The following is a 51979-nucleotide window of genomic DNA, read 5'->3' on the forward strand; positions in this document are numbered from 1 at the left end:
CCTATGACATAATTATAGAACAAAATTAGCTCGAAGTGGCACATTTCATTACGTTTTGTGCCTTGAGCGAAGCGAAAGGAATGATTATAAAAATGAAAGAATTATTACAATTATAGTTATCCAATTCATTCCAAAGCTTTCATTTATTTTTGTAATTAAATTTGATAACCCCAATATTAAAGAAATGGATATAGTAAGACCAACTATATTTATTTTTGCTTTATCTTCAAGTTTATTTTTTATCTCAAATGTATCATTATAAAAATCCTTTAATTGATCAATGGACAATGCATTATATTCTTTCATGTATTCCAGATCTGTTTTCACGCTGCTGAGCAAGTTCAACTTGTTTTTTATTTTATTATTATCTTGTACATTGGCTACAAAAGGAAATATCTTTTGAAATATCTTTTTTACTAATTCAACCATTTATACACCTCTTGTTAACATATCAACAATATCTATATCTATCCTTTGATTAGCATTTTCTACTAACCATGCCCATTCGCCTGTAGGATTAATCTCGATAAAGTAATAATTCCCCTTACAATATACCAGGTCAATTGCGCCAAATGACAAATTAAACTTTTTTACAAGTTCTATTGACCTATTAATAATAGTTTTAGGCAAGTCATAAGGTATAAACTGTACATCGTCCTTGTGTTTTCTCCAGTCACCTTCAATACCTTCGTTATTTTTTACAATTTTAACGGCATGCACTTTTTCTCCGATAACAGTGACTCTTAAGTCTATTTTGGGATAGATATACTCTTGGAGTATTATCGGTGCTTCCATTAAATTAGACTCTCGGATCTCACTGCCTTTAACAATATTAGAAAATACAAATAACTCTGTCTCGTCCTTTCTAAATAATGCTGTATCCAAAGATTTAACGATATAATTAGATTCAGCTTTAATTGGAATTTTTGCTTCATTTGTTATAAATGTTTGTGGTATTTCAAAACCAATTTGGCTTGCATATTTTAATTGCAAAATTTTGTTTTCAGCTTTATATGTAGAAACAGGATTATTCATCCATAGAATATCTTCAAAATAAATTAAGTTCCTAATAAAAGAACTCCACTGGCTTCTATACAATTGTTCTGCTAAACTCAATGAGTGATTATAGCTGTCTCTCAAAAAAACAGGTGCTCTAAAATATATTGATTTTAGAAATGATTCTTTTACCTGGTACTCATTATTTCCTATGCATATATTCATAATACCTTTGCAAAGATCAATAAATATACAGTAATCCGAAAATCTATCTCTGTTAATTCGAAGATATTTTTGTCCTCTACGTTGAAGTTCATAACATATGTAATCTGATGTAAAATCAAATGAGTTAGAAACTATTAAATGCTCAACATCATTCACCTTTTTGATCTTCCCCCGTTTCTCTGTCCTCTTTTTTTGTCCTAGGTTTTATAAAATTCTTATCCAAAATAACTGGCAAGTTATTGGTTTTGGAAATCCAATAACCTTTTTTGTGATCATAATAACAACCATCCATATTAGGTACTTGTTTTGGTAGTGGATATTTATATGCTTTTTTAATTAATAAATGATATGACACTATATAACCCTTCTTTCATTTTAAAATTTACTCAATTTATAACTTTCTTCGCTAACACCGTAAAAAATGTTTTCGAAACAGCAATGATACCCTTCGTCAAAATTTTTATTATCCATATATAATTCTACATATCCTCACAAAATTCCTCCTTAATTCCAGCCTCCCTTAATGCTTTCCACGGTTTCGGGACTTCGTCTTAGTTTTTTAGTTCCCGAACAGTCCACTTTGTCCTTCGAAAGTCCCTCCCGTTTTCCTTCACAGAATCAAGATACTGCTTGGTAAAGGACATCTATCCAAATGCCTTTAAATGAGTCCCCTTATACCCAATTTGCTTCCCATTAAGCGTATAGTGAACCTTATATTTTGGATATTAGTCATATTGCTACTCCCTAAATAATAACGCTATTGTAGCACATATTAAAGAAGAACACAATTACATTCTAACAATTACTACTTCCATCTAACCTAATTCTTTTAACCCTTATTCCTTTTTACATATGCGTGCCTTTTTATGCCCAAATATCCTTCCCAACCGTTTCTCTCAAACCTTCTTATGGATTTCTCATATTGGTCTTCAAATTTATCTTTAGTTGGGTGCGTCAATTTGCTATTAATATTATTAAAAATATCTTCTGCTTCGTTTTTTGTAATCTCTCCAAAATATTATTGTGTGTTAGGGTAACGAACTCATCTAACCATTTAAATTCAGTGTAATTATCTGATATTATTATTGGAATTCTCAATGCATGGGCATATCCTGCACATTCACTTTCTCCTGGGACGATTACCTTTTTCTTATCTTCGATGATATCTCTTGCAAGTATGTTTATAGATATATCTTTCTTCCTATCTACTATCTTAAATATACTCCCGTCTTTATGAAGGGCTTCGTTAATCACACCATAATATCTTCCTGCATTTTTCTTTATTTCAATATCATATACAAATTGAGGAATGATGATTTCTTTAAATAAAAGTTCTAAAATGTCCAACCTGTTAACCATAGCTAAATTAATTAGAATATCAGCATCAGATATGGCTCCTGTATATCTCATGTTAATAGTCCTCTTCCAAGGGGTACTCATATCCGAATTGTTCAGGAGTAAGTCCGATAAATTCAAGGCTGGTTTTCATGTTCTTGTACGAGATATTCCCTCTTTCGTAGTTGGTTTTTACAAACTCGATATATTCTTTTGGTACATATGTTTCTTTTGATGGAGTTATCAAGTCTATACTGTAACCTTCCCGTCTGGTTAAAGATTGGAGCATCTCTGTTTTCTCTAGTGAACAGATATCTACAAGTTCCTCATATTTGTCAATAGAGCATAAATCAAGTTGGATAAGCCTTTTTAACATAGCCTTATAACTTACTTTAAAATAATTGTGCATTCTAATGATATGCCTTGGCAAGACATTACTTTTATCTACATTAACAATTTTATAAAATACTTCTTTCACATAGTCCTCAGGCATTAAAAATTCGGAAGCAAATACATCCGCTTTCGTATCTTCCGCTTTATGCTTTTCATCATCCAAAAGGATTTTTTCTTTTTTCAGGATGTCAGCATTATAAATAAGATGGTATAGTTCATGAGCACCAGTATAGCGTTCATGTCCCAAAGTAAAATTACTGTTTAAATAAACAATAAACTGCTCTTCAAAATAGGTACTAAATCCTGATAACTCGTCAGTATCCAATGGCTTTCTTATTAAAAATGCAGCCTCTGAAAGAATATCAAATATATCAGAAAGCCCTTTCCTCGCAAATTTCATTCTCACATCTTCTGCCAAATCTTTGATTTGCAGTCTGAAAGATTCTTCTGGGAGATTCAAATTATTCTTTCGCAATTTTAACACTCCTCCCACAGTGGCTTTCTCTTTTGTGGTTTAAACTCTCCATTATATATTTTCTTTTGGTAAATAAACATCTTTATCATATCCTGAAGTTTCTCCACTTCTTCAATCGTCTTTTCTGAAAAATTTTTCTTCCTGAATAGTGTAACTAAATCATCGTCTTCTTCATCTTCAAAAAGAATGTTTATATCTATATTTAAAACCTTACATAGAGCATTTAACTCTACGGCCGACACAATCCTGTTGCCGTTTTCTATTTTGCTCAATGTTTCCCTGCTCATGTTAATATCCTTTTCGGCAAGTCTTTCTACTACCTCAATCTGGCTTAATCCCCTTGCCTCTCTAGCAGCCTTTATTTTTAGTCCGATAGAAATCTCCTTTGACATATTTAATCCCTCCTTTTTGTAATATTATATTACATCAATATTAGTTTTGTGTCAATATTTTATGTGTTTATGTAATATTTTATTACTTATAAAGGATTTTCATGGAAAAAGTAAAATCCGAGATACCCAGATTCTAATAAAATAAGGCCTTGCAGGATAGACAACCCTATCCACAAAGCCTTATTTTTTAATCCTAATCACTTTGTTCCTTGATAAATTCAAAAATATCTGAGTTATCCATTTCTTTAAAAGCAATTGCTTTTATTATATTTAGTTAAAACTACCTGATTGCCCTTAATTTCGCCAATCAGAGTGGAATGTGAGTCGTTATAGTATATAAATAACAAAATCCTCTGCTCCTTTTTCTATGTTCATTGAATGCAACTGTTTTAAAATGTTTTCCTCATTTAATCCATACTTATCAATAAGTCCTAAATACGATAAAACAACCTTCCACTGGTCTAACTTATCTTTGAATCGTATGGCTTTTGCTGGGCTGGTAGACGGAATTACCCTTTTAAAATCCGTTGTGCAATAGAAATTAACTGGTCTTTTACCAATATCTTTTCCTTCCACCTATCGGGAATAGCATCATAGCCATAGTACACCCCAGCCATTCCTCCTGTAATTGCTGCTATAGTGTCCGCATCTCCTCCAAGGTTGGCTGCTTCACATACAGCATCCTCGAAGGAAGAAGTGTTAATAAAACACCATAATGCACATATCAAGGTATCAAACACATATCCCGTTGGCTTCAATTCATCTTTTGATAACTGGAATACCTGCTTATATTCTGGATACTTTTCAATATATTCCCTAATAGGTGGTATTTTAGCCTTATCATTTAGATACTGGTAAACTAACAGATTATAAAACTGGCAGGCATCTGTTGCTTTCTGGTCATAATGGGTAAGAACACTTTGAGAAGCAGTTATCCCCAGCATTTTTTCAACATCATTATAATATAACGCAACTGGCAAGCACCTCATAAGTGAACCGTTACCAGCACTCATACCACCTGTTGCCTGATGAGCATAGTAGGCAGTTTTCATCCAGTCATTGCTTCGTTTATACTCGCTAAGTGCAATTCGGATAATGTTGCCAATGTCTTTGGGTTTACTATCATACCATTCAATAAAGTGTTTTCCGATATCTTCAATAGGATTCTGCGGGTTGTCCAGGATGCCTTCTGCCACAGCAATAGTCATCATTGTATCATCCGTCACTTCTCCAGGTGCTAAATCCCAACAGCCTCCACCTATAATATCTTTTAGATATCCATATTTCCTTTCAATCTCATCCTTTGGCATGAATTCCAGCGTTCCGCCGAGAGCATCTCCGCAAGCAACACCAAAAAGCCCTCCGAGTATGCGTTCATATCTATCCATTTAACACACTTCCTAACACTTTACTTGTCCAATTTACAAATATTTTTGACTTTCAGCCATAATATAATTGTAACATCTTTAATCATTTATTTCACCTTTTTATACATGCATTTATTCTTTGCTCTCTGCCTCTTGAAGTTTCTCCCGCCTTAGGCTGTCTAAAGTTTTATCACAATCTAACTTCACTGCCCATTCGTATATACATATCGATGACCACCCCGTTACATCTTGGCCCCACTGATTGTAGGTAATCTTGTTGCCTTTATAATTAACAAATGTTTGGTCAATAACTTCAGCCAATGATGTTTCCTTATCATGATTTCTTATATACAACTTATCACCTTTTTTTAGCAAACCCCATTCAAACAATTTAGGTATTCTGGGAAGATTGGTCCTGCTAATTTCAGTAGAGTTTTTCCCCATTTCAACTTCTTTATTATCCTCAATATCTACATAGAAATCTTCTATGCTTGAAGGGGGAAGAATCCTATCAACCTGTAAAAACACCTGGTTGTTTATCTTTAACGGCATAATACTAAAGCAACTGATATCAACATTATTTGATATTAACCAAGCCACAGCAGATAATGTTTGAGTATCAAATGATGACGAAATTAATATTATTCTTTGCTTTTGATTAAAGGTTTTTAAAGAATTATTGCTTATTAGAAAGTCATTTATTATTCTTTTCCCTTTCTCAGCAGGTGTTAAATCGCCCAAATCAAATTCGTCTTTATGCTTTTCAATATATTTTGAGAATATTTTATTAACTAAAACATCTGGTGACTTTATTTTTGCATAACTTGCTGCGTACCTAATTGCCTGGAATTCAAATGCTTCTTTTCTGTTCTTTATATCATCAGCATCTCTTTTTATCTCTATAAGAACAATATTGCCATTTTCATCTATTGCAGTTAAATCACTTCGTCCTTTTTCTTTATTGTTAACTTGCTGTCCTACTATTAAAAGACTTTCTTCTTCACTGAATATAACCTCAATATTTTTCCTGAGAAACTCTTCTATATGCTCTTCCTTTAACTTCAAATCTTTAAAAGTAGAATTGCTAATCTCAATATCACTAGTATTAATTTTATTTTCTTCTATACTTATCGGGATTAACATCCTTTTTCACTCCTTACACAATACAGGCAGATAGTTCTTTGTAAACTTTCTATTAGTATAATAAATAAAAAATAATTCTAACATGGTACAAACTCAAACTACTCTACCCCAAGTGCCTTAAATACAGCATCCTCTGGACTCTGGTAGAATGAAATCTGAAACTTTGCAAACAATTCAGGCGGAACGGTTGGAATATCCACCGCAGATGCCATGGGAAGAAGCACCCTCTTGGCACCCGAATCAAAACATACCTGCAGCACATTTGCCAATTCCTCAACCTTAATAATTGTGCCGCCTATGCTGAGTGAACCCAGAACAACCAACTGGCTCTGTGGCGGCTTACCCAATGCCCCTGAACATAGGGCAACAAAGGCTGCCAATGCAAGTTCAGATGTCATGCCCACTCCATGTATATCCTGTACATGCATCAAATAATCCTTTGTGGTAACACTTATACTTCCACTTACATTTTTACTGTTTGCCCTGAAGTATCTGAAGGCTGTCTCGATACTTTCTTTTGCCTCTCTGTCAGAACCAAGGCCTGTCCTTTCAAATTTACCAGTACCTGATATAACCTGTGTTTCAATCTTATAAACCCCTATCATACCTGATTTCCCTCTGGCAACGGTATAAAGGTGCCCAGGTTTTCCCATACCTTCAGGTATTATTTTGCCACCGCCCTGTTCGGGAACCGAAACAAATTCCTCATTCATTGTTTCATTATCTATATATGAGAAGTGGACATCATAAAACTCCATACCGCCAATTTTTTTCAACTGCTCTTTAACACGCCTTCTTCCTACCAATGCATAACGCAGTATTTCTTCAATGTCGTCCCTTGTAAACTCACCGTTAGGATATATGAGTTTTACAAGCCCTGAAACTGTTTTTCTTACTGCAATAACATCTCTCTGATTTAAGTTGTTGCCCAGTTTAAAGAACTTATCCAATGCATCAGAGAATGACCTCTTCCTCATCTCTCTCATAAACTCTGATACGTAATCTGTAATAAAACCGTATTCATCTGTAAAGAATTCTGGACGCATTTTGGGTATCTCCCATCCAGGTATGTAATAATGCATCCTGTCAAAAAATGCAGTATCATTGGCCATTGCCTCAGGGAACGGTTCAAAGAGGTGGGATGTTTTTAGCAGTACATCTACACTTTGATTAATATTCCCCACAAATACCATTGAAGCAGAAGCATTCTTTTCTTCCTTCCCCCTGGCAAAGGAACCCGAAGCCATGTAATCCTTCATTATCTGAATTCCATCTTTATCTTTAAATGTAATGCCTGCTACCTCGTCAAAAGCCACACAATCCCAAAGTCCTACAAGGCCTATTTGTCTTGAAGCCATATTGTAGAATAGGTTTGCTACCGTCGTCTGCCCTCCCGATACCAAGATGCTGTTTGGAGAAATCTCCTTATAAACATGGGATTTGCCTGTGCCCCTGGGACCCAGTTCGCAGAGATTGTAATTGTTCTCCACCAGGGGTATCATTCTCGCCAGAAGATGCCACTTCACATTTTTTTCGAATCTTGTAGGTTCCATCCCTATGGACCTGAGCAGAATATCTATCCATTCATCTTTTGCAAAATACTTTCTTCCGTTGAAAATCTCCTCCATGTCCAGATTGGGCATCTGGATAGGAGTCAGGCTGCTGATGTTGAATGGGCTTACACCTTTAGCCTCTTCATCATAATAGTAGTCCATCTTTATGATGCACCATATGCCGCCACACAGGAGTTTTTCGTATTGTTTTACATATGTCGGGGATATGGCCACACCCTTTATGCCCAAATTTGAAAACTCGGCCTCGTATACGTCCTTCTTTTCATTGAGTTTTACACCGACCTTATCAATAACAGTATACTTTCCTATTTCCCTTATCTTAGATTTTACCTTCTCTGCTTCATCGGGACGCACATAATTTTCAGCCAGAATCCTTTTTACGGTTTCAACGCCTTCGGCTATACCTTCTTCATCATCTGTTGCACAATACATGCCCAAAAGGTATTCAAGGACATATACGGGTACATTTGCTCCTTCTTTTATCTTTTTTGTTAAGTCCTTTCTTACAACCCTACCAGCAAAATATTTATTTAGTTTTTTGCTTAATTCATCCATATACTCTCCTCACCTCAAAACCCAAAGTCATCATTGGATATGGCTATATCAATAATAAACGGTATCTTATCATATATCTTTTCTATCGTTTCCTCTTCATCTTCCATAATAAGATAATATTTCTTGGTTTTATCATACTTTCTGTTCTTTAATACAAACTTCTCCCTGAAACTTCTGTCCTCATAAATTTCAGACTTGCTATCGGCAATAATTATATTTTCATTGGATATGCGGTTGCCATCTTCATCTATAAAATACACTTTGAGCCTCAATGGTATACGCTTATCCTCTATCTTCTCGGTCTGGAAGAATTCCAAATACGATATAGTGTTGGTTATTTTCCTCGTAATGCTTGTGAGTTTTACATCAACTTTCTTCACTTCATTTTTACTGCTCTTGCTCCTGCCATTCTTAAATATGACTACAGGAATAATAATCTCGTGCAGGGATGTACCACCATGTACATAGTTGGCTCCAGCACCCTGCACTTTAAACCTGTTTACTCCTCTTGGAGTTATAAAGTTAAGGTTGGTATCGGGTCCAAGTAAGTACTCCATGCTAAAGGTTAAGGTTCCTTCCAGCTCCAAAGGCTTTGTACTCAATACAAACCGTCTATTTTCATAGGCATCTTCGATAGAACCTTTTGCCACCTTATCACTTTCTATAAGATCTCCACGTTTATATATAAATCCGTGGTCGGCTGTAATAATGATATTGGTTGCCGTAACATTATTTACAAGATTATTTATCAGCACCTTTAATTCTTCAAAGGCTTCTTCTACCGCATCAAAAACTTCCCTTTCGGTCTGAGCATGGTCACCTCTGGCATCGATGGTGTTGTGGTAAATATAGATTAAATCTTTTCCTCCGAAGGTTTTGCGGAAGTCATCCCGCTTCATCTCAATTACATCCTCATACTGTATTGCTATGGATTCTTGACTGTAATTATTTAGAATTTTGTTTCTGTTATCCGTTCCCTCTGAAGATATACCGTCCACATATACCTTATAATCCTCGTCTATTGTAATGGCCTTATGGGGTAAAAGGGCTGCCATGCCAATGTTAGTACTGGATGGTATACTGCCCTGCATGAATACAATATCACAAGACCCTTTCCTTTCTTTATTGAGCATATCGCAAAACTCCCTGGCAGCCTCATAACGGAGCGCATCTGAAATAACAACAAATACTCTTTCACCACGGCTTTCAAATGGTTTTATGTAGGTACTATAAAAATCTTTCTGCATAACCATGCCAGGAATTTTCCAGTTCCCATTTAAAGTTTCCATACTATCAGACCACTTGATGGAGAGTATGTTCAGGTATCCGTTGACATAGGTATTCTCAACCTTCTCCTTTAATTCCATCAACAGTTCCTTGTTTTGTATCCTATCGAAAGAAGCATAGAATTTTCTGTAGGCAGTATCCAGTCTATAATACTGCTCTGTATATTTTTTAATAAACTCTAAAGGGGTATACTGCCTTATGTCTTGACTTACATCTTTCCAGCAGTCAAATAACTCGATAGCCCAGTAAATACACTCATACTCAGATTTAAACAAATTGTACCAGTGCTTTGTCCTCCTGGCCTGAATAATATCTCTGTACCTTTCAAATTCTCCTATACTGATAAGCAGTTGCTCTTTAATTTTCTTTATGATTGCTTCGTCAAAGGCTCTGAAAGTATCACAGTTGATATAGTCCTCCATCTCCCAGTTATCAATATATTCACGTACTTTCAGTTTCTCTTCCATACTGTTTGCCAACCTGTCATAGAAAGCGGAGTAAAGAGAGTGGTTCATGAAGTTGCTCAAAAATACCACACAGTCAGCCTTTCTTGAAGAAACATATTTTCTCCATGTTTCAGGTATTTCACCATTAAGGGAATATGCAACATTTGTAACCAGCATGAATACGGCCAGTTTTTCGAGGGTAGGTTCCTTATCATTATATCCATAGTACTTATCAGCAAGTTTCCACAGTACGTCTAATCTTCCAAACTTTTCGATAGCCTCGATGTACTTGTTGTTTTTTAAATCTTCTTCCATCAAAAGTACTCTTAAACATTCATCAAAATCTGGATAAGGCAGTCTGCACAATGCCGACAGAACAGCCACATCCACTGTTTCCTCTGTATACCTTTCTATTTCATATCCTTTAAAAATCTTGTATCTGTCTTTGTTGTTAAAGAATTTTATATATTTTCTAAACACGATTTTTAAACTATCATCTGAAATATTCAAGTCTCTCATGATGACAGCAGCCTTGTCGGTAGAAAATTCCATACTATATTTTAATACATCCAATAAGTAGTTCTCTTTTGGGGACGGTTTCTCAAAGGGAGCATAGAGAAGGTAGTTGGAATTTGTATCCACCTTCTCTAATTGATACTTCACGTAGAAATAGTTGTTTTTACTTAATTTAATTATCTTTGCATTTTCAAGATTTAGTTCATCTATATCTTCCTTGAATTCCCCATCATCGTCATACCAGAAAACGATATGGCGTTTCTTGCCTTCGCTTAATTCCTTACTAAACGTATCTTCAAGAAGCGTTTTTATCTGAGCTAAATGCATAATATCACACTCTTTTCTCTATATTTTCGCCAGCAAGTCCGCCTTCAATGGCTTTCTGCCTTCTCCCTGAGGTATCTCAATCCCCTGGAATTTAGCATAGTTTACACTTACCCCGTCATCTAAGTCTATCTTTATTCTCTGGTTTGCAACATGGGCGATTACCTGGTCATATTGCAAGCACTCTTCCATTTGCTTGAGTATCTTCTCCTTTTTCTTTCGTGCATTAGCTTTTTCCTTCTGAGAGACATTGGAGTCAATGATAATATCCAGCCTCTTAATCTCTGCTTCATAGGATTTCTGCAGTTTATGCAGGTAGTCAGTCCTCACCCTGGCCACAGTAAACTCATCATATCGGTGCATGTAAATGAGTGCCTTAAAGCCATCCTGCTTACCAGAATCAAAGAGCCAGTAGATAGGCTTTTTCTGGTATACCTGCACATGGTCCTTGTAAAAATCCTTGAGGAAGTATCTTCTTATAGCCTGCCTTGCAGTCTCAGAGGGCTTTCTTCCTAGTGTATCGGCAATGTAGTCCAGGTTTTCTTCCAGAGTATCTTCACCAAATGTTACCTTGAGGAACTGCACAAACCTGCTTACAATATCATCCTCAAAGTATTCGTCATCGGTAATTGGCAGAATATTATCCATATCAGGTGCAAAGGCAGCATCGACCCACGTATCCTCGACTACTTTGCCTTCTTCATCTTTTACTATCTTTCTTACTTTCCACTGCCCGTCCTCACACTTCCACTTGTCTTTAAAATCGCCGCCAGCGTAAATAAGGCCTTCTGCATCAATAGAGTACCTTCCAAACATGCAGCCTACAGCATAGGATATGAAAGATTTGATGTCCCTTACTCTGTCGGCTTTTCTTATGGTTATATCTTTGTCCTCAACTTCTGGTGTAAGTTCATCCTGCAGGCCGTATATTTCGATGAATATACGGTTTAGTTCCTCTTCATTGGCTTTAAGTTGTTTGAACTGTTTTTCTGCAAAGGCTGACCAGTTGTTGAAGGCTTGTTCTATACTTGTGCTACTACCCTTATGTGTGAGCAGCGGGTGCTTTTCGAAATCCCAGGAAGTCTCGAAAGAGTCCCAGTCGGTTTTGGAAACATAAATATTTTCCTCAACAATGGTATCAATTTTTGACTTATAGATATTAGATATAGTTATCGGTAATTTTGCAACAGTACCCGGTGGATAGTTGAGCGTTGGATTTATAATCCAAAGTAGTTCACTTACAACTTTACTATTTAATAACCCTAAGAAATAATAAATATTATCATGAGGATATAATGCTAAACCTGCCATATTGGGTATAGAACCACATGGAGTATATCTGAAACTACTTTTTCCAGACGTTATTCTTGACCATGTTATATTCTCTTTAAAATAGTTAAGTTGCCCAGTTAAAGATGACTTAGCAAACTTTCTTAATTTCTCACCATTGTTCTTGAAAAACAAAACATCTTCATTATTTCCATACCAACGTCTATAAGCACCTCCTTTTGTATGATGCACCCACTTATTACCGCCAAAAATGTTAATCTCTAAACTGTTTATTTCATACCAATTTCTAATAAATGATTCATTATCTCCAGTTTTTAATCCTTCTTGTACATCAGCATATTCATAAAGTTTTTTATTATTAAAAGAATTGATTAAATTTTCACTTATCCAATAGGCAATTGGCATACTTGGGATTGCTTTAAAATTATCTGATACAGCAATAAAATACAATTTATTATTATCTTTTGCCGAAAGCATCACATTTTCTTTTTCCTGTGCATCTTTTATGTCAACGAGTCTTATATAAACTGATTTGTATCCTTTTGTATACCTATCTCTAAAAGTAAAAGCAGTCGACTGTACTACTTCACCACCAATTTCTTCAAAGGCCCTTGGACCAAGATGAAGCATGTTGATAATAGTTTTGGTTAAAATAATTTTTTCTCTTAACTTTTCAAAACTGGATAAAAACATCCATGAGTGCTGGTTAATCATTGCTAACATACCATTTCGTTTAACATACGGAACTTCCATAAAAGCAGCAAAGAGGTCACTTTTACTGTCAGGATATTTTTTCTTTAAAAAGTCTGCCAGTTTTCCATTCATTCCACCACTGCCCATATATGGTGGATTAGTCACTACCACATCATACTTCTGGCTCATAATCCTTGCCTGTTTAACCAATGCTGGAATCTTCTCAAGGATTATATTCCTATATTGATACTCAAATAAATCCCCTGTTCCTCCATTCCTTATTTCCTCTATCCTTCTCTCAATAGCATCAAAATCAACAGGCTTTACCTCAAGTATAGACCCATACTCCTTTGCATCGTAAAAAACCTTCACCAAGTACTCCACATCCGCCTTAAGCTTTTCATCGGCACCCTTCAAAAAGAATTCCAGTGCTTCTCTGGATATACCGTTGCTTTCCTGTATAGAACATATATTAAGGTTTACCTTCTCCCTGAATATCCTTCTGCTCTTGCTCCTGGCCTTCATCATGACTGCAAAATAGGCAAGTTGAGCCGCCCTGTCGTCTATATCCAGTCCGTACAGATTGTTTTCAAGAATAAGCCTTGGAATATCCCTCTCGGAGTACCCTGCACTCTTGTAAATATCGTAAAGCACATCAAAGGCATAGACCAAAATGTGCCCGCTGCCCATAGCAGGATCCAGCACCTTGATGTCCTCTGGTTTTATATCCCTGCTTTTAGCCCGTATTTCTTCCAACTGTTTTTGAACTTCTGGTTCCTGCTCTGCTTCCTCAAGGTAATACTTCCATTTACTCTTCAACTCTTCGTTTGGATGTCCTTCAAGCCACAACCTCCCCAGAGAGTTTTCCACCATATATCTGACAATCCAATCAGGAGTAAACAACTGGGTAGCCGCAGGAATATTCTCCTTGGTTATCTTTATATTCTTCTTCAGCCCTTCGAATACTTCATCCTTTTTTTCGGAGATATAGTACTGATACATCCAGCCGATGATTTCCACCTGGTCTTTAAAATCCTCCTCGGATATATTATCTACCAGTTGCCTTATGACCGAACCTTCAGCAAGCAGGTTTGAAGGCAACAGGATTTCTGTATAATCCTCTATCTCTTCAAAAAGTCCTAGAAGGATTTCATTTAAGGCATTACACTGCTTAACAAGGAGATACCTATATAAGCCTTCCGTATCATTGGCATCCTGCAACCTGTACACCAGTTCCCTATCCAAATCAAGGTCAGTATTAAGGGCTTCCTTAATAATATCAGGTTCTTTTTTGCCTGGCTCAATCGACGACAATACCCTTACCCCTGTAGGCAGGTACCCATTTACTTCCATGAAACGCAAGGCTAAAATTCTGTTAAACCAGGTGTATGCCACCTCCTCTATCACATTGTTAAATCCCTTTCCTTTTATCCTCGACACAAGGCTCTTTCTTTGTTCCATTTCCGCCTTGTTCAAAGTTCTGTCTCCAATTATCATTGTGTCGGATGTGGTAATTTCAGGTTCTTTAATCTCCTTCTCGGTTATTCCTATCTCATAAGCCTTCTGCTTTATATCTTCAATAAGTTTTTTTCTGGCCCATACTGCAAAGTTTTTTATTGCTGTTTTATCCATGTCACTGCCTCCATTTATACAAGTTTAATAATGACGCCATCTTTTAACTCGCTTTTTAACCTGTACCTTATTTCATTTACAACATCCTCTATGTCCGACTCACTTTCAATGCTTTTTGCTCCATGCAGGATATTGGCAATACTGATATTTACTGTTTTCTTATACTGCTTTGGCGGATCTTTTACAACTGTTGGCTTACCTGGTTCTTCAGGTATTATTTGAGGTTCGACAGGCTTCCTTTTTGTGATTTCCGCATCAATTTCATCAAAACACCTTAACTTGAGCCTGTCGCTTTCCTCTTTCATTGCTATGGCTTCATAGAAGTTGTTGGCGTGGTCCAGTCTGCTTAAGAGGTCATCAAATCTACCTTTGAACCTGTCAAAAAGTACAGGTTTGAATTCGTACTTGTTCAATTCCTCAAGAACCTTGTTATAATCACTCTCTATTACCTGCCTTACAGGCTTACACTCCTCTTCCAAAAGTTCTGTAAACCTGGCTACAAATTTATCTATAAGGCTTGGCAGTTTATGTATATCGGAATACGGCTCCTTCCTTTCTACAATCTTTTTCATCTGTTCAATAAGGTCTATGACTTCCTTGTCCAATACATAGGTCTTGTTGCTGTTGTACACATTTATCTTGTGGACAGCCTTATCAAAGAACTCCTTCTGGTTGCTGCCAAAAAACTTCTTAACATCTACGGAATCATCAGCATAGTCTAAAAGTACATCCTTTTCTCTCTGAAGTTCATCGTAAAACTCTTTTGAATCATGGATTTTACAAATCTTCTCCAAAGCTTCTTTTCCCTCTTTGAGAATATCCTGTCCAGGGTATTTGGACTGTTTGTAGTACACTAGCAATTCATTTATCTTTGCAATTTCATCCCTTGCCAGGTCTTTGAACCTCTTCATGAATCCGTCCTCATCAGAAGGGACAGCAGTAATATTGAACAGTTCCTTGCACAGTTCTCTGGCATTGTTAATCTGGTGTGCAGGTACCTTTATCCTTTTTTCAATAAGGAGCCTGTCGGCATAATCCCTCTTAGTCAGGTATTTGACAATCTCCCTGTCCTGAACATCGAGGTACTGGCTGTTTAATTGAAGTTTCACTTCCTGTGCCTTAAATAGTTTGGCAACCAGCCATTCAATATCCTCCTCAAGCCATCCATAAGGGGCTTTTCCATATATGCCAAGGATTGTTTTCATGGTTACAGGTATACTTCTTGTAGTATTTCTTTCTATATAGCCTGCCATTTCATCAAGGGCAAGTTTATTTGGGGATTCCACACCATTTAATGCAATCTGTTCATTATCGGCAAATATATCGTACAAGTCCTTAGTGGTGGTAAAATAGGTAATATAGCCTAGTTTCGTATAAATCCCTTCAATAAGCACCTTAAAGCCGTCATTTATCCTATCAACAGGATGCTTTTCCTTAATTTCAAGCCTCTGGGAATTGGCATACATATCTGCATTTCTGATGGCTTCGGTCAGAAGGAATTTTACCCTCTCCTTACGTTCTACCAGTTCCCTTCTTTTTCTATCCTTGATTTCTTCAATCTTCTGAATAAGTGAAGTGCCTCCCTTTCTACGCAGAAAGGTTTCAATTTTCAATACTTCCTCCATTTCGTCGAGAAAAGTGGTATCATTGGGAAGTTTAACAATTAAGTTGTTTTCCCTTGCAGACATTAGTTTAAGTTCATTATCTGTAAGTTCTACTCCCGTATCATAGTAGGGGGTTATAATTTTAAGGCCTATATCATTTCCCTGATTGCCCCTGAAAAATCTATCGTCTACAACCTGGTTAAAGCTAAAGTTGTATCTTGAGGAGTATTTATACTTTTTATCGGTATAGATTTCTTCAAAGATGATTTCAGAAACTTTCTGGATAACTTCTCCCAAATCTACATTGATATTCTTTATCTCTCTGTTGATATCCTGTTCCTCATGGGTAAGAAAGATGTATTGGTCTCCATTTTTTTGAACAAGTGTTTCCTTTATCAGTCTCTTTAGAGAATCCTCTATTTTCTTTTTAAGGTCTATCTTATCTTCGTCAATATGGCTTACCATGAGAGTAGCCAGATTTTCTATATTCGCAGGTATTTCCTTAACATATTTAATCATAAAAAGAACTTTCAAAAGTTCTACATCAAAGTCATTCAGATTTCCGTTCTCCTGAGCATGGATAATAACCGTCCTTATATTAGAATCAAGGAAGGCTTCAATGGTGTCATAAAAGGCTGAAAAAGGTATGAGGGCTCCTTCTTCATGGTTCATATATTTGATAGCAGATTCCTGGAAGGAACTAATCATAGAACGCTCACCTTCTGCCAGATGCTTGCCTGACGCACCATGTATCCTAATAGAAGTCAATACCTGCTGCAAAAGATTAAATTGGTATGGAATAAAGGGATAACATTCTACAAAATCCTCACTGTCCCTATATACCTTCTTCTCTGGAGTGTCTGCTGAAAAGGTAATAAGGTTTTTAAGTATGGCATTTTTATTCTCATAAAGGAGTTTTAATGTATCCTTAGCCACATCGTTTTTAAGAAGTATCCTTTTTCTGATTACCTCATCAACATTGGCGCTGGAAAGGCTTAAACGAGTATTAAACCTACCCTGTATCTTTGAAAAGTCATTGCCTTTTACTTTTGTAACAGAGTCAATATCCTGCTGGCTTGTCACAATGACCCAGGCCTTGCCGCCGCATTCCGTTCCCAGGTCCTCAACAACGGTTTGGAGATTGAGCATCAACTGGGAGTTATCTCCGATATATTGCCCGATTTCGTCTACCAGGAAAATAACATGATGGTTTTTTCCTTTCCTTTCAATATACTCCCTTACCCTTCTGGCAAACTTCTCAACGCTTAATGTATAATTTTCCTCGGCTTTGGCATACCAGTTCCACGCTGCCTCGATACTCATTTTGGTACTCTTTGAAAGGGCTTCAACAATGGCATCTTCCTCATAGTAAAAATCTTCCCTTGCATCTTGCCACTCTCTTCCCGATATTTCTTTGAATGTTTTTTTAAAATCCTCATAAACGCCATCCATTACCATTTGTCGCTCTAAGTCTGCTATCCACGGCATGGAACCGCAAAAACCCTGCATTTCGTTAAATACCTTATTGAACACTTTGACAATGGCATCCTTGTTGGCTTTAGAGTCAGAATCGCTCTTGGAATCGATGTTAAAGAGAATCACATCGGCAGACGTATCCCCTGCCAATTTCATATCGGCCAGAACCATACTGTCCTGGATTTTGTCTTTGAAGTATTCAATTGCCTTCTTTCCATTGACTTCTTTGTTTTCAAGGAGATAAGAGAGTATTTTGAGAAAGTGGGATTTACCGCTTCCAAAAAATCCAGAAATCCATACCCCCATTTTGTCGGTAGTACCTACAATACTCTTTTTATATGCTTCAAAAAAATCGTTAAAGTGCTTTGCCAGTTCCCTTGTGACAACATATTCTTCAAGCTCCTGGTATACATTGCTGTCATCGCCCTGGCCAACCTTAATAACTCCCTTGATATCCCTGTCTATTGGTTTATAAAACATTTCTTTTATACGCATATGTACATCCCCCTTAAAAAATCAATATCTTTCTACAAGTTTGAAGGCTCTATAGTAATTGTCGTCTTTTATTTCTTCAAACAGCACCAGTTCAAGTCCGTCGTATACTCCTGGAAAGAACATAACTACTGGAACTTCATCCAAAACCTGATGAAGATTATTTAGCACCGTATGCGAGCGGATAATCGGCCATACCTTTCCCACGCCAGTGATAAATACTACGTCGCCTTTTTTGACCCTATCCCTGATATACTGGATAATAAGGTCGTTCTTCTCTGTAAGCCTTAATGCCTTTTTCGTAGCGTTAAATACAAACTCACTTCCCTTATCCTGCTCCATCTTAAAGTTCTTCTCAAGATAACCTTTTGTCTCAAGAAGTTCCAGCATTATTTCATACAGGTCAAATTCTTTTATAGTAAAGCCGTAGTTTCCCCCATTGATTTTTTGTTTGAGAAACTGCGCGTAATCTCTAACAAGCATTTCATATTTGGGTTCATAATCGAATATGTAATACCCGACTTCATTTCCGAGACCTGTATTTTCCCTGAAAGACTCTTTCGTTATACGCTGCATTATTTCATCTAACCTGTCATAAATGGTTTTCATTTACATCTCCCCTGTCAGTGCATTAAGGTATTTTGTATCTCCAATTTCTTTAAGATGATATGCTACATCCTCTTCAACAATTGGCCTGGTAATCTCTCTATCATTTTTTTGATTTTTTATAAAACCAGCCTCAAACAAGATGCGAATATATACCTGCTTTAACTTATAGAAGGTATAATCATCCCATGAGGCCACCCTTTCACTTTGTTCCTTTTTTCTGTCAAAAAATATATTAAAATCCTTGTCCTGCAAGGTAAAATCCCGAAGCAGTATCTTCTCTCTAAACACCTCATACATAAATTCAAAGAACAATCGGTCTGTTTTCATAATGGCATAGACAACTATTTGTTTACTCGTATCGATTTCTCCATTTGCCAATTTATCAATCAAAAAATCATCGAGTGCCTTTAACCTTCGCATCACAGTTGACGCAATTTCACTTCTTCTTGTTTCTGTATTCACCTGAAATATGTTATCGTTTTTCGCTTTATTTTTTATCTCAAATTCCTTAAGCCCTTTATTTATAAGTTCTGCAGCCTTTTTTGTTTCCTTAAAAAGAAACGGTCTTGATTTAATTGTGGATTTATATTCTAACTCATTAGCCATACTTTTCCTTCTTTCTGGTCCACTTTTTATACTATCATTATATCATTAAAATAAATTTTGTACAGATTAAATGGTAAAATTGTAATATGCCTATAACCTGCAAAGTGTACTATAATTATGCTTTACCGTAATATTTTTTACTTTGATTCCTGATGTTTTACACACAGGACATGTATTGTCATTTTCTATTTTATATGTTGATTGAGATTTGCTGCCACAGCAGCATTTATTCATTATCCCATTATCCATTTTATTTTTCCTCCCCAAATTAAAATATGGTAATACTTTTCCACATAATGTTCTATCATTTCTTAATCGTATTCTATTACCATTATACATTAAATTCTATTTTCATAAGTACCTTTTCCATTATAATTGGTTTCATTTACATAAATGTGCTAAGCACAGATATTCTACCTATTTCATTCATTTTCAAGAATTAATGTCTCAATTAAAAAAGGCATTAACAGAAAACCGTTTAGAGATTCGATTAAAATATTTTTCAAAGTACAAAGTGTTAATAATAGACAAAATATGGTATTTACCAATAGGCACAGATGCTTCAAATATATCTTTTCAGCTAATCTAAAAGGTATGAAAAGCATAAGTACTATTATTACAGCTAATATGCCCTTTTCTAATTGGGCAGAGGTATCTGGATCAGCAACAATAGCTAATGTAATATTGGATAGATTACTTCATCATTCATATATTATATCAATAAAAAGATCTTCATATAGATTAAAGTCAAAAATTGAATATTTTAACAGTTCTTCGAATACATCTTAGTACATTGTACAAAATTATATTCCACTTTTTGTACAAGGATATATTGAAAAATATAATAACTTAGCCCTTATACCTTAGCCATCTCCCCCACCAAAAGCAACCCCCGCAGCAAATCAGGTGTTATTCTGCATTTACTACGGGGTTTTGGAATGAACTTTATTATCATAGAGTCAACTTTATTATTGTTAAGCAGAGTTTATTTTCTGTATACAATTATAACAGTTGTATGACACTTTTAATAAAATCAGCATATTCTCTCCAATTTTTCAAGGAGTATTTATAATGTCTAAAAAACGGAAAAATCCTTCTTCCTAATTTGTTTTCATGTTCTTTTATATATTTAACATTTTTGTAGTAATATTCGTTATCATTTCCGACATAATATTCTGGATAACATAAACTTCTAAGTATAATTTCAGAAGTTGCAAGAACTGGAATATCCCTTGAAAATAATGCATCTAATTCATCTTTCAGATAAGGAATCCATAATCTATTAGCAATTTCTAACCAATATTTCTTATTTTCATACGTTTCTTTTTTGAAGTAATTTTGACATAAATTTTGCGCATATATATCAGATTTACACAACTTAATTTCGCCCAAATTTTTATTAACGCTCTCAAAATATTTTAAGCTCTCATCAAGTCCAAAAACCGTATTGAATAATTTACCTTCTTTATTACTTGGGTCACAACCCAAAACAATAACCTTAACTTCTTGAATTTTTTCGTAATATGGTTTAGGCAACTCTTTCGTTGGAAGATATATGTCCTTATACTCTGTTTTTAATGTTTCGATTATTTCTTCTTTACTCACTTTCAATTGCTCCCTCTAATAATAGTTTTATACTTAACATAAAAATTATTTAACTTAAATATCGAAATAACCATTATTTTTTTTAACTCTTATTATAAATGATAATTTAGTACTTATTAATATAAACACCATTACAATATAATTTTGTACATTCTTTTTCTCACACTTCCAGACTTTGAAATAAAGTTGTTCCGTGAAAAAATAATAAAGAAAGGGCAGAGTTTGGATTTTGTTTATCTAAAATCCTCTCTACCCTTTTTCTTTCAATGCTTTTGAGTCTTTACCTTTATACCTTTTCCCTTAAACCTATCCTCGTCCACGGAAGAACTTTCAAGTTACTGCGAAGTTTATTTCAAATAGACAAGTACATTAGAGCCATCCCATGTTTTATTCTACGGTTACGCTTTTTGCAAGGTTACGAGGTTTATCAACATCGCATCCTTTTTCAACTGCCATATAGTATGCTAAAAGCTGCAGCGGTATTACTGTGATTATTGGAGCTACTTCTTCCATCGTCTTCGGTAAATATATGACTTTCTCGACGATTCCTTCTAATTGCTTATTTCCTTCCATTGCAAATGCAAGCACGTAACCGCCTCTTGTTGTTACTTCTCTTATATTGCTGAGCATCTTTTCAAAAAGATGTTCCTGTGTTGCTAATGCAATGACTAATGTGCCATTTTCGATCAATGCTAATGTTCCATGTTTTAATTCACCTGCTGCGTATGCTTCTGAGTGTATATATGATATTTCTTTAAGCTTTAAAGATCCTTCCATAGCAACAGCGTAGTCAAGACCTCTTCCCAAATAGAATACGTCTTTCGTATTAAAATGATTTGATGCAAATTCTTGAAGCTCGTCTTTGTAATTTAATATGCGTTCTGCCTTCTCAGGAAGTTTCTTTAATTCATCGCAGATTTGTTTTGCATATTCTTTTTCAATTGTTCCCTTCTTCAATGCCAAATCTAATGCAATGAGGTATAAGGCTACTAACTGTGTCGTGTACGCTTTTGTAGATGCAACGGCAATTTCAGGTCCTGCCCAAGTATAAATTACATCGTCTGCTTCTCTCGATATAGAGCTTCCAACAACGTTTGTGATTGCTATTACTCTGGAATTATGCTTTTTAGCCTCTTTAAGTGCCGCAATCGTATCTGCTGTTTCACCTGACTGGCTTACTACTATTGTCAATGTTCTTTCGTTTATAATTGGTTCTCTATATCTAAATTCTGAAGCTATATCTACTTCAACAGGTATTCTTGCAAATTTCTCTATGGCATATTTCCCAACAACACCTGCATGATATGCAGTTCCACACGCAACAATAAATATTTTCTCTATCTTGTCAATCTCATCCTTTGTTATTTTCACCTTGTCTAATACAATTTCACCATCATTTACTATCCTACCTCTTAATGTGTCTTTTATGGCATTGGGCTGTTCGTGAATTTCTTTCAACATGAAATGCTCATATCCGCCCTTTTCTGCTGACTCAACGTCCCATTTTACCTCAAATACAGATTTCTGCACATCTTTGCCAAATGCATCTATTATCTTGACACTGTCTTTCTTAATTATCGCAATTTCTTTATCATCAAGGAAGTACACTTTTCTCGTATGTTTCAATATGGCTGGTACATCTGATGCAATAAAGTTTTCACCATCTCCCAGGCCAACTATAAGTGGAGCATCCTTTCTTGCAGCAACTATCATATCTGGATAGTCTTTTGAGAGTACGCCAAGCGCATAAGATCCTTCTATCCTATCGAGGACTTTCATAACAGCCTCTACTATATCTCCCTTGTAATAGTACTCAAGAAGATTTGCAACAACTTCTGTATCAGTCTCTGATTTAAATGTATAACCCTCTTCTATCAGCCTTTTCTTTAATGGCAGGTAATTTTCTATTATACCGTTATGAACAACGGCAATTACCCCAGACTGTGACAAATGTGGATGTGAATTTATATCAGATGGTTCTCCATGTGTTGCCCATCTAGTATGACCTATTCCTATGGAACCATAAAGATTGTTTTTTTTAAGCGTTTCTTCTAGTTCACTTATTCTGCCTTTTGCCTTTTTTATATTTATATTGCCATCGTTTATGACAGCTATGCCGGCAGAATCATACCCCCTGTACTCAAGCTTTTTAAGTCCTTCAATCAATATTGGTGTCGCCTGTTCATCACCAATATATCCAACAATTCCACACATAGTAAAAATCTCCTCTCAATATTTTTATATTTAGTTTTCCCTGCTTAAACCGCTCTATGCCAATGGTCACCCATGGTTTTCCCGGTTTTTTATCGATCGCAGGAGACCGCAGGGCATCCGCCGATAACTCGATAAACCCTGTCCTCGTCAACTTAGAGTTTCCTCTAAGCCCAGGCGCTTCTATTCAGTTGTGTGTTTCATTGGCATTCCCCCTTTTCAACATTCATAGTCTTATGATTTTGTCAATCCTTAAAAGCATATTTAAATTTATATTAATCAGGAAGTAAATTATACCTCCTGCATTAATAAGCACCATTAATTAAGCTTTTTTTCAATCAAGCTAGCCAATTCTTTTGCCATCGATTCAATCTTTTCTTGATCTTTCCCTTCTACCATTACCCTGACTAATGGCTCTGTACCTGACGGTCTTATAAGAACTCGTCCTTCGCCTTGCATCTCCTTTTCTAATTTATTTATTTCTCTAGCTATGTCTTCATCATCCATGTATTTGTATTTTAATTCATTCTTGACTCTGGCATTTATCAAAACCTGTGGATATGAAACCATTACTCCTGATAATTCTGATAGTTTTTTGCCACTTGAGACAAGAAGTTCAGCAACCTTAAGAGCAGTAATCTCCCCATCTCCTGTTGTATTGTGGTCAAGAAATATTATATGACCTGATTGCTCGCCACCTATTGAGTAACCGTTTTTAACCATTTCCTCCAATACATACCTGTCACCCACTTTTGTTTTGACGACATCTATGCCATTTTGTTTTAGCGCTATATCCAAACCTATATTGCTCATCACTGTCACAACTACTGTATTCTTATTTAATTTACCTCTACTTTTAAGATATATGCCACACATAGCCATTATGTGATCTCCATCAACGATGTTGCCTTTTTCATCAACTGCAATTAATCTATCTGCATCTCCATCAAAAGCAAATCCTACATCTGCACCGGTTCCAGCTACAATCTCCTGCAATACCTTTGGATTCGTAGATCCGCACTTGACATTTATTTTTTCTCCATTTGGATGCGAACCATAAAGTATTACATCTGCACCTAATTCATGAAAGAGTATTGGTGCAACCGTGCTGCTGGCACCATATGCACAATCTAAAACTATTTTCAAGCCTCTTAAATCGCAGTTTATGGTAGACTTCAAAAATTCGATGTAATCCCTCTGAACACTTTTGCTTTCTATCACATTCCCAACATCCAATCCTGTCGGAGTTGGTAAATCGCTATTCTCATTTATTATCTTTTCTATCTTGTCTTCTACTTCATCCGGAAGTTTATATCCATCTTTATTGAAAAATTTTATTCCATTGTACTCTACAGGATTATGTGATGCGGAAATAACTACTCCTGCATCTAATTTATAAAGCCTTGTTAAATATGCAACAGCGGGTGTCGGTATAATACCTGCATCTATGACTTCAGCTCCAACCGATGTAAGTCCTGCTGTAAGGGCACTCTTTAGCATATCGCCAGATACGCGGCTGTCACGTCCTATCAAAATCTTTGGCCTTCTGGAGCATTCCGTCAAAACATATGCGCCGGCCCTTCCCAGCTCAAATGCAAGCTGCGGTGTAAGATCTTTGTTGGCAACACCCCTCACACCATCTGTTCCGAATAATCTAGCCATATAATCCATTCCTTTCAGTAATCAAAAATCATACGATATACGATAATATTTTATCACACCGATTAAGTCAATGCAATTTGCTATATATTCACTCTAATTTCATAAAAGTTCAAATTATAGTCTTGCATCCACGTAAAATTTCACCTAAAATCCTATTTTGAATGAAAACTTGTAAGGTCGTTTAGGGCATTTACTACCGCATTTTTCATATTTTCTAGCAATTCAGCTTTTTTAAGCGATAAATCTGGATATATGCTTTTACCAACTGTTACAGAAATTTTCCCACTGTGAGGTAAATACTCTCCAATAGGTAGCACTACGTCAGTTCCACTTATTCCCACAGGCACTATAGGAAACCCAGATTTATACGAAAGATACATTGCACCTTTGTAAATCTTTTTTACACCTTTATCCAAAGATATTCCACCTTCAGGAAACAAAGCAATCGATCGTCCATCATCAAGCATCTTGATGGCTTTTTTTAAAGCACTTACATCTGCAGAATTTTTTTTGATAGGTATTGTTTCTAAAGCATTTAAAATCAAATTTAAAATTGGAATTTTATATAAATCCTTGCTGGCAAGAAAGAAAACTCTCCTATCAAGCGCATCTATCAATGCGATAGGATCTAAAATGCTCTTATGATTGGCTACAAATATACACGGTCCTTTTGGCATATCATCTATAAATTTTACGCTAAAACTATAAAATGAAGCAAGCAGCCCAGTTGTAATCATCTTTATCAAATTGTACAATATCATCAATATCACCCATAATTATAATAGATGACTTAGCAAAAAAAGTTCTCTATCTAAAATAAAAAAACGATAAACCGGAATCTCCTTTGGGAAATAATTAGCTAAGATTTTTATTTTACAGCAAATTGGGAGTTAATAGACTCTTTACCTCTATTATATGCTTGTATATTTATTGGTATCAGTTTTTCTTTTCCTTCAAAGACTTTTTTAAATGCATTTACTACAGCATCTTCACTTACTATGTTTTTCAAACTCATCAATGCTCCAACCATTATGGAATTGGCAATCTTGAGATTTCCCATCTGATTTGCAATATCGTTTGCTGGAATCCTGTATACTTCAATGTCGCTCCTTTGAGGGCCTATGTCTATTAATGAACTATTTATAAGCAGTATGCCACCTGCCACAAGATCTTTTTCAAATCTTTCTAGAGAAGGTCTATTCATTGCCACAACTATCGTTGCCTCGTTTATTATTGGGGATCCTACTGGTTCATCAGATATTGTTACATGACAGTTAGCTGTGCCACCTCTCATTTCTGGTCCATAGGACGGTAACCATGATACATTTTTCCCGTCCATCATACCTGCATATGACATTATAAGTCCCATTGACATGATTCCTTGTCCACCAAATCCTGCAAATATTATTTTTTCATCCATTTTGTTTGACCTCCTCCAAGGTGTTTTTATATACACCTAATGGATAATACGGTTCCATTTTGTCTTTAATCCATTTTAGTGCTTCGTTTGGTGATAAGCCCCAGTTTGTTGGACAGCTTGACAGCACTTCTATCATGGAGAATCCTTTTTTGTTTATTTGTGCTGTAAATGCGTTTTTGATTGCTTTTTTTGCTTGTAGTACGTGTTTTACGTCGTATACTGATACTCTTTCGATGTAGGATGCTCCATCAAGTGTCGACAGCATTTCACACATCTTCACCGGATAACCGTTGTTCCCCGGTTTTCTCCCATACGGTGTTGTAAGTGTTTCTTGCCCTATCAAAGATGTAGGCGCCATCTGTCCTCCTGTCATTCCGTATATGGCGTTGTTTATAAATACCACTGTTATGTTTTCGCCTCTTGCTGCTGCATGTACTGTTTCTGCTGTGCCTATTGCAGCTAGATCGCCATCACCTTGATATGTGAATACAACTCTGTCTGGATGAACCCTCTTTATACCGGTAGCTACTGCTGGTGCTCTCCCATGTGCTGCTTCTTGCATGTCACAGTTAAAATATTCATAGGCAAAAACTGCACACCCTACAGGTGCAACGCCTATTGCTTTGTCTAATACTCCTAGTTCTTCCATTACTTCTGCTACTAACCTGTGGACTATCCCATGTGTACAACCGGGACAGTAATGAAATGGGACATCCGTAAGGCCTTTGGTCTTTTGAAATACGACAGCCATTATTTTGCACCTCCTGATATTTTTCTGATTTCTTCTAGTATAGCTGCTGGTTCTGGTACCATTCCTCCTGCTCTCCCGTAAAAGTACACTGGTTTTCGTCCATTGACTGCTAGCTTTACGTCTTCTACCATCTGTCCCATACTCATTTCTATTGATAGGTATCTTTTAACATAATTCACAGTTTTTTCAAATGGTTCAACTGGGAATGGCCACAGTGATATGGGCCTTATTAGTCCTACGTTTATGTTTTCTCGCTTTGCTAATTCGATTACGTTTTTGGCAACTCTTGCAATTGTGCCATATGCTACCAGTATTATCTCTGCATCTTCACAGTTGGTCATTTCATAACGCACTTCTTCTTTTGAGGCTTTTTCATATTTCTTAAACAGTTCTATATTGTGTTTTTCTAACATTTGTGGATCTAGTTCAAGGGAGTTTATGATGTTTTTTTTCTTTCTTGTACCCATGCCTGTTGTTGCCCATGTTTTTTCTTCTATGTGGTTTTCTCCTTTTTTTATGTTGTCAAAGTCGACAGGTTCCATCATCTGTCCTAACATACCATCTCCCAGTATCATGACTGGATTTCTGTATTTGTCAGCTATGTCGAAGGCTTGTTGGACAAGGTCTGCCATTTCTTGTATTGTTGATGGTGCTAAGACGATTAGTTTGTAGTCCCCATGACCTCCGCCTTTTGTTGATTGGAAGTAGTCTGATTGTGAAGGTTGTATTCCTCCAAGTCCTGGACCACCTCTCATTACGTTGGCTATTACGCATGGTATTTCCGCTCCGGCTATATAAGAGATTCCCTCTTGCATGAGACTTATTCCTGGGCTTGATGAAGTGATTAGGACTCTTGCTCCTGCTCCACCTGCTCCGTATACCATGTTTATGGCTGATACTTCGCTTTCTGCCTGCAGAAATACTCCTCCTACTTTTGGCATTCTTTTTGCCATGTATGCTGTTACTTCGTTTTGTGGTGTTATAGGATAACCAAAATAGTGCCTGCAACCGGCCTGTATAGCAGCTTCTGCTAATGCTTCATTTCCTTTCATCAATACTTTAGCCATTTTTATTTTCCCCCTTTGTCACTTTATAACGGTTATGACTGTATCAGGGCACATGATTGCACAGAACCCACAGCTTATACATTTTTCTATGTTTTCGGGTTTTATTATTGCTGGATGATATCCTTTGACATTTAGCCTGTCTAGATCCATCTCAATTATATGTTTTGGACATGCCTCCAAGCATAGTTCACAGCTTTTGCATAAGTTTTCGTTAAATATGACTTGTTTCATTTTTTTATCATCTCCATCAAATTTTATTCCATGGTGCTTTCATGTATAAATCTATAGGGAATACCTCATAACCCATCTTATTAAGTTTTTCGGCAATATCTCTTTTGGCAGTAGTCATTTTAACAGGTATTCCTGTTATCCTAGACACATCTTCTACTATTTTTTGCCCTTTTATGACATCTTCTATAGATGTATCATATGATAGATGTGTGTTATTAACGAGATGAGTCACTCTAATTCTTGCCGCATTTTCAACAAGTTTTATATATTTTATCACCGAATCTGCGTCTTTCGTAAAAGGCCTATTGACATTTACGATAAATAGGACATCGACATCTTTATTGAATATGATGTTGTGATACTGTCCAAATGCAATTGCCCCTGCATCATCTCCTCCTATGTCAAACACAGCATGCTTTTCTTTATCTTGAATAACACTGTATATATCTCTAGACAATGCTGGTATATCAGCATTCATGTACTTTTCATCAACACCGATTACTTTAATACCCCATTTATCAAAGAGCTCTTTTCTCACCTCTCTGGGGCGAAAATAGGGATTTACTATATCTAGATCTACAATATCTACATTTTGTCCAGTTTCTTTAATATATCTTGCATAATTTATGGCTATTTCAGTCTTGCCTGTACCATAATGTCCAAGAACAATCGTAAGTCTCTTATAATCCATTATAATCATCCTTTGTTTAGCATACTCTTGGCCCATTGCTCTAAAAGAAATAAGCAATAAATTCATTTTATTGAATATTCACATCTACAGTCTCTGGTTTTACTTTAACTATTTTTAGATTTAAATTTGTTGTAACATTTATTGGCAATGTCTGGGTGCCTGGTGAAGCATTTGTTACATCTACATAAGCACTAAATTCACTTGGAGTCGCCGAATTTACTACATTTTCAGGGCCTGTCACTGTTATTACGACATTGGAATTTGAAACAGTCACGTTTTTATTGTCTGCACCCTTCACATCGATATTGCTGAGTGTAATGTCGCTTGTAACTATTTTTTCAATATCGATATACACCTTTGCCGTACTGCCGGTTTTGACAAGACTAATACCATTTGGAAGGTCAAAAGGTACATTTTCAGTGAAAGATGCGTTTTTCCCTGATATATCTATCTGCTTTGTATCAATACTTTTTATAGAATTCAAGACAGAATCTTCTCCTGTAATGTACACATACTCAGGTAGGACGTTAACTTCCGCTACGTCATACCCGTCCATTGGCTTGCCAAATATTTTAGCATTTACAGGCACTCTTATTGCTCTATTTACATCTATCTCAACTTTGATATATTGGGGATTTAAATCAACTCCTTTGACTTCATTGTTATCGCTGTCTACAGCCTCAACTGGAACAGATATATTTACATCCTTTGACTTATTTGACATATCTACTTGAGCAATTACAGTTTTTACTAAGTTAACTTTGCTTTCCGGCCCACTAACTATAACTTCACCAGGGGTCAATATAGCCGGCTTCATTGCATATCCATCCATAACAGTGCCATTTACCTTGACGTGAACAGGCATTTGCACTCTAGCTACTTTATCTACATCCAGCTTTATCTCAGATGGATTTGCTGAAACAAATGTCACATTTTTAGGCAGTGAAATAACTTGTACCGGCACCACATTTATCCCCTTACTTATTATCCTGCTTACATCTGCTTCCACCTGTATATCAGAAGGCCTTACACTCATAACGTCGCTTCTTCTTCCCTTTATTCTCACTGTCACTGTGAAGTTCTTATCACCAACCAATGTCAATCCTTTTTTATCAAGGGTATTCACATTAACAATATTTACAGGAATATTGCCTATATCGTATGATATTTCAGGATTTTTCTCTCCCATAACATAAAGCCATAATATAAAGGCTAAAACAACTGAAAGTATCTTTATTGTGATATTTTTACTCAGCATGTTTATTCCCCCATTTAAACCAATTGGGTCCTTTGCTCTCTTTTACTTTAAACATACTTAGAAGAACTTCCTTCAATGTCTTTATATCCAAATGTCTAGAGATTCTCCCATTTTGAGCCAATGAGATGGTACCTGTCTCCTCAGAAACTATGACTGATACAGCATCTGATATCTCTGTCACTCCTATTGCAGCCCTATGTCTTGTACCAAGCTCTGTGCTTAAATTCTGATTATCAGTAAGTGGCAAAAAACATCCTGCAGCCATTATTCTGTCGCCTCTTATTATAACTGCACCATCATGAAGTGGAGTATTTGGTATAAATGTATTTATTAGAAGCTCGCTAGATATCTTAGAGTCAAGGGATATGCCTGTTTCTATCAGTTCATTTAACCCTGTATTTCTTTCTAAAACTATAAGTGCTCCTATTTTTGATCTAGACAAAAACTGAACAGCATCGCATATCTCACTTATGACATCCTCTATATCCTGAACATCATCGTTTATGATAAAGAAGTTTCTCTTTATGAACTCGCTTCTGCCAAGTGATTCCAAAGCTCTTCGCAGTTCCGGCTGAAATACTATTAAAAGTGCTATCACGCCTACAGTCATTGCATTGCTTAAAATATAATTGACTGTCCTAAGCTGCAGCCATTCACTTAACTTCGTCAATATTAAAAGTATTATAATTCCCTTAAACAACTGTTCTGCTCTCGTTTTTCTTATGACTAAGATAAGGCGATACATTACGTATGCTATTATTGCTATGTCGACAATATCATTTATTTTCATTGTCTTTATTATTTCTATAAGGCCATTGAACAAAAAGCTCACCTCTTGAGGCAAAATTGTAAACTAATATAATTTTAGTACTTGCTCATAATAATTATACAATAATAATCCGCAAAATCCTATAAACTTTAATATTTAAATATAGAAAAAGTCATAGAATGATTGTCATTCTATGACTTCCACTATGATATTTTTTTCTTCAACACGTTTTATAAGAGGATTTATTACATCCCCATGAAGCAGTACTTCAAAAGCAGACCTTAATGATTTGCCAACTATTATCTCTGTAATATCGTTTTCGTTTGCAAATTCAGCTAATGTATCAGATATCTTTCTGCCCACTAATATAGATACTCTGCCACCCAACTTCTGAGCCATCTCAAAGAGTTCAATTAAAATCTTATGTTCTTTCAAATCTTTATATATATCATTGTTTCTATTTACATACACAACACAAAATTCCCCATTTGTCTCTCTTGCCCTCTCTGCTCCTCTTTCAACAAGCCTTCGGCAACTTTTTTGAGGCGTAACGCAAACCATGATCCTGCTTTTTACCCCAGGCTCGTAACTTAAAACCATCAGCAAGCCTCCTATCAGGAGAAATAATAACCACACCAAATATATTATATATTTAAAATAACATTTGTGTCAATCGAACAAATCATCAGAATTATTCATGCTAAACTTTTTCTATTCCTGATATTCCTTTTTAAGTACTCTTTTATATATGCAACATCGTCTTTAGATGGCTCCAAATTTCCATACACCAAATCATTGTATACTTTTGTTACTCTGTCAAAATCTTTAAATCCAGCATTCATGACTCTCTCTTGATATTCTAAAGTTGTTTCACTGTCATCTTTTCTGAGACCTCTTTTCCCTAGTCTTTTAAGTATTTTATTGTAATAATATACATATGCATTTTTATTAGAGCCAAGATATTTTCTTAGCAAAACATATTTAATAGCAGCCACGATGGCTAATATTAATATTGCAATCAATACTACTATGGTTGCATACATATTTCTGCGAGGAATTGTATTGTTTTCTGCCTGGTTTTTGACGATATTACTTTGCGTCTTATTTTGGTTGACACTTGTTTTCGGTATGGCTACATTACCGGTATTGGTATTTGGCTGAGTGGAAGATGGTGTCCCGATATTAGCACCTGCTGCTTGAGAAAATGTCTCGGAATAAATAGCTGTTGGCTCAAATGTAACCCAGCCGCTGTTTTGAAAGTGTACCTCAACCCACGCATGGGCATATGATGCTTCAATATCATAATTATCCCCGAAAATAGGTGGAGGAGGCATTTTAAAGCCTACAACATATCTCGCCGGTATCCCTATAGTCCTTAACATGATAACCATTGAAGTTGCAAAATACGTACAATAGCCTTGCTTCAAATCAAAAAGAAAATAATCGACAAAATCTCTTCCATGTGGTGTTTCAGGAACATCCAGATTGTATTTATACGTATTTCTAAGATACTGCTCAATGGCTTTTACTTTGTCGTAATCAGTCTTCTTATCTTTAGTTATACTTAAGGCCAATTCTTTTACCCTTTCAGGCAAATTATCAGGATATTGAAGATACCTTTTCATATCATCGCTGGTAACAGCTTTATCATTCTCTAAATCTTTGGCACTTATGTCAGGTTTGTAATATTCAACAACATAAGGATTTTTTATCCTTCTTCCCATAGATATCAATGTTAAAGAGCTTTTGTCGTATATATTGTTAATACTTACATGATACGGCTGCCAAGGCGAAAAAATAATATTTGTATTCATCGCTACCGGATAAATTTCTAACTTTTTTATGGTGTATTTTATACCTTTTGAAAAGGCAGGCGGAAAATAATTGTCATTTCCAAAATTGTGCTGGATCTCAGAATTTGTCCATCTGTTGTTCTCATAAGTATCAAAAACTTCACCTCTTAAGTATGTGCTTTCATCAGCTTTTACCCTCATAACAATTTGATCACTTACACTATTCGGCCCACCCAGATCCTGAGAAAATGAACTAAAGTCAGTGCTGAAAGTCGTTGTAGTGCCTTCATTTCCTACACCGTTTCTCCATGTTTTTGTAAATGGAAATGTAGCATAGAATTTATCATTCATTGATTTCCACACAACAGGTTGAAAACTTTTTGGCAGTGCATATGCAATTGCAGTGCTTATAGAAGAAAACACCATCGATATTATAAGCAGGCTTACAATTGACGCTTTGCCATTTCCAGCCTTTTGATAATAATTTATTGACATATTTATAAAACTTACAGCAACATAAAATATTAAATAAATATACGCTTTATCGACATAATTATACCACTGAAAAACACATACTAATACACCGAAAAGCATCGTTAAAAAATAACTCTTTAAGATGCTGTTTAAAAAAGTAATAATCAGTGCAACGACAAAAATACCTAATATAGCAGTCGTCAAAAAATACCTGCTTGTCAATTGGCTAAATCCGTCAGGCCAATTTGTTTCTCCCATATATATGTAAAGCCAATTTATATATCTATCAATATCTACAACGACTTTTGTAAGCACATCCTTCTTCATGTAAAAATAGTATAAATCTACTAAAATGAACAATGAAAGAAATGCTATAATAAGTTGCGGCCGCTTAAAAAGAAATGTCAGTAAAACAACGAATACGGAAGATAAAAATATGATATCAAATATACTTACATTAAAGTTCAAGCCCACAAATATCGACAATGACAGTATTACTGATAAGATAACATTTATAATATATTCAAATATATTGAACTTTTTTGCGTATATCTTCATATTTATCTCCCCAAGGAATAAGTTTTATTCGCAAACAATCTAATTTTCTTTTTATTTCTTCTTTTACTGGCTCTTTATTTGTATAAAATATAATTACATTTTGATGCAAATTAATATTTGACAGTGTAAATACAGTTCTTTCATCAACATATGGTGTAATTATCGCCAATGTAGACTCTCTAGAAACACATCTTATATTATTCAATAGTTTTTCATTGAAATCACTATCATAAGTCGGAAACAATTTAAGAGTCAATAATTTAAAAATACTAAAATCTTTTATGCTTTTGCATTTCGCCAAAAGATTGTTTGATTCATAATCGACAAGGCTTACAGGTACACCATTGGAAAGGCAATATTTTGCAATGGAAAGTACACACTCTGCCGTTTTTTCGTCTATCATTCCATTATAGTCCTCTTTGTAATGCTGTCTATACAAATCCCATATTATAAAAACTTCATTTGATGCCGTATATTCATATTCTTTTACATACAATTTCTGTAGTTTTGCAGATATTCGCCAATGAACCCTTTTAAGGCTATCACCGTCAATGTATTCTCTTAAATTTGATAAGTTTGTATAATCTTCGTATTGCTTATTTTTGCCTTCAGCTCTACCTATTTCCGCAATTGCAGGCAGCTCAATCGAAATATCATATACGTTGGGATATACAATTATCTTATGCTTTTTATTAAACGTCTTTTTAACCTCAAATATGCCAAAAGGGTCCCTTAATTTTATTTTAACAGGACCTATCTTATATATCCCCCTTCTTTTACACTCGATGCTTCTTTTTATTGCTTTCTTTTGAAATGGATTTAAATTCGTCGTTATGGGAAAAAAGCTTTCATTTTTATCATCAATAGCTATAAATATCAAAGGTAGAAACCATTTATTTTTAATCTTTATCTTGTATCCAATTTTATCTCCAACATGGATTTCACTGTCTTTTATATCAATTTTTAGCTCGATTGATTCTCTACCTATTATGGAATATAAAACACTTAATAATAAAATTGATGAAAGAGCAAAGAAGATGTAATAAAGTATTTCTCCCCCAGTAAATATTGCAAACAGAAAAGATACTGTTGTAAATGACAACAAAAGAATAAAATTACGCATATTTCTTTACCACCGGAACTTTTGTCACATTCAAGATATCTTTTATCACACTTCTCTCATCAAGGTCATTAAATCTCGCTTCATTTTTTAATATTATTCTGTGTGACAGAACTGGCACGCTTAAATATTTCACATCATCAGGCAGAACATAATTGCGTCCTTCTATAAAAGCCTTGGCTTGCGACGCCTTCATCAAACTAATTGCCGCTCTCGGACTTGCTCCTAGAAGCACAGTCGATAAATTTCTGGTATTGTTGACAATCGTAATAATATAATCAAGAATGCTGTCATCAACATAGACAGACTTTACTTCATCTTGCATTTTCAATATTTCCATTATCGATACAACAGGCTTTAAATTTTCAAGAGGATCTAACTCCTCAAACCTTTTAAGCATCTCAATCTCATGTTTAATATCTGGATATCCTAAATTGACTTTAATCATGAATCTGTCTAGCTGTGCTTCGGGAAGTCTAAATGTACCATCGTATTCAATAGGATTTTGTGTGGCGATTACCATAAAAGGCCGAGGCAACATGTAAGTCTTTCCATCTACTGTAACCTGCCTTTCCTCCATTGCCTCCAAAAGACTTGATTGTGTTTTAGGTGATGTTCTGTTTATCTCATCAGCCAGCAATATTTGACTCATTATAGGTCCTTGTTTAAACTCAAATACTCCTTTTTCTGGATTGTAAATAGAAACGCCAATAACATCGGATGGCAATAGATCTGGCGTAAATTGTATTCTCTTAAAATCAGCATTAATTGACTTCGCCAATGCTTTAACTAATGATGTCTTCCCAACTCCTGGAACATCTTCTATGAGAACATGTCCACCAGATAAGAGTGCCACCAACACCAATTTCACTTCTTCTGTCTTTCCTATTATCACTTTGTTTATATTGTCAATAATTTTAACTATCGTTTCCATAATTCCTCCATAGTTTTTAATATCTGTAATACACAAATATTTTATCCAAATTCTATAGTTTCTTTACTATAAGTATACAAAAAAAATTTTCCTTAAACAAGGATGTAGAAATTCAATCATGATTTTTCTTTAAAATATCTAAGAATGCCTTTAAATATAGCCCATGCAATTTTATACTGGTATTTTTCGTCATTTAAAAGTTTCTCTTCTTCCGGATTGGACATAAAACCGCACTCGATAATGACAGCAGGCATCTCTGCATGTCTTAATATGTAAAAAGTGCTTGTTTCTTTTGCCATTCTGTCATTATTAGGATCTAAAGTTTTTTTCAATTCGTCTTGTATTATCTCTGCCAGAAGCTTACCTTCTTTTGAATTTTTTTGATAAAAAACCTGTGCACCTTTATATTTAGGATCGGGAAAACTATTAAGATGAATGCTCAACAAAATATCTCCTTTCACATCATTGCCAGCATACACCCTGTTTTTTAAATCTTTCATTATATCGCTATCAGTTAGTGTATCGTCTTCCCTCGTCATAAGTGCGATACCACCGCTTTCTTCTATTAGGTTCTTAAGTTTTGAAGCTATTTCCAGGTTAAGCTCATCTTCATCTTTTCCATATTTCCCAGGCTTACCAGGATCATTTCCTCCATGCCCAGCATCGATTATCACTATTTTATTCATTACAGGAATGTAATTTATAGTTTCAATTGATTTATTCAAAAAAGTGATAATGAAGACAAGTAGAAGTATTAAGCCGGAAAGTAGCAAGTATCTATTAGGTTTCATCCACATTACTCCTTTATCTTTTTACTGGATATAGTTAATTACATTATAAAATATTCAGATTTCAATATAACTATGTCACCATAAGATTTAAATTACATATTATGAATAGAGAAAGGAGGAATCAATATGATTACTTTAGAGTTTACGTATGTTGTAAAGTCAGGTGATACTTTATTTTCAATTGCTAAGAAATTTAATACTTCTGTCGAATCGATAATATCGAGAAACAATATTGTAAATCCATCCCTTATATACCCCGGTCAAACCCTCATAATACCTGTTACCGGAGTATACTATACAGTAATGCCAGGTGATACAGTTTATATGATAGGGCAAAAGTTTGGCGTTTCATATGAATCTATAATTTATGTAAATAACATACTATATCCCTATACAATATATCCCGGACAAATGCTATTCGTACCTGGTGCTAATAAACTTATACAAACTGAGTCAGAAACACATCAAATGTACTCTACACCATCGATGACCTCAATGGGTGAAATGTACAACATGCCGCCGTCAGCACCTACGACGCAATATATGCCTTGTCCGACCTATTATGTTGTACAGCCAGGAGATACTTTATGGAGTATATCAAATAGATTCGGTATTTCATTAGATGAGATATTAAAGGCAAATTATTTTGCAGATCCTAATATGATCTATCCAGGTCAAACTATCATCATCCCATGTCCATCAAAAGCTGTACCTATGCCACCTTCACCACCTGTATATGAACATCCAAAGGAAGGCAGAATGGTATACGTAGTAAAACCCGGTGATACTCTTTATACAATCGCTATGAGATTCAATACAACTGTAGATGCTATCCTGAGGGCTAATCCTGATATCCAAAATCCTTCACTTATATACCCGGGACAGAGAATAATAATACCTGTTGTAAAAGAATCTGAAAATAATGGCAATCCTCAAGCGCAGAATGAAAATAAATCAGAAAAAGACAGTGAAAAAACAGATGAAGATAGAGAGAAAAAAGCAAGTGAAGATAACGATGAAAAAGGAAAGACCATCCAATAACTGGATGGCCTTTTTTACTCCAGACTATCTATATATTTTTCTGCCACATAAGCTGCAATAGCACCATCTGCAGTAGCGGTTACTACCTGCCTCAATGTCTTCTTTCTGACATCTCCTGCAGCAAAAACACCCGGTATATTTGTTTTCATGTCTTCATCAGTTAATATATAACCATACTCATCTGTATCTACAATACCTTTTACTAAATCGGAATTCGGGCTTAAACCTATAGCAATAAACACACCGTCAACCTTTAGAGTGCTTTCTTCATTCGTCTTGACATTTTTTAAAATCAGTCCTTCAACACCGTATTCTCCTTGTATGTCCTTAACAACAGTATCCCAAATGAATTCTATTTTAGGATTTGCAAATGCTCTATCTTGAAGAGTTTTTGAAGCTCTCAGCTTATCTCTTCTATGAATAACATAAACCTTTTTTGCAAATTTAGTCAAATAATTGGAGTCTTCCATGGCAGTGTCTCCACCACCTACAACTGCAACTACCTGATCTTTATAAAAGGCACCATCGCAAGTAGCACAATATGAAACACCAGAGCCTCTGAATTTTCTCTCTTTATCAAAGCCTAATTCTTTAGGTGTTGCTCCTGTTGCCAATATTATTGCTTTTGCCTCATATGTCTTCTTATTTGTGGTTACCTTCTTTACTTTGCCTGTTATATCGAGGCCTACAACTTCTTCATTGTAAATCTGCAGTCCATATCTTTTTGCCTGCGCTTCCATTTTATTTATTAGGTCAGGGCCGCTGATTCCGTCGAAGCCTGGATAGTTTTCTATCTCATATGTTGTTACAATTTGGCCTCCTACATACATCTGCTCTATCATGACAGTATCTAACTTAGATCTGCAAGCATAGAGTCCTGCAGCAAGTCCTGCCGGCCCACCGCCTAGTATGATTAGATCGTACATACAATAATCACTCCTATCACAATACAATAATGGAAGTAGTTCAATACTACTTCCATTATTGTACCATATTTTTTTGATTTTACATAACGCCGGCTGGCTGTCTGAATTTATTTTTCGTCTCCTGTATTTCTTGCAGTTGTGCCGGCTTTACTGAATACCAACCTCTTTGATTAATAGCATTCCATACTTGCTTTTGTTCTTCAAATGTTGAATTTAAAGCATTAATAAAATCCCTTTTGAGGCTTTCATTGGCAGCTTCAGTCGCTGCATGCGAGAGTACCTCGATAGCAAGTTTGTAATCGCCCAGCACTCCCATCATAATGTCTTTATCTGTTATACCTGTATTACTTATCATATGTACACCTCCTCATCCTAAATTTTTCACAATAGAGTTAAAACTATTTTGACATCTGCTGGCTAAATTCTGGCAAAGTGCTTTTAGTTGCTGATCCTTAAGTCTTGTGGCACTATCGTTTAAACACTTTACCATATGCTCTTGAAGCGAAAGCACATCATCTAGATACATCAATTCTTTGCTTGTTATCTGTGGCAATTCAATTCCTCCTTTCATAAGTTTCAAATTTAATATGCGCATATGAAAAAAAAATATACGACGATGCCGTATATTTTTAAATTCTCATTTGATATATCCTTTTCTCTTCAATTTCTCGATATGCTCATTCAACTTTTCATCAATACTTATACTATATTGATCCTCCAAGACAAACATCATAGATACAGCTACTTGCGCAACATCCAGAAGTTCTTCTGAGATTTTCTCTGCCACATCCTTATTAGACATTGTTATATTTTCTCCATTTAATCCTCTAAATTTGCCTATCGCCTGCGCTAACTCTCCCGCTTCTTCCATAAGCTTCAATGCAGTAGACTCCAAGGAAGGCTTAAGGTTATTAAGTTGAGGTAAACTTATAGCTTTATACTTTGTCTCCATATCATCACCACCTTATGACTGTTTCCTTCTGGCTAAAAACTTTGATACTTCAGGTGTTTTTTCTTTAATGAGATCAAGCATTTTGTATGAAATATTTCTTATGTCCCACTGGGCTTCAGGTGTACATCTTAAATTAGCAAAATGGTCAAATGCCCACAGATCTGTATCCATCAGTACAATCCTTCTATGCGCATTTGTAACGATGTAAGGACATACATTAGGTAATTTTTCAGACAACTCCATGTACAATTTTTCAGATTCATCAATTGCCCTTTTTAGCACATCAACACACCCAGCTTTTTCGACATTGGGTGGTACAGTATATCCATTTTCAATCGTAGGTTTATAAGCATTGAAATTAATCATTCTGTGTCTTAACAATTGATGCCATGCCGCTTCACTTATTTTTAACTGAAATTTATACCTTACAGCTCTAAAAGGTTCTATCAGATGATCAAACTGATCCAGCTTTGATGCTGCAGATTCTACTATAGAAGCCTTTTCTTCTCTGCTAAGAGCTTTAACCGTTTTTATTATTCCATCAATAGGTTTTCCAGTGTATGAAAAGAGAATATGCATTGATAGTATATCAAGAAATGTCATTTCGCCGTTCTTACCTGTATAATCAATCAACTCAACATCTGATGTTTCTGGATCATTATTAAAATTATAACCCTTAGCTATTTTCTCCATATCTTTATTAACAGCCAATTGATATTTTGACGGGCTTAAATGTCTCATCATGCTTGGTGCTATTTTTTCTGCTTCATTTATGATATTCTCTGCTAATACTTCCGCTTCTTTTGTGCCATGAGATAGCAGTTTTCTTATTATATCTTGTAAGTCAAGAGCATTTAACGCGACAGCAAAGCTGGTTTTAGCAGACAGTAAAAGTGCATATCGAGCATCTTCAAAAGCTATTTTGCTTATTCTATTTATGTAGGATTTATCACTTTCATGCTCATTCCTCTCGACAGTTGACTTCAAAAATTCCGTAAGTTCAGATATAAGAGCTTCATATGCATCAAAAGAAATATTCCAAACTTTTATAAACTTTTCCTTTAAATCCGGATAATCTTCAAGTTCTGGAGGAATTATAAACCTGTCTCTGGTTGGCCTTTGATATCTTTGGCTCCATTCAATAAACGAAGGCCTTTTATTCATCAGTTCTATGTCACCAGATAAGTATCTAGAAGTATCCTCTATACAAAGATGCATCAAATTCTGTTCTGCTATGGAAGAATGGCCAAACTTTTCTACCCACTTTTCATGAAAAGCCTTGGCTTTCTGTATCGCCACATCCATCGGAATTTCAGAAGTCGTAAGAAAATCATTTATATCAAGATCTCCTGATGTCAGAGACTCTAATATATTTAACCTCCAGCTAGTATCCTTCCTGCTTACTTTAGAATTGATAGGAGGGATTATAAACTCTGGCAGTGAATGTATAAAATAAACCGGGCCGTATAAATTCGTCACAAATTTTTTTAATAACCTTTCTTCACCTTCCGTCAATTTTCTCATTAACATATTAAAACTCCTCTCAAACTTAATTATATATAAATTATATCGCAAAAAATGTTTTTAAGGTATATTAAAAGGAGCCGCGAAAGCTCCTTCTCTAGTCTATTTTATTTTCAATATAAAAATGGTGACCCATCCGCGATTCGAACGCGGGACACCCTGCTTAAAAGGCAGGTGCTCTGCCGACTGAGCTAATGGGTCATATTTGGTGGAGGGAGATGGATTCGAACCAGCGAAGGCAAATGCCAACAGATTTACAGTCTGCCCCCTTTAGCCACTTGGGTATCCCTCCAAGATTATTTAGCAAATCTCAACAACGACTTTTTTATTTTATAATAAATATCAAACATTGTCAAGTATAGTAAGCTTAAAAAAAATCTTCACTCGATAGAATTTTTGTGTCAATTATGATGATGGAGAAAGGCCGCTTAAAAATAAATAAGCAGCCTTTAATTTACCATATCATATTGTTTTAAAAGCAGTTTTTGTATATGGACATTACTTCTTCTAGTGACAGCTTATACGGGTCAACCTGAAATAGTCCTCCCATTGTATCCATTGCATTTTTAGCTAGTTTTTCTACTTCATCTTCTTTAACCCCAAAGCCTGACAAGCTTAAATCTTCCATTCCTATATTTTTAATTAATTTTTTTAGACCTTTTATAAAAGACATAGCTTGCTCTTCTTTTGTAGCACCATTTATATCTTCGCCCATGGCTTTTGCAATATCCACAAATCTATCAGGAACTTTTGAAGCCATAAAGCTAAAGTAAGATACAGATAACATTATAAGACCCGCTCCATGTGGTATATCAGGGTGATATGCACTTAAAGCATGTTCCATCGAATGATGCGAAATACATGATGACAATGATTCTACTATTCCCGCTGCCGTACTTGCCCATGCCAATGCTGTACGAGCCTCAATATTGTTTCCATCCTCCACAGCTTTTGGAAGATTCTCTGTAATAAGGCTTATTGATTGAAGTGCTAAAACATCGCTTCCTGGTTGATTGACAGTTGCGAGATATCCTTCTACAGAGTGGAAAAATGCATCCATGCCTTGATAAGCAGTAAATTTCGGCGGAATAGACACCATCAATTCAGGATCAACGATGGAAAGTGTAGGATATGTATACTTGCACCCAAAACCAATCTTCTCATTCGTCTCTGTCTTCGTCACAACAGCCCATGGATCAGATTCTGTGCCTGTACCTGCAGTTGTCGGTATGGCAACTATAGGCAATGCCCCGTTTTTGACTTCCATGCCTTTTCCGCTTCCGCCGGATACATAGTCCCAATAGTCACCAGGATTCTTAGCCATGACAGCTATAGCTTTTGATGAATCTATTGTGCTGCCGCCACCTAATCCTATGACAAAATCACATCCATTCTCCTTAGCCAATTTTGCACCTTCTGCAACATGCTCTGCAATTGGATTAGGTAATATTTTATCATAGACGACGTAATCAACCCCATTTTGTTTTAAGTAATTAACAACTCTATCCAGATAACCATGCTTTCTCATTGAATTGCCACTACCTATGACCAATAAGGCTTTCTTGCCCGGCAATTTAACAGTAGCTAGCTTTTCCAGTGTGCCTGGTCCAAAAATAATTTCTGTCGGCATGAAATAAGTAAAATTAGTTTTCATATATATACCCCCTTAACTGGCATTTAAATTATAATTTTCACTACCTATAATTTATTATGATATTACAAAAAGTAAAAGTCAATAAAGAGACAATATTAATTAGTTGAAAATATTAATAAACTTTAATTTTTACTCATATCGCAAAGCTTCAATTGGCTTTAGTCCTGCTGCCTTGTTGGCAGGATACATTCCAAAGAACAGCCCTATTAAGAGGGAAAACGAAAATGATATTATTATCGTGTTTATTGAAGGGCTTACTGTCATGTTCATAAAATGCCCCATCAAGTACGATGCTATAAAACCAAAAATTACTCCTACTATTCCTCCAACTCCACTTATCGTCAGTGATTCTATCATAAACTGCAGCAGTATGTCTTTTTTCTTTGCTCCTAATGCCTTTCTTATGCCTATCTCTCTCGTCCTTTCTGTTACTGATACTAACATTATGTTCATTATGCCTATGCCGCCTACTATTAGCGCTATTCCTGCTATTCCTCCCAGCATCATTGATAATGTGTTGCTTACACTATTTACTGTTGATAAGAGGTCTGATTGATTTAGTATTCTATATGCATTTGTATCTCCTTTGAATATGGTGTTTAGCATGTTTTCTACATGATATTGTGCTATGTTTACGTATTGTTCTTCAGTTGCACTTAGGTATATCTGCGTTATTCCTCTGTTTCTCTGAAATACGAACATTGTCTTTATTGGTATGAATATTGAGTCGTCGTACGAGTTTGATATTGACGAACCGCCTGATGCTAATACTCCTACTACTGTGAAGTTGTTTCCGTCCAACTTGATTGTCTTGCCCAGTGGGTCTGTGAATCCAAATAGATCGCTGGCTACATTGCTTCCTATTACAGCTACTTTCTGTCTCATGTCATTGTCTATTGATAGTATGAATCGTCCTTCTTTTAGTTTTAAATTTCTCAGTGACATGTAGTTTTCATTTACCCCGTTTATGTTTTCTTCGTATGATTGGTCTCCGTACTTGGCATATACGTTTGCACTCATTATTGGTGATATTTCTTTTATGTATGGGGAGTCTCCTATTGACATAGCTTGGTTGTAGGACAGGGATGTATCCATACCCCTGCCCATTATTGATACCATTATCAGGTTTGACCCCATGCTTTTTATCTGGGATGTTACTCCTTCTGTTGCTCCTTGTCCTAAGCTTACTAGTCCTATTACTGACATTACGCCTATTACTATTCCAAGCATGGTCAGAAATGATCTTAGTTTGTTGTCTATTATGCTCTTTAAGGACATTTTTATTGCTTGCATCAACGCCATTTTACACACTTCCTTTTATTCATATATTTTGCCGTCCATGATTTTTACAGTTCTCTTTGCTTGGTTTGCTACGTTTATGTCGTGTGTTATCAGTATTATGGTATTACCTCTTTCGTTTAGCTCTTTTATTATTTTCATGACTTCTTTCCCGCTTTGGGAGTCCAGGTTTCCCGTTGGTTCGTCTGCTAGTATAAGGTGTGGGTTGTTGGCTAGAGCTCTCGCTATTGCTACTCTCTGTTGCTGTCCTCCTGATAGTTCCGTAGGTCTATGGTGTATTCTTTTTTCCAGCCCTACCATCGTCAATAGTTCAACTGCTCTATTGTATCTTTCTTTTGCAGGTATACCTTTGTATATCATTGGCAGTTCTACATTTTCTAATGCTGACAGCTTCTGAAGAAGATTAAAGCTTTGAAATATAAATCCTATTTCGCTGGACCTTAATTCAGCAAGTTCGTTTTCATTAAGCTCCCTCGTGTCGTTTCCATTTAGGTAATACTCTCCTTCTGTCATGACATCAAGGCACCCTATTATATTCATCAGTGTTGATTTTCCTGAGCCTGATGGTCCAACAATTGATACAAATTCTCCTTCATCAACGGTTAAGTTTACGTTGTCAAGGGCTTTTACTATATTGTCTCCCATCTTGTATATTTTTGATAGGTTTTTCATCGTAATCACATTTTTGTTTCTTTCTCTATTTTCTTCCATAGTTAATTTCTACTCCTATTCCCGCCAGATTGTTGTCTCACTATAAAACCAGCTCCTCCCGATCCTCCGCTAAAGCCTCTGTTTCCAAAGTTTCCGCCACCAAAACTACTAAAACCACTACGATTATTATTATTTGTCGAAGATGTCGCAGCACCAAATATCAATACTTTATCACCGTCATTCAACCCACTCAATATTTCTATATATTTGTCATTGTAAAGTCCTGTTTGAACTTGCTTTATATTCCTTGCCTGTTCTCCATTACTATTTGAGTTATTTTCATTATACAAGATTACATACTTGTTATTTCCATTCGTCTGAACTGCTTCTATAGGGAGCAGCAATGTGTCTTCTTTCTGGGCAACAACGATGGACACATTCATAGTTTGACCAAGCTTTAGTTTATCTGTATACGGCAGTGATACAGTTACATCATACGATGCTACATTGTTTTGTATTGTTGGTATTGATGATATTTCTGTCACAGTTCCCTCAAATGTCTCTCCTTGTAAGTCATCTGTTGTAAGCGTTGCTTTCTGCCCTATCTTTATCTTGCTTATATCTATTTCGTCTATTGGCACATCTACAGAATAATTATTGTTATTTACTATTACTGCTGTATCTGATTGATCAGTAACAGACGAAAGATTGCTTACAGAGGTACTGCTGCTGTTGCTTGTATTAAAATTGCCTCCAGAATTACCGCTGGAACTGTAATTTGAACTTGATTGACCAGACAGTTCATCACCTTCGTTTATATTCTGCGATATAATAACTCCGTCAATAGGTGCATAAATATTCAAAGAATTTATCTGATTTTGAATATTATCATAATTGCTCTGCGCTTGCTGCAACTTTAAATTGTCATTTTTAATTTGTATATCATTTACATCACTCGTTAATGTAGCTATTAATGTTCCAGCGCTTATTTTCTGTCCTTCTTTTACATTTATACTTGCAATTGTTCCCTGTATTGACGCTGTCACGGTATTTGAATTTTTAACACTTAATGTTCCATTTTGAATTGCTCTTTCATCACCAACATTGGTATGTACGGTTACCTGTACTGTCATACCATCTGTCAATGCACCCTGATTTGGCAGGCTTACTGTAACATAATAATATGATGCACCATTAACAGGTACCGCTTGTGTTGATACATCCGTTACAGTTCCTTTTACTGTAGTATACGAATTATAAAGATAAACATCTGCACTCTGTCCAACCTTTATATTATTTATTTGCGAACCATTAAAGGGAACTTTTATAGATGCATTTGAATAATCAGTTATAACAGCTATCACCGTTCCAGGATTTACATCTTGACCTACTTTCACATTTATACTATCGACGATACCTGAATACGAAGATATTATATTTTGCTTTGAAATAGTATCATTATAAGACTTTGTGTCGTTATCAAGTTGTTCTTGCGCTAATTCTAAATTTATTAAAGCATCTTGAAGTTGCTGGTTCAAATTGTCATCCTCTATTTGATATAACAGTTCACCAGCTTTTACCTTATCTCCTACTTTATGATAGACTTTTTTTACTGTACCATTACCTTTTAAAGTTATCACTCTCTTGTCTGCATCGAGATTTCCTGTTCCATCTATATGCATTGATATATTACCACGTGTAACTGTTACATACGGCGTTCTTGCCACTGTTGGTGTAGATCTTTTTCTCGCAAAATAATAAGTTGTACCTGCAATGATAATTAAAATTACGATGATGGCTATGTATCTTTTTTTCATTATTTTGACAACCTTCCTTTCATCTAAAATCCATATAAATTTGATTTTATATTAATTATATATAATAATTTTATCAAATAATTGAACAATTTGTTAATTTTATGTGGCAAAAATAAAGCAAAATTTGTACTTGATAAAAATTTATTTTCATGTTATATTATATAGGTGTAGTGCTGGCATAGCTCAGTCGGTAGAGCAGTTGATTCGTAATCAACAGGTCAAGGGTTCAAGTCCCTTTGCCAGCTCCAGCTTTTAGAACATCAAAAAGCTCTTTGATTGCGAGTTGAAAAAGTATAAAAGATAAATTTACGTTGTAAAAAAATCCTGCCTTGAGCAGGATTTTAATTTATATTGATTTTAAAAATATTAATTATTTGAAAAGTTGTGCTATTTCTGAGAGTGAACTAATACCCCCATATAGAGTTAAAATGAATACTAAAATTCCTAATATCGTAAATATAGGTGGATGTTGATAATCTCTTATGATTTTTTTATTTCGAGAAGCTAAAAGCATTGAACCAAGAGTTAATGGCAGTATTAATCCATTTATTGCGCCCGCAAATATTAGTAAAGTTACAGGTTTTCCTACAATTACAAAGACAACAGTGCAAAAAACTATAAACCAAATAATATATTTTTCAAAGTATTTATCTACAGATTTAAAGAATGTTCTTATGAAAGAAAGGGAAGTGAAGGAACATCCTACAACTGAAGTAGTTGCTGCGGCCCATAATACTAGGCCAAACATCTTGTAGCCAAAAGTTCCTGCTACTGTGAGAAAAGGAGTAGCCGCTGGATTAACAGAGTCAAATTTTACACCCTTTATAGCGATTCCTAGAGCCCCAAAAAATAGTACATATCTCATTATGGCTGCCACAATTATTCCTAAAGTGGCACTTTTTGTAGCATTGTTTACAGCTTCAATACCCTTCACACCACCTTGTAGTAAACGATGCCCACCTGCAAATGTTATGTAACCGCCAACACTACCACCGATTAATGTAATTATAGGAAGAAATTCAATTTTTTTAGGTGTAACTGTTCTAATAATGACTTCACCTACGGGAGGATGTGCTGCTATTGCCACATATGTCGCTAACAAAATCATTAGAGCTCCTAAAACTTGTGCAAATCTATCCATTACATTTCCAAATTCTTTAGATAAAAAGATTGCAATAGCAATTATTGCAGAAATAGCTGCGCCTATACGTGGATCTATCCCAAACATAGTGTTAAAAGCCATGCCTGTACCTGCAATATTCCCTATGTTAAATGCAATTCCTCCTATAAATACTAAAAAGGCTATAAAATATCCTAAGCCATGGAAAACGTCATTAGCTATTTCCTGTCCATACTTTCCCGCTGCTATGATTATTCGCCATATATTCACTTGAGCTATAATATCTACAATAATAGTGATGAGAATTATTGTACTAAAACTTGCAAGGTATTTCTCTGTAAACACTGCCGTTTGAGTCAAGAATCCTGGCCCTATAGCAGAAGTAGCCATTAGAAATGCTGCCCCTATTAACATGCTTGAAGAATATTTGCCTCTTTTCAAAATACACCTCTCCTTTTTAATACATATGCAATAATTTATGTATGTTTTAAACTTTTTGTTTAAATTAGAGTACTTATCTTCTTATAATAGCGAGGACCTTTAAAAATATGTCAAAGTGGTTCCACACCGACATCATAATATCTCTCGTTTACTTTTACCTTAAAATATTTTAATACTTTCAAAGTTTCCTTAATCTTATTTATTTTGTTTTCAGTTTCTGCAAGAATTTTATGCGCCTCAGAAAGGTCAATAGTTCTAAATCTTATTTTGTCTCCTGGTTTTAATTGAGCAAGTTTTGACAAATCAAATGAAATAACTGTTGCTATTTTTTTATAGCCACCCGTAGTTTGGGCATCTTTCAATATTATAATTGGTTTTCCATTTCCAGGAATTTGAATAGCACCCGGTAAAATCCCATCCGTAATTATGTCATGCCCTTCCTTAGCTTTAATTTCAGGCCCTTCAAGTCTGTAACCCATTCTATCAGAATCTTTTGTAATTACATATGTAGAAGTCAAAAAAATTTTTACAGCTTCTTCACTGAAATAATCGTCTTGTGGTCCTAATATTACTCTTATCTCTTCTTCATTAGAATAAGAAGGTATATATTCATCTCGGACTTTTTTCGCTTGAAGTCCTGGCTTAGAAACTCCACCCTCAAGGACATCATCTTTTTCTATCTGTCTCCCATTTATCCCCCCTAACTTTCCTCTAATGTAAGTAGAAACACTATTCATTATTAAGTCTCCTTTAAATCCTCCTGCCACTGCAAGATATGCTCGACAGCCAGACTTTATTGGCCCAAAAGATACAATGTCACCTTTCTGTACAGGAAATGAAGACCAACATGGTCGTGGAAAACCATTCACTAAAGGTTGAATCTCAGCACCAGTTACTGAAATCATAGCATCATTTAAAGCTTCGAAAGTTGGCCCCATCAATGTTATTTCCAGACATGGAGCATTTTCATCGTTTTCCACTAATATATTGGCGATTCTTAAAGCAAATTCATCCATCGCTCCCGATGTAGGAACTCCTTGACTTTCATATCCAAATCTACCCATATCTTGAACAGTTGTAAAGAGACCTGGATTTAATACTTTAAAGTATTTCAACCTTTTCACCTACTTTATAAAATCCTTTCTTTTTTTCAAAAATTACTTTTAACCCTACATCTTAAATTTTATTTCAATAATTTAAATAATTTTTTATAATCACACATAATCACATATCTTAATTTGATAAGTTTTCATTTCTATTTCTTTTTTAATTCTGTAATACTCTTCTTCTGTTATCTGCACAAATTTTATGTAATTACCTGATTCAAAGAGAATCGGTTTTTCTCTATCTGGGTCATATAATTTTACTGGAGTTTTCCCTATTATCCTCCAGCCGCCAGGGCTAGAAAGCGGATAAATGCCTGTTTGGTTACCTGCAATGCCTACTGACCCAGCTTCTATCTCAGTTCTCGGATTTTCTAATCGTGGAGTAGCAATTTTTTCAGACATACCTCCTAAATACGCAAATCCCATTGTGAAACCAACCATATAAATTCTATAAAGAGGTTGTGTATGAATACTTATTACTTTCTCAGAAGTTATGTTATGGTATTTAGCTACGAAATCTAAATCTGGTCCAAATTCTCCCCCATACACTACTGGAATTTCATATATTTTAGGCCTAAATTCTTCTGAATTTTCATTCTCATTCTTATCATTTAATTCAATCAATTTTAATAGTTCATCGTAAGCAATTTTAAAATGATCATATTTAATAAGCAAGGATCTATATGTTGGAATCATAGAAATGATTCCCCCACATTTTTCTTTTTTTAACATCCTATAAAGATTTACTACTTTCTTATTGCATTCCTCGCTTATTTCATTTCCAAATTCAACTATAATAGCTTTATCACCACACAAGAGAATTTTAGGTTTTTCATACATTGAAAATCAGCTCCCTGTATTATAAAAACTTACCCATTGGTATTATTTCAACTCCATTTTCTTCTAAAATCTTTTTTATTTTTTTAGTAAACTCTACAGCCTTGGGATTATCACCATGGACACATATAGTATCAACTTTCACTTTTACAATGGTACCATCTATAGCCTCACATACTCCTTTTTTAACCATTTGAAGTACTCTTCTACAAGCCAATTCCTCATCATGTATAATAGCATTAGTAAGCTTTCTTGAAACTAAAGTACCATCAGAATTTATGTTTCTATCGGCAAAAACCTCACAAGCAAATCTCAACCCTACTTTTTCAGCAGCCATCTGCATGGCTGTATTAGGCATCCCAATGCATATAAGATTTTCATTTACTGAAGCTATTGCCTCTGCAATTGCTATAGCAAGTTTTTCATCTACTGCAGCCATGTTATACAAGGCTCCATGTGTTTTTACATGTTGCAGTTTGATTCCAAAACTTGTTGCAAATGCCTGTAGTGCACCAATTTGATATATAATATAATTCTTCACATCTGTAAGTGATACATCCATATTTCTTCTTCCAAACCCCAATAAATCAGGAAATCCAGGATGAGCACCTACACCTACAGCATTTTTACTACATTTTGCAACAGTATTTGACATCACATTAGGATCACCTGCATGAAACCCACAAGCAATATTTGCAGAAGAAATATATTTTACTATTTCATCATCCATACCTATTTTATAAACACCAAAATTTTCTCCAATGTCACTATTAATATCCACTTGATATTTCATAAGCTTCCCTCTTTCTATTTTTATAGAATTAACGTAATAAAGCAATGATTAATTAAAGCATAAAAACATAAATATTAAAAATAAAACAAAGGCACACCTATAAAAATAAAACACCTTTGTCCCACTGCAAGATTTATTCTATTTTTAAACACCAAAAACCCTACTTTAAAGACTAAAATCGCAGTTTCCATAAGCTTTACAATAGAAATGGTATCACATTTTTATTTCAAGTTCAAGTAATTTCTTATTATGGTTTGTAGTCAAAGAGTAATTATAAATAATCTTGATTAAAAACCCCACTATAGGAGGTACTATCATTTTAGCCATATTATTGCTGTTTTCTATATTAGTTATTTTAATTAAATTAAATATCAAAAATTAGCTGAATGAGTATTTGCCTATAATATAGTTAAGAACTTAAACTCCTTTGTTAAATAACTTTAAGAATATTAAGAACATTTTTGATTGCAAACAACCTATAATAAAAAAGCCTCAACAGATTTGTTGAAGCTTCTATTTCCTGCTGGTGCCTCGAAGTGGAATCGAACCACTGACACAGGGATTTTCAGTCCCTTGCTCTACCGACTGAGCTATCGAGGCATATGTATGATAATGGCGACCCAAAAGGGGCTCGAACCCTCGACCTCCAGCGTGACAGGCTGGCGCTCTAACCAACTGAGCTATTGGGCCGCAATAATTATTTAATTTTATGGTGGGCCTTCAGGGACTCGAACCCCGGACCAATCGGTTATGAGCCGACCGCTCTACCAACTGAGCTAAAGGCCCTTAATTTTGGTGACCCCGACGGGATTCGAACCCATGTTACCGCCGTGAAAGGGCGATGTCTTAACCACTTGACCACGGGGCCACGTATTGGCTCCTCAGGTAGGGCTCGAACCTACAACCTACCGGTTAACAGCCGGTTGCTCCACCATTGAGCTACTGAGGAATATATTATCCGGCAGCGACCTACTCTCCCGAGTTATCAGTACCATCGGCGCTGGAGGGCTTCACTTCCGTGTTCGGTATGGGAACGGGTTTTTAACCTCCGCT

48 protein-coding genes, 8 tRNA genes and 1 rRNA gene are annotated in these 51979 nt (G+C 35.4%); 4 read left to right on the forward strand and 53 right to left on the reverse strand.

The window, feature by feature from the left end; genetic code table 11:
• Positions 1-84 precede the first annotated feature (84 nt).
• The 16 genes from J2Z80_RS10075 to J2Z80_RS10150 form a co-directional block, all read right to left on the reverse strand.
• Positions 85-429, reverse strand: a complete 345-nt coding sequence (locus J2Z80_RS10075; RefSeq protein ID WP_209454277.1) for a hypothetical protein — start codon at positions 427-429, stop codon at positions 85-87.
• The gene (locus J2Z80_RS15290; protein ID WP_209454278.1) at positions 430-1377 is read right to left on the reverse strand and encodes an ATP-grasp domain-containing protein; all 948 of its coding nucleotides are present in this window, start codon (positions 1375-1377) and stop codon (positions 430-432) included.
• A complete protein-coding gene (locus J2Z80_RS10085; RefSeq protein ID WP_209454279.1) occupies positions 1370-1576 on the reverse strand; it encodes a hypothetical protein in 207 nt (68 codons plus the stop codon). The genes J2Z80_RS15290 and J2Z80_RS10085 overlap by 8 nt, the downstream gene beginning before the upstream one ends.
• A gap of 599 nt (positions 1577-2175) precedes the next feature.
• The gene (locus tag J2Z80_RS10090) at positions 2176-2631 is read right to left on the reverse strand and encodes a PIN domain-containing protein (RefSeq protein ID WP_209454280.1); all 456 of its coding nucleotides are present in this window, start codon (positions 2629-2631) and stop codon (positions 2176-2178) included.
• A 1-nt stretch (position 2632) separates the two neighbouring features.
• The gene (locus J2Z80_RS10095; protein ID WP_349292597.1) at positions 2633-3433 is read right to left on the reverse strand and encodes an ImmA/IrrE family metallo-endopeptidase; all 801 of its coding nucleotides are present in this window, start codon (positions 3431-3433) and stop codon (positions 2633-2635) included.
• Positions 3427-3816 carry a helix-turn-helix domain-containing protein gene (locus tag J2Z80_RS10100; protein WP_209454281.1) on the reverse strand — a complete coding sequence of 130 codons (390 nt, stop codon included), beginning with the start codon at positions 3814-3816 and terminating at the stop codon, positions 3427-3429. The genes J2Z80_RS10095 and J2Z80_RS10100 overlap by 7 nt, the downstream gene beginning before the upstream one ends.
• Positions 3817-4143: 327 nt before the next feature.
• Positions 4144-4392 carry a hypothetical protein gene (locus J2Z80_RS10105; RefSeq protein ID WP_209454320.1) on the reverse strand — a complete coding sequence of 83 codons (249 nt, stop codon included), beginning with the start codon at positions 4390-4392 and terminating at the stop codon, positions 4144-4146.
• Positions 4326-5204 carry an ADP-ribosylglycohydrolase family protein gene (locus J2Z80_RS10110; protein WP_209454282.1) on the reverse strand — a complete coding sequence of 293 codons (879 nt, stop codon included), beginning with the start codon at positions 5202-5204 and terminating at the stop codon, positions 4326-4328. Before J2Z80_RS10110 ends, J2Z80_RS10105 begins: the two co-directional genes overlap by 67 nt.
• 111 nt (positions 5205-5315) lie before the next feature.
• Positions 5316-6326, reverse strand: a complete 1011-nt coding sequence (locus tag J2Z80_RS10115; protein ID WP_209454283.1) for a PDDEXK family nuclease — start codon at positions 6324-6326, stop codon at positions 5316-5318.
• Positions 6327-6424: 98 nt separating this feature from the next.
• Positions 6425-8455: a protease Lon-related BREX system protein BrxL gene (gene brxL, locus J2Z80_RS10120; protein WP_209454284.1), complete on the reverse strand. Its 2031-nt coding sequence runs from the start codon at positions 8453-8455 to the stop codon at positions 6425-6427.
• A gap of 14 nt (positions 8456-8469) precedes the next feature.
• A complete protein-coding gene (pglZ, locus tag J2Z80_RS10125; protein ID WP_209454285.1) occupies positions 8470-11031 on the reverse strand; it encodes a BREX-1 system phosphatase PglZ type A in 2562 nt (853 codons plus the stop codon).
• Positions 11032-11049: 18 nt separating this feature from the next.
• Positions 11050-14643, reverse strand: coding sequence for a BREX-1 system adenine-specific DNA-methyltransferase PglX (gene pglX, locus J2Z80_RS10130; protein ID WP_209454286.1), 3594 nt, complete (start codon positions 14641-14643; stop codon positions 11050-11052).
• 14 nt (positions 14644-14657) lie between these two features.
• Complete coding sequence (gene brxC, locus J2Z80_RS10135) at positions 14658-18218, reverse strand: BREX system P-loop protein BrxC (RefSeq protein WP_209454287.1); 3561 nt, start codon at positions 18216-18218, stop codon at positions 14658-14660.
• A 21-nt stretch (positions 18219-18239) separates the two neighbouring features.
• A complete protein-coding gene (locus J2Z80_RS10140; protein ID WP_150201260.1) occupies positions 18240-18824 on the reverse strand; it encodes a DUF1788 domain-containing protein in 585 nt (194 codons plus the stop codon).
• Complete coding sequence (locus J2Z80_RS10145) at positions 18825-19430, reverse strand: DUF1819 family protein (RefSeq protein WP_150201261.1); 606 nt, start codon at positions 19428-19430, stop codon at positions 18825-18827. It lies immediately after the preceding gene.
• A 90-nt stretch (positions 19431-19520) separates the two neighbouring features.
• Entirely contained in the window at positions 19521-19679 is a 159-nt protein-coding gene (locus tag J2Z80_RS10150) for a hypothetical protein (protein ID WP_155812164.1), read from the reverse strand.
• A 193-nt stretch (positions 19680-19872) separates the two neighbouring features.
• Here J2Z80_RS10150 and J2Z80_RS15420 point away from each other — a divergent pair, with 193 nt between their 5' ends.
• Positions 19873-20019 carry a hypothetical protein gene (locus J2Z80_RS15420; RefSeq protein ID WP_284698244.1) on the forward strand — a complete coding sequence of 49 codons (147 nt, stop codon included), beginning with the start codon at positions 19873-19875 and terminating at the stop codon, positions 20017-20019.
• A 38-nt stretch (positions 20020-20057) separates the two neighbouring features.
• Positions 20058-20219: an ATP-binding protein gene (locus J2Z80_RS15425; RefSeq protein ID WP_209454289.1), complete on the forward strand. Its 162-nt coding sequence runs from the start codon at positions 20058-20060 to the stop codon at positions 20217-20219.
• A 213-nt stretch (positions 20220-20432) separates the two neighbouring features.
• On the opposite strand, the gene J2Z80_RS10165 is transcribed toward J2Z80_RS15425, so the two are convergent.
• From J2Z80_RS10165 to cwlD, 16 genes are all read right to left on the reverse strand, one after another.
• The gene (locus J2Z80_RS10165) at positions 20433-21035 is read right to left on the reverse strand and encodes a hypothetical protein (protein WP_209454290.1); all 603 of its coding nucleotides are present in this window, start codon (positions 21033-21035) and stop codon (positions 20433-20435) included.
• Between the two features lie 387 nt (positions 21036-21422).
• The gene (gene glmS, locus J2Z80_RS10170) at positions 21423-23249 is read right to left on the reverse strand and encodes a glutamine--fructose-6-phosphate transaminase (isomerizing) (RefSeq protein WP_209454291.1); all 1827 of its coding nucleotides are present in this window, start codon (positions 23247-23249) and stop codon (positions 21423-21425) included.
• A 315-nt stretch (positions 23250-23564) separates the two neighbouring features.
• On the reverse strand, positions 23565-24908 hold the full coding sequence (glmM, locus tag J2Z80_RS10175; RefSeq protein WP_209454292.1) for a phosphoglucosamine mutase: 1344 nt from the start codon (positions 24906-24908) through the stop codon (positions 23565-23567).
• A gap of 152 nt (positions 24909-25060) precedes the next feature.
• The gene (locus tag J2Z80_RS10180; protein ID WP_209454293.1) at positions 25061-25669 is read right to left on the reverse strand and encodes a lysophospholipid acyltransferase family protein; all 609 of its coding nucleotides are present in this window, start codon (positions 25667-25669) and stop codon (positions 25061-25063) included.
• 107 nt (positions 25670-25776) lie between these two features.
• Positions 25777-26328: a 2-oxoacid:ferredoxin oxidoreductase subunit gamma family protein gene (locus tag J2Z80_RS10185; RefSeq protein WP_209454294.1), complete on the reverse strand. Its 552-nt coding sequence runs from the start codon at positions 26326-26328 to the stop codon at positions 25777-25779.
• Positions 26321-27079, reverse strand: a complete 759-nt coding sequence (locus J2Z80_RS10190) for a thiamine pyrophosphate-dependent enzyme (protein ID WP_209454295.1) — start codon at positions 27077-27079, stop codon at positions 26321-26323. The genes J2Z80_RS10185 and J2Z80_RS10190 overlap by 8 nt, the downstream gene beginning before the upstream one ends.
• Positions 27079-28146 (reverse strand): 3-methyl-2-oxobutanoate dehydrogenase subunit VorB, encoded by a 1068-nt coding sequence (locus J2Z80_RS10195; RefSeq protein WP_209454296.1) that lies wholly within the window; start codon positions 28144-28146, stop codon positions 27079-27081. The genes J2Z80_RS10190 and J2Z80_RS10195 overlap by 1 nt, the downstream gene beginning before the upstream one ends.
• A gap of 18 nt (positions 28147-28164) precedes the next feature.
• On the reverse strand, positions 28165-28377 hold the full coding sequence (locus J2Z80_RS10200) for a 4Fe-4S binding protein (RefSeq protein ID WP_209454297.1): 213 nt from the start codon (positions 28375-28377) through the stop codon (positions 28165-28167).
• Positions 28378-28393: 16 nt separating this feature from the next.
• Positions 28394-29068 (reverse strand): hypothetical protein, encoded by a 675-nt coding sequence (locus J2Z80_RS10205; RefSeq protein WP_209454298.1) that lies wholly within the window; start codon positions 29066-29068, stop codon positions 28394-28396.
• A 67-nt stretch (positions 29069-29135) separates the two neighbouring features.
• The gene (locus J2Z80_RS10210) at positions 29136-30326 is read right to left on the reverse strand and encodes a CdaR family protein (RefSeq protein WP_209454299.1); all 1191 of its coding nucleotides are present in this window, start codon (positions 30324-30326) and stop codon (positions 29136-29138) included.
• Complete coding sequence (gene cdaA / locus J2Z80_RS10215) at positions 30316-31149, reverse strand: diadenylate cyclase CdaA (RefSeq protein ID WP_280953186.1); 834 nt, start codon at positions 31147-31149, stop codon at positions 30316-30318. The genes J2Z80_RS10210 and cdaA overlap by 11 nt, the downstream gene beginning before the upstream one ends.
• 132 nt (positions 31150-31281) lie before the next feature.
• Entirely contained in the window at positions 31282-31695 is a 414-nt protein-coding gene (locus J2Z80_RS10220; protein ID WP_209454300.1) for a universal stress protein, read from the reverse strand.
• A 95-nt stretch (positions 31696-31790) separates the two neighbouring features.
• Positions 31791-33920, reverse strand: a complete 2130-nt coding sequence (locus J2Z80_RS10225) for a transglutaminaseTgpA domain-containing protein (protein ID WP_209454301.1) — start codon at positions 33918-33920, stop codon at positions 31791-31793.
• A complete protein-coding gene (locus tag J2Z80_RS10230) occupies positions 33886-35043 on the reverse strand; it encodes a DUF58 domain-containing protein (RefSeq protein WP_209454302.1) in 1158 nt (385 codons plus the stop codon). The genes J2Z80_RS10225 and J2Z80_RS10230 overlap by 35 nt, the downstream gene beginning before the upstream one ends.
• Positions 35036-35974: an AAA family ATPase gene (locus J2Z80_RS10235; protein WP_209454303.1), complete on the reverse strand. Its 939-nt coding sequence runs from the start codon at positions 35972-35974 to the stop codon at positions 35036-35038. Before J2Z80_RS10235 ends, J2Z80_RS10230 begins: the two co-directional genes overlap by 8 nt.
• A gap of 116 nt (positions 35975-36090) precedes the next feature.
• A complete protein-coding gene (gene cwlD / locus J2Z80_RS10240) occupies positions 36091-36765 on the reverse strand; it encodes an N-acetylmuramoyl-L-alanine amidase CwlD (RefSeq protein WP_209454304.1) in 675 nt (224 codons plus the stop codon).
• 126 nt (positions 36766-36891) lie between these two features.
• On the opposite strand from cwlD, the gene J2Z80_RS10245 reads away from it, so the two are divergent.
• Complete coding sequence (locus J2Z80_RS10245) at positions 36892-37806, forward strand: LysM peptidoglycan-binding domain-containing protein (RefSeq protein WP_209454305.1); 915 nt, start codon at positions 36892-36894, stop codon at positions 37804-37806.
• Between the two features lie 14 nt (positions 37807-37820).
• Here the strand turns inward: J2Z80_RS10245 and trxB are convergent, their stop codons facing one another.
• The 11 genes from trxB to J2Z80_RS10300 all read right to left on the reverse strand — a co-directional run bounded on the left by trxB (position 37821) and on the right by J2Z80_RS10300 (position 46629).
• The gene (gene trxB / locus J2Z80_RS10250; RefSeq protein WP_209454306.1) at positions 37821-38732 is read right to left on the reverse strand and encodes a thioredoxin-disulfide reductase; all 912 of its coding nucleotides are present in this window, start codon (positions 38730-38732) and stop codon (positions 37821-37823) included.
• Between the two features lie 79 nt (positions 38733-38811).
• The gene (locus J2Z80_RS10255; RefSeq protein WP_209454307.1) at positions 38812-39087 is read right to left on the reverse strand and encodes a spore coat protein; all 276 of its coding nucleotides are present in this window, start codon (positions 39085-39087) and stop codon (positions 38812-38814) included.
• A gap of 12 nt (positions 39088-39099) precedes the next feature.
• The gene (locus tag J2Z80_RS10260; protein ID WP_013297019.1) at positions 39100-39285 is read right to left on the reverse strand and encodes a hypothetical protein; all 186 of its coding nucleotides are present in this window, start codon (positions 39283-39285) and stop codon (positions 39100-39102) included.
• A gap of 84 nt (positions 39286-39369) precedes the next feature.
• Positions 39370-39684: a MazG-like family protein gene (locus J2Z80_RS10265; protein ID WP_209454308.1), complete on the reverse strand. Its 315-nt coding sequence runs from the start codon at positions 39682-39684 to the stop codon at positions 39370-39372.
• 12 nt (positions 39685-39696) lie between these two features.
• Complete coding sequence (locus tag J2Z80_RS10270) at positions 39697-41214, reverse strand: FAD-dependent thymidylate synthase (RefSeq protein ID WP_209454309.1); 1518 nt, start codon at positions 41212-41214, stop codon at positions 39697-39699.
• Between the two features lie 119 nt (positions 41215-41333).
• A tRNA-Lys gene (locus J2Z80_RS10275) sits at positions 41334-41409 on the reverse strand.
• A 5-nt stretch (positions 41410-41414) separates the two neighbouring features.
• A tRNA-Tyr gene (locus J2Z80_RS10280) sits at positions 41415-41500 on the reverse strand.
• A 180-nt stretch (positions 41501-41680) separates the two neighbouring features.
• Positions 41681-42862: an iron-containing alcohol dehydrogenase gene (locus J2Z80_RS10285; protein WP_209454310.1), complete on the reverse strand. Its 1182-nt coding sequence runs from the start codon at positions 42860-42862 to the stop codon at positions 41681-41683.
• Positions 42863-42991: 129 nt separating this feature from the next.
• A complete protein-coding gene (locus tag J2Z80_RS10290) occupies positions 42992-44164 on the reverse strand; it encodes an ABC transporter permease (protein ID WP_209454311.1) in 1173 nt (390 codons plus the stop codon).
• Between the two features lie 15 nt (positions 44165-44179).
• The gene (locus J2Z80_RS10295) at positions 44180-44872 is read right to left on the reverse strand and encodes an ABC transporter ATP-binding protein (RefSeq protein WP_209454312.1); all 693 of its coding nucleotides are present in this window, start codon (positions 44870-44872) and stop codon (positions 44180-44182) included.
• Between the two features lie 2 nt (positions 44873-44874).
• The gene (locus tag J2Z80_RS10300; protein WP_209454313.1) at positions 44875-46629 is read right to left on the reverse strand and encodes an efflux RND transporter periplasmic adaptor subunit; all 1755 of its coding nucleotides are present in this window, start codon (positions 46627-46629) and stop codon (positions 44875-44877) included.
• A 172-nt stretch (positions 46630-46801) separates the two neighbouring features.
• On the opposite strand from J2Z80_RS10300, the gene J2Z80_RS10305 reads away from it, so the two are divergent.
• Positions 46802-46877, forward strand: a tRNA-Thr gene (locus J2Z80_RS10305).
• Between the two features lie 122 nt (positions 46878-46999).
• Here the strand turns inward: J2Z80_RS10305 and J2Z80_RS10310 are convergent.
• The 10 genes from J2Z80_RS10310 to rrf form a co-directional block, all read right to left on the reverse strand.
• Positions 47000-48190, reverse strand: a complete 1191-nt coding sequence (locus J2Z80_RS10310; protein WP_245301268.1) for an NRAMP family divalent metal transporter — start codon at positions 48188-48190, stop codon at positions 47000-47002.
• 110 nt (positions 48191-48300) lie between these two features.
• Positions 48301-49314, reverse strand: coding sequence for a 5-oxoprolinase subunit C family protein (locus J2Z80_RS10315; protein ID WP_432422715.1), 1014 nt, complete (start codon positions 49312-49314; stop codon positions 48301-48303).
• A gap of 90 nt (positions 49315-49404) precedes the next feature.
• Positions 49405-50136, reverse strand: coding sequence for a 5-oxoprolinase subunit PxpB (pxpB, locus tag J2Z80_RS10320; protein ID WP_209454315.1), 732 nt, complete (start codon positions 50134-50136; stop codon positions 49405-49407).
• 19 nt (positions 50137-50155) lie between these two features.
• Positions 50156-50926, reverse strand: a complete 771-nt coding sequence (locus tag J2Z80_RS10325; protein ID WP_209454316.1) for a LamB/YcsF family protein — start codon at positions 50924-50926, stop codon at positions 50156-50158.
• 524 nt (positions 50927-51450) lie between these two features.
• Positions 51451-51526: transfer RNA gene (locus J2Z80_RS10330), tRNA-Phe, on the reverse strand.
• Between the two features lie 13 nt (positions 51527-51539).
• Positions 51540-51616 (reverse strand) — tRNA-Asp (locus J2Z80_RS10335).
• 20 nt (positions 51617-51636) lie between these two features.
• Positions 51637-51712: transfer RNA gene (locus J2Z80_RS10340), tRNA-Ile, on the reverse strand.
• 7 nt (positions 51713-51719) lie between these two features.
• Positions 51720-51794: transfer RNA gene (locus tag J2Z80_RS10345), tRNA-Glu, on the reverse strand.
• 6 nt (positions 51795-51800) lie between these two features.
• Positions 51801-51875: transfer RNA gene (locus J2Z80_RS10350), tRNA-Asn, on the reverse strand.
• A gap of 7 nt (positions 51876-51882) precedes the next feature.
• Positions 51883-51979 (reverse strand): 5S ribosomal RNA (rrf, locus tag J2Z80_RS10355); the annotation flags it as partial.

Source organism: Thermoanaerobacterium butyriciformans, assembly GCF_017874545.1.
GTDB classification, from domain to species: Bacteria; Bacillota; Thermoanaerobacteria; order Thermoanaerobacterales; family Thermoanaerobacteraceae; genus Thermoanaerobacterium; species Thermoanaerobacterium butyriciformans.

Coding starts and splice junctions, on each gene's coding strand:
- J2Z80_RS10075 (WP_209454277.1), bottom strand. CDS start 429: ATGGTTGAATTAGTAAAAAAGATATTTCAAAAGATATTTCCTTTTGTA.
- J2Z80_RS10090 (WP_209454280.1), bottom strand. CDS start 2,631: ATGAGATATACAGGAGCCATATCTGATGCTGATATTCTAATTAATTTA.
- J2Z80_RS10100 (WP_209454281.1), bottom strand. CDS start 3,816: ATGTCAAAGGAGATTTCTATCGGACTAAAAATAAAGGCTGCTAGAGAG.
- J2Z80_RS10110 (WP_209454282.1), bottom strand. CDS start 5,204: ATGGATAGATATGAACGCATACTCGGAGGGCTTTTTGGTGTTGCTTGC.
- J2Z80_RS10115 (WP_209454283.1), bottom strand. CDS start 6,326: ATGTTAATCCCGATAAGTATAGAAGAAAATAAAATTAATACTAGTGAT.
- brxL (WP_209454284.1), bottom strand. CDS start 8,455: ATGGATGAATTAAGCAAAAAACTAAATAAATATTTTGCTGGTAGGGTT.
- pglZ (WP_209454285.1), bottom strand. CDS start 11,031: ATGCATTTAGCTCAGATAAAAACGCTTCTTGAAGATACGTTTAGTAAG.
- pglX (WP_209454286.1), bottom strand. CDS start 14,643: ATGGATAAAACAGCAATAAAAAACTTTGCAGTATGGGCCAGAAAAAAA.
- brxC (WP_209454287.1), bottom strand. CDS start 18,218: ATGCGTATAAAAGAAATGTTTTATAAACCAATAGACAGGGATATCAAG.
- J2Z80_RS10140 (WP_150201260.1), bottom strand. CDS start 18,824: ATGAAAACCATTTATGACAGGTTAGATGAAATAATGCAGCGTATAACG.
- J2Z80_RS10145 (WP_150201261.1), bottom strand. CDS start 19,430: ATGGCTAATGAGTTAGAATATAAATCCACAATTAAATCAAGACCGTTT.
- J2Z80_RS10150 (WP_155812164.1), bottom strand. CDS start 19,679: ATGGATAATGGGATAATGAATAAATGCTGCTGTGGCAGCAAATCTCAA.
- J2Z80_RS15420 (WP_284698244.1), top strand. CDS start 19,873: ATGTCTCAATTAAAAAAGGCATTAACAGAAAACCGTTTAGAGATTCGA.
- J2Z80_RS15425 (WP_209454289.1), top strand. CDS start 20,058: ATGCCCTTTTCTAATTGGGCAGAGGTATCTGGATCAGCAACAATAGCT.
- glmS (WP_209454291.1), bottom strand. CDS start 23,249: ATGTGTGGAATTGTTGGATATATTGGTGATGAACAGGCGACACCAATA.
- glmM (WP_209454292.1), bottom strand. CDS start 24,908: ATGGCTAGATTATTCGGAACAGATGGTGTGAGGGGTGTTGCCAACAAA.
- J2Z80_RS10180 (WP_209454293.1), bottom strand. CDS start 25,669: ATGATATTGTACAATTTGATAAAGATGATTACAACTGGGCTGCTTGCT.
- J2Z80_RS10185 (WP_209454294.1), bottom strand. CDS start 26,328: ATGGATGAAAAAATAATATTTGCAGGATTTGGTGGACAAGGAATCATG.
- J2Z80_RS10190 (WP_209454295.1), bottom strand. CDS start 27,079: ATGGCTGTCGTATTTCAAAAGACCAAAGGCCTTACGGATGTCCCATTT.
- J2Z80_RS10195 (WP_209454296.1), bottom strand. CDS start 28,146: ATGGCTAAAGTATTGATGAAAGGAAATGAAGCATTAGCAGAAGCTGCT.
- J2Z80_RS10200 (WP_209454297.1), bottom strand. CDS start 28,377: ATGAAACAAGTCATATTTAACGAAAACTTATGCAAAAGCTGTGAACTA.
- J2Z80_RS10205 (WP_209454298.1), bottom strand. CDS start 29,068: ATGGATTATAAGAGACTTACGATTGTTCTTGGACATTATGGTACAGGC.
- J2Z80_RS10210 (WP_209454299.1), bottom strand. CDS start 30,326: ATGCTGAGTAAAAATATCACAATAAAGATACTTTCAGTTGTTTTAGCC.
- J2Z80_RS10220 (WP_209454300.1), bottom strand. CDS start 31,695: ATGGTTTTAAGTTACGAGCCTGGGGTAAAAAGCAGGATCATGGTTTGC.
- J2Z80_RS10225 (WP_209454301.1), bottom strand. CDS start 33,920: ATGAAGATATACGCAAAAAAGTTCAATATATTTGAATATATTATAAAT.
- J2Z80_RS10230 (WP_209454302.1), bottom strand. CDS start 35,043: ATGCGTAATTTTATTCTTTTGTTGTCATTTACAACAGTATCTTTTCTG.
- J2Z80_RS10235 (WP_209454303.1), bottom strand. CDS start 35,974: ATGGAAACGATAGTTAAAATTATTGACAATATAAACAAAGTGATAATA.
- cwlD (WP_209454304.1), bottom strand. CDS start 36,765: ATGAAACCTAATAGATACTTGCTACTTTCCGGCTTAATACTTCTACTT.
- J2Z80_RS10245 (WP_209454305.1), top strand. CDS start 36,892: ATGATTACTTTAGAGTTTACGTATGTTGTAAAGTCAGGTGATACTTTA.
- trxB (WP_209454306.1), bottom strand. CDS start 38,732: ATGTACGATCTAATCATACTAGGCGGTGGGCCGGCAGGACTTGCTGCA.
- J2Z80_RS10255 (WP_209454307.1), bottom strand. CDS start 39,087: ATGATAAGTAATACAGGTATAACAGATAAAGACATTATGATGGGAGTG.
- J2Z80_RS10265 (WP_209454308.1), bottom strand. CDS start 39,684: ATGGAGACAAAGTATAAAGCTATAAGTTTACCTCAACTTAATAACCTT.
- J2Z80_RS10270 (WP_209454309.1), bottom strand. CDS start 41,214: ATGTTAATGAGAAAATTGACGGAAGGTGAAGAAAGGTTATTAAAAAAA.
- J2Z80_RS10285 (WP_209454310.1), bottom strand. CDS start 42,862: ATGAAAACTAATTTTACTTATTTCATGCCGACAGAAATTATTTTTGGA.
- J2Z80_RS10290 (WP_209454311.1), bottom strand. CDS start 44,164: ATGGCGTTGATGCAAGCAATAAAAATGTCCTTAAAGAGCATAATAGAC.
- J2Z80_RS10295 (WP_209454312.1), bottom strand. CDS start 44,872: ATGGAAGAAAATAGAGAAAGAAACAAAAATGTGATTACGATGAAAAAC.
- J2Z80_RS10300 (WP_209454313.1), bottom strand. CDS start 46,629: ATGAAAAAAAGATACATAGCCATCATCGTAATTTTAATTATCATTGCA.
- pxpB (WP_209454315.1), bottom strand. CDS start 50,136: ATGTATGAAAAACCTAAAATTCTCTTGTGTGGTGATAAAGCTATTATA.
- J2Z80_RS10325 (WP_209454316.1), bottom strand. CDS start 50,926: ATGAAATATCAAGTGGATATTAATAGTGACATTGGAGAAAATTTTGGT.